General features: G+C 56.8%; 50 protein-coding genes (1 of these 50 running past the window's edge). 19 read left to right on the plus strand and 31 right to left on the minus strand.

Annotated features, from left to right (window positions below; genetic code table 11):
- Positions 1 to 101: 101 nt before the first annotated feature.
- The 6 genes from narI to A3466_RS15215 form a co-directional block, all read right to left on the minus strand.
- The gene (narI, locus tag A3466_RS15190) at positions 102 to 782 is read right to left on the minus strand and encodes a respiratory nitrate reductase subunit gamma (protein ID WP_063451247.1); all 681 of its coding nucleotides are present in this window, start codon (positions 780 to 782) and stop codon (positions 102 to 104) included.
- The gene (gene narW, locus A3466_RS15195) at positions 779 to 1,474 is read right to left on the minus strand and encodes a nitrate reductase molybdenum cofactor assembly chaperone (protein WP_063451248.1); all 696 of its coding nucleotides are present in this window, start codon (positions 1,472 to 1,474) and stop codon (positions 779 to 781) included. The genes narI and narW overlap by 4 nt, the downstream gene beginning before the upstream one ends.
- Positions 1,474 to 3,018: a nitrate reductase subunit beta gene (gene narH, locus A3466_RS15200; RefSeq protein WP_063451249.1), complete on the minus strand. Its 1,545-nt coding sequence runs from the start codon at positions 3,016 to 3,018 to the stop codon at positions 1,474 to 1,476. Before narH ends, narW begins: the two co-directional genes overlap by 1 nt.
- Positions 3,015 to 6,755 carry a nitrate reductase subunit alpha gene (locus A3466_RS15205; RefSeq protein WP_063451250.1) on the minus strand — a complete coding sequence of 1,247 codons (3,741 nt, stop codon included), beginning with the start codon at positions 6,753 to 6,755 and terminating at the stop codon, positions 3,015 to 3,017. Before A3466_RS15205 ends, narH begins: the two co-directional genes overlap by 4 nt.
- 67 nt (positions 6,756 to 6,822) lie before the next feature.
- Positions 6,823 to 8,208, minus strand: coding sequence for a NarK family nitrate/nitrite MFS transporter (locus tag A3466_RS15210; RefSeq protein WP_063451251.1), 1,386 nt, complete (start codon positions 8,206 to 8,208; stop codon positions 6,823 to 6,825).
- Positions 8,209 to 8,418: 210 nt separating this feature from the next.
- Positions 8,419 to 8,994, minus strand: a complete 576-nt coding sequence (locus A3466_RS15215) for a TetR family transcriptional regulator (protein ID WP_063451252.1) — start codon at positions 8,992 to 8,994, stop codon at positions 8,419 to 8,421.
- A gap of 116 nt (positions 8,995 to 9,110) precedes the next feature.
- Between A3466_RS15215 and A3466_RS15220 the strand changes: the two genes are divergently transcribed.
- On the plus strand, positions 9,111 to 10,601 hold the full coding sequence (locus tag A3466_RS15220) for an MFS transporter (RefSeq protein ID WP_063451253.1): 1,491 nt from the start codon (positions 9,111 to 9,113) through the stop codon (positions 10,599 to 10,601).
- Between the two features lie 43 nt (positions 10,602 to 10,644).
- Here the strand turns inward: A3466_RS15220 and ompC are convergent, their stop codons facing one another.
- Together ompC and yddG are read right to left on the minus strand one after the other, a co-directional pair.
- A complete protein-coding gene (gene ompC / locus A3466_RS15225; protein ID WP_063451254.1) occupies positions 10,645 to 11,718 on the minus strand; it encodes a porin OmpC in 1,074 nt (357 codons plus the stop codon).
- A gap of 624 nt (positions 11,719 to 12,342) precedes the next feature.
- Positions 12,343 to 13,221 (minus strand): aromatic amino acid DMT transporter YddG, encoded by an 879-nt coding sequence (yddG, locus tag A3466_RS15230; protein ID WP_063451255.1) that lies wholly within the window; start codon positions 13,219 to 13,221, stop codon positions 12,343 to 12,345.
- A 220-nt stretch (positions 13,222 to 13,441) separates the two neighbouring features.
- On the opposite strand from yddG, the gene fdnG reads away from it, so the two are divergent.
- From fdnG to fdnI, 3 genes are read left to right on the plus strand one after another with little or no spacing between them, the layout of a single operon-like run.
- A complete protein-coding gene (fdnG, locus tag A3466_RS15240) occupies positions 13,442 to 16,489 on the plus strand; it encodes a formate dehydrogenase-N subunit alpha (protein ID WP_165602758.1) in 3,048 nt (1,015 codons plus the stop codon).
- A gap of 11 nt (positions 16,490 to 16,500) precedes the next feature.
- A complete protein-coding gene (gene fdxH / locus A3466_RS15245; RefSeq protein WP_063451258.1) occupies positions 16,501 to 17,385 on the plus strand; it encodes a formate dehydrogenase subunit beta in 885 nt (294 codons plus the stop codon).
- Positions 17,378 to 18,034 carry a formate dehydrogenase-N subunit gamma gene (gene fdnI, locus A3466_RS15250; protein ID WP_063451259.1) on the plus strand — a complete coding sequence of 219 codons (657 nt, stop codon included), beginning with the start codon at positions 17,378 to 17,380 and terminating at the stop codon, positions 18,032 to 18,034. Before fdxH ends, fdnI begins: the two co-directional genes overlap by 8 nt.
- 61 nt (positions 18,035 to 18,095) lie before the next feature.
- Here the strand turns inward: fdnI and ppk2 are convergent, their stop codons facing one another.
- Entirely contained in the window at positions 18,096 to 18,914 is an 819-nt protein-coding gene (gene ppk2 / locus A3466_RS15255) for a polyphosphate kinase 2 (protein ID WP_063451260.1), read from the minus strand.
- A 161-nt stretch (positions 18,915 to 19,075) separates the two neighbouring features.
- On the opposite strand from ppk2, the gene araJ reads away from it, so the two are divergent.
- Entirely contained in the window at positions 19,076 to 20,251 is a 1,176-nt protein-coding gene (gene araJ / locus A3466_RS15260; RefSeq protein ID WP_063451261.1) for an MFS transporter AraJ, read from the plus strand.
- A gap of 40 nt (positions 20,252 to 20,291) precedes the next feature.
- On the opposite strand, the gene A3466_RS15265 is transcribed toward araJ, so the two are convergent.
- Positions 20,292 to 21,494, minus strand: coding sequence for an NAD(P)/FAD-dependent oxidoreductase (locus A3466_RS15265; RefSeq protein ID WP_063451262.1), 1,203 nt, complete (start codon positions 21,492 to 21,494; stop codon positions 20,292 to 20,294).
- Between the two features lie 130 nt (positions 21,495 to 21,624).
- Between A3466_RS15265 and A3466_RS15270 the strand changes: the two genes are divergently transcribed.
- Positions 21,625 to 22,134 (plus strand): RrF2 family transcriptional regulator, encoded by a 510-nt coding sequence (locus tag A3466_RS15270; protein WP_063451263.1) that lies wholly within the window; start codon positions 21,625 to 21,627, stop codon positions 22,132 to 22,134.
- Between the two features lie 40 nt (positions 22,135 to 22,174).
- Here A3466_RS15270 and adhP read toward each other — a convergent pair whose 3' ends face one another.
- From adhP to A3466_RS15305, 7 genes are all read right to left on the minus strand, one after another.
- The gene (adhP, locus tag A3466_RS15275; protein WP_063451264.1) at positions 22,175 to 23,185 is read right to left on the minus strand and encodes an alcohol dehydrogenase AdhP; all 1,011 of its coding nucleotides are present in this window, start codon (positions 23,183 to 23,185) and stop codon (positions 22,175 to 22,177) included.
- 209 nt (positions 23,186 to 23,394) lie between these two features.
- A complete protein-coding gene (locus A3466_RS15280) occupies positions 23,395 to 25,104 on the minus strand; it encodes an ABC-F family ATP-binding cassette domain-containing protein (protein ID WP_063451265.1) in 1,710 nt (569 codons plus the stop codon).
- A 344-nt stretch (positions 25,105 to 25,448) separates the two neighbouring features.
- On the minus strand, positions 25,449 to 27,146 hold the full coding sequence (locus tag A3466_RS15285) for an NAD-dependent malic enzyme (RefSeq protein ID WP_003857058.1): 1,698 nt from the start codon (positions 27,144 to 27,146) through the stop codon (positions 25,449 to 25,451).
- 176 nt (positions 27,147 to 27,322) lie between these two features.
- Entirely contained in the window at positions 27,323 to 27,460 is a 138-nt protein-coding gene (gene sra, locus A3466_RS15290; protein WP_003857059.1) for a stationary-phase-induced ribosome-associated protein, read from the minus strand.
- 95 nt (positions 27,461 to 27,555) lie between these two features.
- The gene (bdm, locus tag A3466_RS15295) at positions 27,556 to 27,771 is read right to left on the minus strand and encodes a biofilm-dependent modulation protein (protein WP_022648192.1); all 216 of its coding nucleotides are present in this window, start codon (positions 27,769 to 27,771) and stop codon (positions 27,556 to 27,558) included.
- Positions 27,772 to 27,912: 141 nt separating this feature from the next.
- Positions 27,913 to 28,434 (minus strand): VOC family protein, encoded by a 522-nt coding sequence (locus A3466_RS15300; protein ID WP_063451266.1) that lies wholly within the window; start codon positions 28,432 to 28,434, stop codon positions 27,913 to 27,915.
- Between the two features lie 51 nt (positions 28,435 to 28,485).
- Positions 28,486 to 29,337, minus strand: a complete 852-nt coding sequence (locus A3466_RS15305) for a Vmh family MBL fold metallo-hydrolase (RefSeq protein ID WP_063451267.1) — start codon at positions 29,335 to 29,337, stop codon at positions 28,486 to 28,488.
- A gap of 111 nt (positions 29,338 to 29,448) precedes the next feature.
- Between A3466_RS15305 and A3466_RS15310 the strand changes: the two genes are divergently transcribed.
- A complete protein-coding gene (locus tag A3466_RS15310) occupies positions 29,449 to 30,336 on the plus strand; it encodes a LysR family transcriptional regulator (RefSeq protein ID WP_074161046.1) in 888 nt (295 codons plus the stop codon).
- Between the two features lie 69 nt (positions 30,337 to 30,405).
- Positions 30,406 to 30,834 carry an OsmC family protein gene (locus tag A3466_RS15315; RefSeq protein WP_063451269.1) on the plus strand — a complete coding sequence of 143 codons (429 nt, stop codon included), beginning with the start codon at positions 30,406 to 30,408 and terminating at the stop codon, positions 30,832 to 30,834.
- Between the two features lie 31 nt (positions 30,835 to 30,865).
- On the opposite strand, the gene A3466_RS15320 is transcribed toward A3466_RS15315, so the two are convergent.
- The 7 genes from A3466_RS15320 to A3466_RS15350 are packed head-to-tail and all read right to left on the minus strand — an operon-like array spanning position 30,866 to position 37,622.
- Entirely contained in the window at positions 30,866 to 31,792 is a 927-nt protein-coding gene (locus A3466_RS15320) for an oligopeptide/dipeptide ABC transporter ATP-binding protein (protein WP_063451270.1), read from the minus strand.
- Complete coding sequence (locus A3466_RS15325) at positions 31,785 to 32,771, minus strand: ABC transporter ATP-binding protein (protein WP_063451271.1); 987 nt, start codon at positions 32,769 to 32,771, stop codon at positions 31,785 to 31,787. The genes A3466_RS15320 and A3466_RS15325 overlap by 8 nt, the downstream gene beginning before the upstream one ends.
- Positions 32,768 to 33,664, minus strand: coding sequence for a D,D-dipeptide ABC transporter permease (ddpC, locus tag A3466_RS15330; RefSeq protein WP_063451272.1), 897 nt, complete (start codon positions 33,662 to 33,664; stop codon positions 32,768 to 32,770). The genes A3466_RS15325 and ddpC overlap by 4 nt, the downstream gene beginning before the upstream one ends.
- The gene (locus tag A3466_RS15335) at positions 33,661 to 34,683 is read right to left on the minus strand and encodes an ABC transporter permease (protein WP_006810693.1); all 1,023 of its coding nucleotides are present in this window, start codon (positions 34,681 to 34,683) and stop codon (positions 33,661 to 33,663) included. The genes ddpC and A3466_RS15335 overlap by 4 nt, the downstream gene beginning before the upstream one ends.
- Positions 34,684 to 34,706: 23 nt before the next feature.
- Positions 34,707 to 36,239, minus strand: coding sequence for an ABC transporter substrate-binding protein (locus A3466_RS15340; protein WP_063451273.1), 1,533 nt, complete (start codon positions 36,237 to 36,239; stop codon positions 34,707 to 34,709).
- A gap of 15 nt (positions 36,240 to 36,254) precedes the next feature.
- Positions 36,255 to 36,827: a D-alanyl-D-alanine dipeptidase gene (ddpX, locus tag A3466_RS15345; RefSeq protein ID WP_063451274.1), complete on the minus strand. Its 573-nt coding sequence runs from the start codon at positions 36,825 to 36,827 to the stop codon at positions 36,255 to 36,257.
- 12 nt (positions 36,828 to 36,839) lie between these two features.
- Positions 36,840 to 37,622, minus strand: a complete 783-nt coding sequence (locus A3466_RS15350) for a MurR/RpiR family transcriptional regulator (RefSeq protein ID WP_245167757.1) — start codon at positions 37,620 to 37,622, stop codon at positions 36,840 to 36,842.
- Between the two features lie 339 nt (positions 37,623 to 37,961).
- On the opposite strand from A3466_RS15350, the gene A3466_RS15355 reads away from it, so the two are divergent.
- The 9 genes from A3466_RS15355 to dsbG all read left to right on the plus strand — a co-directional run bounded on the left by A3466_RS15355 (position 37,962) and on the right by dsbG (position 49,785).
- Entirely contained in the window at positions 37,962 to 39,458 is a 1,497-nt protein-coding gene (locus A3466_RS15355; protein ID WP_063451275.1) for an alpha/beta hydrolase, read from the plus strand.
- Between the two features lie 64 nt (positions 39,459 to 39,522).
- Positions 39,523 to 40,734: a diguanylate phosphodiesterase gene (locus A3466_RS15360; RefSeq protein ID WP_063451535.1), complete on the plus strand. Its 1,212-nt coding sequence runs from the start codon at positions 39,523 to 39,525 to the stop codon at positions 40,732 to 40,734.
- An 88-nt stretch (positions 40,735 to 40,822) separates the two neighbouring features.
- Positions 40,823 to 41,719, plus strand: a complete 897-nt coding sequence (locus A3466_RS15365) for an aminoimidazole riboside kinase (protein WP_063451276.1) — start codon at positions 40,823 to 40,825, stop codon at positions 41,717 to 41,719.
- A gap of 170 nt (positions 41,720 to 41,889) precedes the next feature.
- The gene (locus A3466_RS15370; protein ID WP_063451277.1) at positions 41,890 to 43,407 is read left to right on the plus strand and encodes a carbohydrate porin; all 1,518 of its coding nucleotides are present in this window, start codon (positions 41,890 to 41,892) and stop codon (positions 43,405 to 43,407) included.
- A gap of 66 nt (positions 43,408 to 43,473) precedes the next feature.
- On the plus strand, positions 43,474 to 44,844 hold the full coding sequence (locus A3466_RS15375; protein WP_003857085.1) for a sucrose-specific PTS transporter subunit IIBC: 1,371 nt from the start codon (positions 43,474 to 43,476) through the stop codon (positions 44,842 to 44,844).
- Positions 44,844 to 46,250, plus strand: coding sequence for a sucrose-6-phosphate hydrolase (locus tag A3466_RS15380; RefSeq protein ID WP_063451278.1), 1,407 nt, complete (start codon positions 44,844 to 44,846; stop codon positions 46,248 to 46,250). Before A3466_RS15375 ends, A3466_RS15380 begins: the two co-directional genes overlap by 1 nt.
- A gap of 28 nt (positions 46,251 to 46,278) precedes the next feature.
- Complete coding sequence (locus A3466_RS15385; RefSeq protein ID WP_063451279.1) at positions 46,279 to 47,295, plus strand: LacI family DNA-binding transcriptional regulator; 1,017 nt, start codon at positions 46,279 to 46,281, stop codon at positions 47,293 to 47,295.
- A 98-nt stretch (positions 47,296 to 47,393) separates the two neighbouring features.
- Positions 47,394 to 48,944: a methyl-accepting chemotaxis protein gene (locus A3466_RS15390; RefSeq protein ID WP_063451280.1), complete on the plus strand. Its 1,551-nt coding sequence runs from the start codon at positions 47,394 to 47,396 to the stop codon at positions 48,942 to 48,944.
- Positions 48,945 to 49,008: 64 nt separating this feature from the next.
- Positions 49,009 to 49,785, plus strand: coding sequence for a thiol:disulfide interchange protein DsbG (gene dsbG, locus A3466_RS15395; protein ID WP_063451281.1), 777 nt, complete (start codon positions 49,009 to 49,011; stop codon positions 49,783 to 49,785).
- 38 nt (positions 49,786 to 49,823) lie between these two features.
- Here the strand turns inward: dsbG and A3466_RS15400 are convergent, their stop codons facing one another.
- The 3 genes from A3466_RS15400 to A3466_RS15410 all read right to left on the minus strand — a co-directional run bounded on the left by A3466_RS15400 (position 49,824) and on the right by A3466_RS15410 (position 53,015).
- Positions 49,824 to 51,113 carry a glycoside hydrolase family 10 protein gene (locus A3466_RS15400; RefSeq protein ID WP_063451282.1) on the minus strand — a complete coding sequence of 430 codons (1,290 nt, stop codon included), beginning with the start codon at positions 51,111 to 51,113 and terminating at the stop codon, positions 49,824 to 49,826.
- A gap of 7 nt (positions 51,114 to 51,120) precedes the next feature.
- Positions 51,121 to 51,408, minus strand: a complete 288-nt coding sequence (locus A3466_RS15405) for a VF530 family DNA-binding protein (RefSeq protein WP_063451283.1) — start codon at positions 51,406 to 51,408, stop codon at positions 51,121 to 51,123.
- Positions 51,409 to 51,533: 125 nt separating this feature from the next.
- Positions 51,534 to 53,015, minus strand: a complete 1,482-nt coding sequence (locus tag A3466_RS15410; RefSeq protein WP_063451284.1) for a UbiD family decarboxylase — start codon at positions 53,013 to 53,015, stop codon at positions 51,534 to 51,536.
- A 111-nt stretch (positions 53,016 to 53,126) separates the two neighbouring features.
- Between A3466_RS15410 and A3466_RS15415 the strand changes: the two genes are divergently transcribed.
- Entirely contained in the window at positions 53,127 to 54,011 is an 885-nt protein-coding gene (locus tag A3466_RS15415; RefSeq protein WP_063451285.1) for a LysR substrate-binding domain-containing protein, read from the plus strand.
- Here the strand turns inward: A3466_RS15415 and A3466_RS15420 are convergent.
- From A3466_RS15420 to A3466_RS15435, 4 genes are all read right to left on the minus strand, one after another.
- Positions 54,002 to 54,910, minus strand: coding sequence for a LysR family transcriptional regulator (locus tag A3466_RS15420; protein WP_063451286.1), 909 nt, complete (start codon positions 54,908 to 54,910; stop codon positions 54,002 to 54,004). The genes A3466_RS15415 and A3466_RS15420 overlap by 10 nt on opposite strands.
- A 1-nt stretch (position 54,911) precedes the next feature.
- Positions 54,912 to 55,889 (minus strand): MBL fold metallo-hydrolase, encoded by a 978-nt coding sequence (locus A3466_RS15425; RefSeq protein ID WP_063451287.1) that lies wholly within the window; start codon positions 55,887 to 55,889, stop codon positions 54,912 to 54,914.
- Positions 55,890 to 55,996: 107 nt separating this feature from the next.
- The gene (locus A3466_RS15430) at positions 55,997 to 56,881 is read right to left on the minus strand and encodes an SDR family oxidoreductase (RefSeq protein ID WP_063451288.1); all 885 of its coding nucleotides are present in this window, start codon (positions 56,879 to 56,881) and stop codon (positions 55,997 to 55,999) included.
- A gap of 112 nt (positions 56,882 to 56,993) precedes the next feature.
- Entirely contained in the window at positions 56,994 to 57,521 is a 528-nt protein-coding gene (locus A3466_RS15435; protein ID WP_063451289.1) for a GNAT family N-acetyltransferase, read from the minus strand.
- Between the two features lie 131 nt (positions 57,522 to 57,652).
- Between A3466_RS15435 and treZ the strand changes: the two genes are divergently transcribed.
- On the plus strand, positions 57,653 to 57,671 hold the beginning of the coding sequence (gene treZ / locus A3466_RS15440; RefSeq protein ID WP_063451290.1) for a malto-oligosyltrehalose trehalohydrolase. 1,769 nt of this gene lie beyond the right edge of the window; the window shows 19 of its 1,788 coding nt (coding positions 1-19); the start codon lies at positions 57,653 to 57,655; its stop codon lies beyond the right edge, outside the window.

Here is a 57,671-nt window from a genome sequence, read left to right on the forward strand (position 1 = left end):
GCTGTTTTTTAACCCCTCCGGCTGGTGGCAAAATCCCCGGGGGGGGGCTGCCCTTTCGGGGCCCTTTTGGTGGGTAACGCCTACCCCGCCACCCGACAAAATCAACGACGCGATCTCACCACCTGATACCGACGGGTGAAATATTCAAACGGCGCGCTCCACACGTGCACCAGGCGGGTGAACGGGAAGATGAGGAAAATCGTCATCCCCAGTACCAGATGCACCCGGAAGATCGGCGCGACGCCGCTCAGCATTTCCGATGAGCCGCCCCTGAACGTCACGATCCCCTGCGCCCAGCCGACCAGCTTCATCATCTCGCTTCCGTCAGGATACTGCGCGGAGAAAGGAATGGTCGACAGCCCCAGGATACACTGAAGCAGCAGGATACTCATGATGATAATATCCGGCGTGGTCGAGGTCGCGCGCACCCGCTGGTTGAAGAGGCGGCGAATAAGCAGCATCGACCCGCCGATCAGCGTCAGCACGCCGCAAATGCCTCCCGCAATCATGGCTAACTGCTGTTTAACCGCGACGGGTAAAAACCACGCATACATCCAGTGCGGGGTTAACATCCCGAACAGATGGCCGAAGAAGATCCCCAGAATCCCGATATGAAACAGGTTAGAGCCCCAGTTCATACCGCGCTTGCTGAGCATCTGGCTCGACGAGGCGCGCCAGGTGTATTGCCCGTAGTCGTAGCGCAGCCAGCTGCCTAGGAAAAAGACGGTGGCGCAGATATACGGGTAAATATCATAGAAAAATACGTTCAGGTAATGCGTCATTTTGGGCCTCCGGCGCTGACGTCCACGTACTGCGGCGCGACGTCCTGGCTAAAGCGTCGTTGATATTGCTGCATCGGCGAACTGTCGCACGACGTCGCGTTGTCTTCGATAAACTTCACCTGTTCCTCTTCCCACACGGCATCCAGCGCCTGACGGGTATCGTCCCGTTTTTCACCGGACACCTGCTTCGCCACGCTGTCGCTGGAAAGCCGCGTACCGGCCATCGTCAGCAGGGCGTCAAACAGCTGGTAATGCGCCACGCCGCGCTGCTTGAGGCGACCACCAATCAGCGCCAGGATCGGCGCGACGTTTCGCAGACCTTCACGCGCCTCGTCGTCGGTGACGAGGCTGAGATATTCCAGATAGAGCGGCAGGTAGTCGGGCAGCTCGCGGCAGTCCAGCTCCAGCCCTGCTTTCTCATACTGGCTCATCAGATCGACCATCGCCTGACCGCGATCGCGCGACTCGGCGTGAACGTGCTCGAACAGCAGCAACGACGTCGCGCGGCCCCGTTCGAACACCTCGCACCATTCTGCCTGCTTGTCCAGCAGTGGGGCGCTCAGGTGCTGCTGCGCGAAGGGCAGCAGCATGGGCGCGTCCTGTTCTACCAGGGTAAGCGCTTCTTCGCGGTTTTCCCACAGCAACTCATCGGGATACTCAATGAGCAGCGCGATGATTTTAAGGATCTGCATTATTCTCCCTCCCCGTGATCGCGCACTTCGGTGATGTTAATCGCGTCGATGCGGCTGCTGTTAAAGAGGTTGAACTTGGTATCGGAGCCGTGGCAGCCGTCGCCAAAGGTGAAGCCGCAGCCATTTTTTTCCGGGAAGGCGTCGCGCGCCATTTCGCGGTGGCTGGTCGGGATCACGAAGCGGTCTTCGTAGTTAGCGATAGCCAGGTAGCGATACATCTCCTCAACCTGCGCTTCGGTCAGGCCCACTTCCTCAATGGCGCGGGTATCGGTCACGCCTTCCACGGTCTGGGAGCGTTTGTAGTGACGCATCGCCATCATGCGCTTCAGGGCGCGCAGCACCGGGCCGGTATCGCCCGCGCTAAGCATGTTTGCCAGGTACTGCACCGGGATGCGCAGGCTCTCGACGGCGGGCAGAACGCCGTCGCTTTGCGGCAGGCCGCCGGCATCCGCGTAGGACTGAATTGGCGACAGCGGCGGCACGTACCAGACCATCGGCAGGGTGCGGTATTCCGGGTGCAGCGGCAGGGCGAGCTTCCAGTCCATCGCCATTTTATAGACCGGTGAACGCTGCGCCGCGTCGATGACGTTCTGCGGGATGCCCTGCTTCAGGGCTTCTTCAATCACCGCCGGGTCGTTCGGATCCAGGAACACGTCGCACTGGCGCTCGTACAGGTCGGTCTCATGCTCGGTGCTGGCGGCCTCTTCAATACGGTCCGCGTCATACAGCAGCACGCCGAGATAGCGGATGCGACCGACGCAGGTCTCCGAACAAACGGTCGGCTGGCCGGACTCGATGCGCGGATAGCAGAAGATGCATTTCTCGGACTTGCCGCTCTTCCAGTTGAAGTAAATTTTCTTGTACGGACAGCCGCTGATGCACAGGCGCCAGCCGCGGCATTTGTCCTGGTCAATCAGCACAATACCGTCCTCTTCGCGCTTGTATATTGCGCCGCTCGGGCAGGTGGCCACGCAGCTCGGGTTCAGGCAGTGCTCGCACAGGCGCGGCAGATACATCATGAAGGTGTTTTCAAACTGGCCGTACATCTCTTTCTGGATCTTCTGGAAGTTGCGGTCGCGGGCGCGCTTTTCGAACTCGCCGCCCAGCAGCTCCTCCCAGTTTGGCCCCCAGACGATTTTGTCCATCCGCTTGCCGTCAATCAGCGAGCGCGGGCGGGCGGTAGGGAGGTGATCGCCTTCCGGTGCGCGGTGCAGATCCTGATAGTCAAAGGTGAACGGTTCGTAGTAATCGTCAATCTGCGGCAGAACGGGGTTGGCAAAAATCTTCGACAGCACGCCCATTTTGCCGCCGAGGCGCGGGGTCAGCTTGCCGTGGATCCCGCGTATCCAGCCGCCTTGCCACTCGTCCTGATCTTCCCAGTTTTTCGGATAGCCGATGCCCGGCTTGGTCTCCACGTTGTTAAACCACGCATACTCCATCCCTTCGCGCCCGGTCCAGACGTTCTTGCAGGTGACCGAGCAGGTGTGGCAGCCAATGCATTTGTCGAGATTCAGTACCATGCCAACCTGTGAGCGTATTTTCATTTTTTCGCCTCCTGAACCTGATCCCGACCTTCGCCGTCCAGCCAGTTAATGTTTTTCATTTTGCGGATCATGATGAACTCGTCGCGGTTCGAGCCGACGGTACCGTAATAGTTGAAGCTATAGGCCAGCTGCGCATAGCCGCCGATCATATGGGTCGGTTTTGGGCAGACGCGGGTGACCGAGTTGTGGATCCCGCCGCGCCGTCCGGTCACTTCCGAGCCCGGGATGTTCAGAATGCGCTCCTGGGCGTGGTACATCATGGTCATGCCCGGCGGCACGCGCTGGCTGACCACCGCGCGGGCGGTGAGGGCGCCGTTGGCGTTAAAGGCTTCAATCCAGTCGTTGTCCTCAATGCCCAGCTCGCGCGCGTCGGTTTCGCTGATCCAGACGATGGGCCCCCCGCGCGACAGGGTCTGCATCAGCAGGTTTTCGCTGTAGGTGGAGTGGATGCCCCATTTCTGGTGCGGCGTCAGGAAGTTCAGCGCTTTTTCCGGGAAGCCGTTTGGCGGGATCTCGCGCATGTGGGTCACGCTGCGGGTATCAATCGGTGGGCGATAGGCCACCAGACTCTCTCCGAAGGCGCGCATCCAGGCATGATCCTGATACAGCTGCTGGCGACCAGACAGCGTGCGCCACGGGATCAGCTCATGCACGTTGGTATAGCCCGCGTTATACGACACGTGTTCGCTCTCAAGGCCAGACCACGTCGGGCTGGAGATGATTTTGCGCGGCTGCGCCTGAATATCGCGGAAGCGAATTTTCTCGTCTTCCTTGTTTAGCGCCAGATGGGTGTGGTCGCGCCCGGTCAGTTCGCCGAGCGCTTCCCAGGCTTTTACCGCCACCTGACCGTTGGTTTCCGGCGCAAGGGCGAGGATCACCTCTGAAGCGTCAATGGCCGTTTCAATGCGCGGACGGCCTTTCGCCGGGCCGTCGAGCTTGACGTAGTTGAGCTTGCCGAGGAAATCGACCTCGTTCTGCGTGTTCCACGAAATGCCTTTCCCGCCATTGCCGAGCTTGTCCAGCAACGGCCCAAGAGCCGTAAAGCGCTCATAGGTTTCCGGATAGTTGCGCTCGACGACCGCAATATTCGGTGCGGTTTTGCCAGGGATCAGGTCGCATTCCCCTTTCCGCCAGTCCAGGATATCAAACGGCTGCGACAGCTCCCCCGGAGAGTCATGCTGTAGCGGCTGAAGCACCACGTCGGTTTCGGTCCCAAGGTGGCCGACGCACACCTCCGAGAAGACTTTGGCGATGCCCTTGTAGATCTCCCAGTCGCTGCGTGATTCCCACGCCGGGTCAACGGCGGCGGAAAGCGGATGAATAAACGGATGCATGTCCGAGGTATTCATGTCGTCTTTTTCGTACCAGGTGGCGGTAGGCAGAACGATATCGGAGAACAGGCAGGTGCTGGACATGCGGAAATCGAGCGTCACCAGCAGGTCGAGCTTGCCCTCAATGGCGGCGGTCTGCCACTCGACCTCTTCAGGCTTCACGTCGTCCGTTGAGCCTAAATCTTCACCCTGAATCCCGTTCTCGGTGCCGAGCAGGTATTTCAGCATGTACTCGTGGCCTTTACCGGACGAGCCGAGCAGGTTTGAACGCCAGACGAAAAGGTTACGTGGATGGTTCTTGCCGTTGTCGGGCTGTTCGCAGGCGAAGCGGATATCGCCCGATTTCAACGCCTGCACGGTGTAATCCTGCGGCGACATCCCGGCGGCGTCGGCGCGGGCCTTCACGTGCAGCGGGTTGAGGTTGAGCTGCGGTGCGGACGGCAGCCAGCCCATGCGCTCGGCGCGAACGTTGAAGTCAATCAGGTGACCGGTAAACTTCGACGCGTCCGCGAGCGGGGAGAGCAGCTCCTGCGCGGTGAGCTTCTCATAGCGCCACTGGCTGGCATGGTTGTAGAAGTACGACGTGCTGTTCATCTGGCGCGGCGGGCGGTTCCAGTCCAGCGCGAAGGCCAGCGGCAGCCAGCCGGTTTGCGGGCGCAGCTTCTCCTGGCCGACGTAGTGGGACCAGCCGCCGCCGCTCTGCCCGACGCAGCCGCAGAAGACCAGCATGTTGATCATTCCGCGGTAGTTCATGTCCATGTGATACCAGTGGTTCACACCGGCACCGAGGATGATCATCGAGCGGCCGTGGGTTTTGTGCGCCGTGTCGGCAAACTCGCGGGCAATCTTTTCAATCAGGTAGGCGGGTACGCCGGTAATTTGCTCGCCCCAGGCCGGGGTATAGGCCTTAATCTCGGCGTAATTTAACGCGGCGTTGCTGTCGTCCAGGCCGCGATCGAGGCCGTAGTTTGCGAGCACCAGATCGTACACGCTGACCACGCGTCTCTGGCTGCCGTCGGCCAGCGTCAGGGTTTTACTCGGCACGCGGCGCGTCAGCACCGGCTCCTGCTTCACGCTGCGGAAATGCGGGTTCTCGTTGCCGCCAAAGTACGGGAAGGCGACGTCCGCCACGCTGTCGTGGGTCATGAGCAGGGAAAGCGTCAGCTCGGTTTCCTGGCCTGCGGCGAGCGACTCCAGGTTCCATTTGCCTTTTTCACCCCAGCGGAAGCCGATCGAGCCGTTTGGCACCACCAGATCCCCGGCTACGTTAAAGGCGATAGTTTTCCACTCCGGATTGTTGGCTTCGCCCAGCCCGTCGGCCATATCAGACGCGCGCAGCATCCGGCCCGGCACCAGACGGCCGTCCACCTGCTCGTCGAGCAGCACCAGCATCGGCATGTCGGTGTAGCGTCGGCAGTAGTTGAGGAAGTAGTCGCTCGGGTTATCGAGGTGGAACTCTTTGAGGATCACGTGGCCCATCGCCATGGCGAGGGCGCTGTCGGTGCCTTGTTTGGGCGCCAGCCACTGGTCGCTCAGCTTGGCGACCTCCGAGAAGTCCGGCGTAATCGCAACGGTTTTGGTGCCCTTGTAGCGCACCTCGGTAAAGAAGTGGGCGTCGGGAGTACGCGTCTGCGGCACGTTCGAGCCCCAGGCGATGATATAGCTGGAGTTGTACCAGTCTGCGGATTCCGGCACGTCCGTCTGTTCGCCCCACGTCATCGGCGACGCGGGCGGCAAATCGCAGTACCAGTCGTAAAAGCTGAGGCAGGTGCCGCCGAGCAGGGAGAGGTAGCGCGTACCGGCGGCGTAAGAGACCATCGACATCGCAGGAATAGGGGAGAAACCGGCCACGCGGTCCGGGCCGTAATGTTTGATGGTCCAGACGTTAGCGGCGGCAATCAGCTGGTTCAGCTCTTTCCAGTTCGAGCGGATAAATCCGCCTTTACCCCGCGCCTTCCTGTAGCTCTGCGCCTTTTGCGGATCGTTCTGGATGGCGTCCCAGGCCAGCACCGGATCGCTGTGCTGCGTCAGCGCCTCGCGCCAGAGTTCGATCAGCCTGCGGCGCACCAGCGGGTACTTAAGACGGTTGGCGCTGTAGAGATACCAGGAGTAGCTTGCGCCACGCGGGCAGCCGCGCGGCTCATGGTTAGGCAGGTCAGGGCGGGTGCGCGGGTAGTCGGTCTGCTGGGTTTCCCAGGTGACCAGGCCGTTTTTAACATAAATCTTCCAGCTACAGGAGCCGGTGCAGTTCACGCCGTGGGTGGAACGCACAATTTTGTCGAACTGCCAGCGCTGACGGTAGCTGTCCTCCCAGTCGCGGTTGGTGTGATACACCTGCCCGTGCCCCTCGGCGAAACTGTCGCCTTTTGTTTTGAAGTAACGGAAGCGGTCCAACAGTTTGCTCATGACATTTCTCCTGCTTCGATAGCATTGCCGGAGGGCGATGCATCACGCTCCGGCGAAAATGTAGTTATTATTTTTTTGAGGATTTGCGGCCGTACACCAGCCAGGTGACGAACACGCAGACGATGTAAAACACGAGGAAAACTTTCATGGCCCCAACCGGCGAACCGGTCATGGCCAGCGATGTACCGAACGCTTTAGGGATAAAGAATCCACCCACTGCGCCGATGGCGGAGATGAAGCCCAGCGCGGCGGCGGTTTCCGTCACCGCTTCGTGCTGCGCCTGTTCGTCGGTGCCGCCTTGCTTTTTGACGCGGTCGAGGGTGATTTGGCGGAAGATGATCGCAATCATCTGGAAGGTCGATCCGCTGCCGAGACCCGCTGTGAGGAACAGCCCCATAAACACCAGATAGAACGCCATAAAGCTGCCGGAGCCGGAGCCGGGAAGCGTCAGGAAAATCAGGGCGCTGAAGACGGCCATAAAGACGAAGTTGATCAGCGTGACCCGCACGCCGCCGAGCCGGTCGGAGATCATTCCGCCCGCCGAACGCGCCAGGGCGCCAATCAGCGGGCCGAAGAAGGCGAGATGCAGGATGTTAACGTCCGGGAACTGGGTTTTCGACAGCATGGCAAAGCCCGCCGAGAAGCCGATAAACGAGCCGAAGGTGGCGAGATACAGCAGGCTCAGCAGCCAGAGGTGAAAGCGTTTCAGTACCGGCAACTGGCTGGCAATGGACGCTTTCGAGCTGGCGATATCGTTCATGCCAAAGAAGGCGGCAATCGTGGCCAGAATGAGCAGCGGCACCCAGATCCAGGCGGCATTCGCCAGCCACATCGTTGAGCCGTCTTCCTGCGGCACGCCGTGCACGCCGAGGAAGGTGAACATTGGCAGGAAAATCACCAGCGGTGCGACCAGCTGCATGACGCTGACGCCCAGGTTACCCAGCCCGCCATTAATGCCCAGCGCGCTGCCCTGTTTGGCTTTCGGGAAGAAGAAGCTGATATTGCCCATGCTGGAGGCAAAGTTAGCCCCGGCAAAGCCGCACAGCAGCGCGATGATGATAAACACCCAGTACGGCGTGGCGGTATTCTGAATGGCGAAACCAAGCCAGACGCAGGGAACCACCAGAATAACGGTGCTTAGCACGGTCCAGTAACGCCCGCCAAATATGGGGACCATAAAAGAGTAGGGGACACGCAATATCGCGCCGGACAGGGAAGGTAATGCAGTTAGCATAAAAAGCTGGTCGGTGCTGAAATTAAATCCGACTTTATTAAGGTTAACCGCAACGGCGCTAAATAACATCCATACGCAAAACGCCAGCAGTAAACAAGCAACGGAAATCCATAGGTTTCTTCGTGCGATATGTTTCCCTTTATTTTCCCAAAATTGCGCGTTTTCCGGTTTCCAGTTACTCAATAGATGCTGATTACTTTTCTCACTTTGTTGTGACATATCGCCCTCTTGCTCAACCAGATTAAGAGAAAAAACAATTAAAAACAGTTAGATACTTGTTGGTAGTATGTAGATGTTATTGGATGTTTTGGGATACATCTGAAAGGATAGATAAAAAAAGCGAATCCCTGAGTTTAGAAAGGGAATCAGGGTTCGCTTTATGTGTTACGAAATGTAACATTTACGGAAATTAATACTCCGATGGGAGTATTAAAACAATTCGAGGGAGATAAGTTTGTCCAGATGCTTATTAAATGCCGCATCGTCCATTTCCGGCATATTTAAAACGTAAATACCGTCGAGACCGCAGACCAGCCCGATTAAGCGCCAGGCAATATTTTCTGGCCGGTCGGTGAGGGTAAAGGCGTTGGCCTCCGCCCCGGCACGAATTATCGCCACCGTCTCCTGGTGCCACATTTCCATGGTCAGAACGTACGCACCTTTTATGTCGCTATCCCGACTTGCCAGGATCTGGGCTTCGCGCCACAGGCGAATGTAGGGTTCAAACCCACCGTCATCGCTGCCGAGCATGGCATGCAGGCGTTCGCGCCAGCCGGCATTTTCACCCACTATCTCCGCATCCAGCAGATCGCGGATCAGCCGTACGAACGCCAGCGCTTTGAGTTCCCCCGCCGAAGCAAAATGATGATGAACCTGTCCGGTCGCGATGCCCGCTTCGGTAGCGATGCGGCGAACGGTCATCGCCGATAGCCCTTCAGAAAGGGCCACGCGCATCGCAGCGTGTAGTATTTCTTCCCGACGCTCGTCCTTGCTCAGATAACGCATATTTCCTCACTCTCAATGACAACGCAACGAGTGTAACAAAGAGCTGGACAAGTGTTCAACTTTACGTAGGATCGCATTCTGGACATGTGTCCAGTTTTTAACTGAAAAGGAAATTTATGTTTCGTCAGTGGTTAGCGTTAGTGATTATCGTGCTGGTGTATATCCCGGTGGCGATTGACGCGACGGTGCTGCACGTGGCCGCACCGACATTGAGCATGACGCTGGGTGCCAGCGGCAACGAATTGCTGTGGATTATTGACATCTACTCGCTGGTGATGGCGGGAATGGTGCTGCCCATGGGCGCGCTGGGGGATCGCATTGGCTTCAAGCGCCTGCTGATGATTGGCAGTACGCTGTTTGGCCTGTCGTCGCTGGCGGCGGCCTTCGCACCTACGGCGGGCTGGCTGATTGCCGCCCGCGCATCGCTGGCGATTGGCGCGGCGATGATCATCCCGGCCACGCTTGCGGGCATCCGCACGCTGTTTGTCGACGCGCGGCATCGTAATATCGCGCTTGGCGTCTGGGCGGCGGTGGGTTCGGGCGGGGCGGCGTTTGGCCCGCTGATTGGCGGCATGCTGCTGGAACACTTTTACTGGGGATCGGTGTTCCTGATTAACGTGCCCATTGTCCTGATTGTGGTGTCGCTCGCAGCGCGCTTTGTGCCTGCTCAGCAGGGACGGCCAGAGCAGCCGCTGAATATCAGCCATGCAATCATGCTGATTGTGGCGATCCTGCTGCTGGTTTACAGCGCCAAAACGGCCCTGAAAGGGGTACTGTCGCCGTGGATCGTGGCCAGCACCTTACTGACCGGGGCGGCGATGCTGTTTGTCTTCGTCCGTATCCAGCTGCGCGCGAGCGTGCCGATGATCGACATGCGCCTGTTTTGCCACCGCATCATTCTAAGCGGCGTGGTGATGGCGATGACCGCCATGATTGCGCTGGTGGGCTTTGAGCTGCTGATGGCGCAGGAGTTGCAGTTCGTGCATGGTTTTACGCCGTTTGAAGCAGGGATGTTTATGCTGCCGGTGATGGTGGCGAGCGGCTTCAGCGGGCCGATTGCCGGCGTGCTGGTGGGACGTCTGGGGCTGCGCATTGTCGCGGCCGGGGGCATGGGGCTAAGCGCTGTCAGTTTTATCGGCCTGTCGACGCTCGATTTCAGTACGCAACAGTGGCAGGCGTGGAGCCTGATGGTGCTGCTGGGCTTTAGCGCCGCCAGCGCGCTGCTCGCCTCCACGTCGGCGATCATGGCCGCCGCGCCGAAAGAGAAAGCCGCCGCCGCAGGTGCGATCGAAACCATGTCCTATGAGCTGGGGGCAGGTCTGGGGATCGCCATTTTCGGTCTGCTGTTAACCCGCAGCTTCTCGGCATCTATTGAGCTGCCGCAGGCGCTGGACGCGTCGCTTGTAGATAAGGCCTCGTCATCCATCGGCGAAGCGGTCAAGGTGGCGCAGGACTTGACGCCAGCCCTTGCGGACTCGGTGATTGACGCAGCGAAAACGGCCTTTATCACGTCACACAGCGTAGCGTTAGGCAGTGCGGGAGGCATGCTGCTGATCCTGGCGGTCGGGATCTGGTTTAGTCTGGCGAAGGCAGGAGAGCAGGCATAAAAAAAGCCAGCCGCAGAGGCTGGCTTTTCATAACGAACCTGTCTTAGAACTGGTAGGTCAGACCAACAGCAACGATGTTGTCGGTCGCCACTTTGGCATCTTTGGTGAACTGGCTGTCATCAACCAGGTTGATTTTGTAATCAACGTAGGTGGACATGTTTTTGTTGAAGTAGTAGCTCGCACCAACATCAATGTATTCCACCAGGTCCTGGTCGCCGTAAGAGCCGATGTCTTTACCTTTGGATTTCAGGTAAGCGATGGACGGACGCAGGCCGAAGTCGAACTGGTACTGTGCAACAACTTCAAAGTTCTGCGCTTTGTTTGCAACGTGGCCGTCACCGAACGCGGTCATGTTGCGGGTTTCAGAGTAGGTGGTTGCCAGGTAGATGTTGTTCGCATCGTACTTCAGGCCCGCTGCCCATACTTCTGCGTTATCGCCGCCTGCGTTCAGGTTGCTTGCTGCACGAACCTGACGGTCAGTACGGTCAGATTTCGCGTAGGTTGCGCCCACGCCGAAGCCGTCGAATTCATAGGTAGAAGACAGGCCCCAGCCGTCACCGTTTGATTTGGTGATATTAGTACGGTCGTTTTTACCCTGGTACTGAGCGGCAACGTTCAGGCCGTCAACCAGACCGAAGAAGTCGGTGTTACGATAGGTTGCAACGCCGGTGGTACGGCCGGTCATGAAGCCGTCCGTTTGCGTCCAGGTATCGCCACCGAATTCTGGCAGAACGTCAGTCCACGCGCCAACGTCGTAAGCAACACCGTAGTTACGGCCGTAGTCGAAAGAACCGAATTCATCGAACTTCAGACCCGCGTAGGCCAGACGGGTTTTGTTGCCGTCGGAACCCTGAGCTTCAGAGCGGTTGCCCTTGAACTCATATTCCCACTGGCCGTAACCGGTCAGACGATCGTTAATCTGCGTTTCACCTTTGAAACCCAGACGAACATACGTTTTGTCGCCGTCGCTACCTGCATCATCAGAGAAATAGTGCAGACCTGTTACTTTTCCGTACAGATCCAGCTTGTTACCGTCTTTGTTAAAAACTTCAGCCGCGTTAACAACGCCTGCTGCCAACATGGAAGTGACTGCCACTGCAACTAATTTAAGTTTCATCTTAATTGACCTTTATAATTTTAATTAGGTATTTCCTAAACCATATGAGCGATTTTTAAACGAGGTTTATCGTCAATGGCAGACTATTTTTAAAATTCTGTAGACTGCTTTCAATAATAAGTTTCAAAATATTAAAGAAAATTTCAATTAGTGTGATCGCGATCTGAAAAATTGCCCTAAATGTGGGTAATTAGAATAATATTTATACATTAAACGTTTATTAACTCGCCATGATAATTTAGCGGCTTATAATTTATTCGCGGGCGCTTTATTTTCTAATTCAAAGCGATGGAATGACGTTACTTAAGTGGAATTATTTTTAAATGCTTTTAAAACAGCATGTTGTGAGTATTGTTGTAAAAAGGGAAGTTGGCTTTAATAGACACATCCAGAAATAAACTATTGCAGTTTGTGCTATATAGGGCGGGAATATTTCGCTGCAATTAATTACGTGCGTTGTCAGTTTCTGTCAATTTAACGCCGCAGGCAAAGTTGCATAAGGGCAATATAAGCGGATTGTGTCATTCTCTCTAATGTTATAAATAATATTCTCAAGTGTGATCACATTTTAAATTTATGTTAATTAATGGCCGGGCATGGCAAACCCGGCCAAAAATAAAATGTCTACTTACGGGTGGCATACCAGCACAGTAATGACCCGGCGCAAACCATTAATGCGCCTTGCCAGAATGAGAATGAAAGCGGCGAGCTCAGCACAATAGCCGCCAGCGCGGCGGAAAGTACCGGGGTGAAGTAGGAGACGGCTGCAAGCACCGTCACGTTACCGTGGAGGATCCCAATATTCCAGGCAGCATAGCCGAAGCCAAGAGCAACGCCGCACATCAGCAGCTTCACCACTACCGGCACGCTGAACACCATATCGGGCTGGTCGCTTAGGGCATATTTCACCCACAGGCTTAAGGCGGTCAGCAGGACGAATAGGGTAATGCCGTTTTGCCCTCTGGCATACCTGCTGGTGACGGTGCAGTAGGCGGCCCAGATAAAGGCGCCGGCAAATGCCAGCCCGTAGCTCAGCGGGCTGGAAACGATGTTTTGCATGATGTCGTGAACGTGCAGCCCGTTTTCGCCGCCTAAGACCCAGCCCACGCCCAGCAGGGAGATCGCTAAGCCGGGGATCACCCACAGGGTGGATTTTTGCCCGTTGAACAAAATGGCGAACACAATCGTCAGGCTTGGCCAGAGATAGTTGACCATGCCCACCTCAATTGCCTGCGAGCGTGTCGCGGCAAAGCCAAGCGACAGGGCAAGGCACATTTCATAGCTAACAAACAGGACGCTGCCCGCAATGAGATAGCCTTTCGAAAACCGTTTTATATCCGGGAAACCCACCGTCGCCAGACACAATAACCCGCTTACGGTGTAGATCATCGCTGCGCCCCCCACCGGGCCCAGTCCCTCACTGACGCTGCGGATGAGACCCACCATGGTGCTCCACAGCAGTATGGCCGCCAGACCAATCAGCGTTGCTTTTTTTCTGTCCATTACCCTGCCAGTCTTATAAAAATCAAAGGGTAAACTTATAGCATCTAACCCATTCACCAGGCGAATTTTCTGTTTCGCGGTTAACCCGAAAGGAGTAATAAATCATACCGGTGGTGACTATTAAGGGGGCGAAGTTCGACGACCTTGATTTGACGCAAAAAAAACAGGGGCTTTGCTGTTAGTTTGCGGCGCGAAGTCTTTTCAGATAACGAGGACAGCAATGGACGTCAGCCGCAGACAATTTTTTAAAATCTGCGCGGGCGGTATGGCCGGAACAACAGCCGCAATGCTGGGATTCGCTCCCAAAATGGCGCTGGCTCAGGCACGCAACTATAAACTGCTGCGTGCGAAAGAGATCCGTAACACCTGCACATACTGCTCCGTGGGTTGTGGGCTATTAATGTATAGCCTGGGTGATGGCGCGAAGAACGCCAAAGAAGCGATTTATCATATTGAAGGGGACCCGGATCATCCGGTAAGCCGCGGGGCACTTTGCCCGAAAGGGGCAGGACTGCTGGACTACGTTCACAGTAAAAATCGCCTGCGCTATCCGGAATACCGTGCACCGGGTTCCGATAAATGGCAGCGCATCTCCTGGGACGAGGCCTTCTCCCGTATTGCAAAACTGATGAAAGCGGACCGCGACGCCAACTTTATTGAAAAGAACGAGCAGGGCGTTACGGTTAACCGCTGGACCTCCACCGGGATGCTGTGCGCGTCTGCGGCAAGTAATGAAACCGGCATGCTGACGCAGAAGTTTGTGCGCTCCCTCGGCATGCTGGCGGTAGATAACCAGGCGCGCGTCTGACACGGACCAACGGTAGCAAGTCTTGCTCCAACATTTGGTCGCGGTGCGATGACCAACCACTGGGTTGATATCAAAAACGCTAACGTCGTGGTGGTGATGGGCGGTAACGCCGCTGAAGCCCATCCGGTGGGTTTCCGCTGGGCGATGGAAGCGAAAAATAACAACGATGCGACGCTCATCGTCGTCGATCCGCGCTTTACGCGTACGGCATCGGTGGCGGATATTTATGCGCCGATCCGCTCCGGTACGGACATTACGTTCCTTTCCGGCGTGCTGCTGTACCTGATTGAAAACAATAAAATCAACGCGGAATACGTTAAGCACTACACCAACGCCAGCCTGCTGGTGCGGGAAGATTTCGCCTTTGAAGATGGCCTGTTCAGCGGCTATGACGCGGAAAAGCGTCAGTACGATAAATCGTCCTGGAACTATCAGTTTGACGAAAACGGCTACGCTAAACGCGACGACACCCTGACCGATCCGCGCTGCGTGTGGAATTTGCTGAAGCAGCACGTTTCCCGCTACACGCCGGACGTTGTTGAGAACATCTGCGGAACGCCAAAAGCCGATTTCCTGAAGGTGTGTGAAGTGCTGGCTTCCACCAGCGCCGCTGACAGAACCACCACGTTCCTGTATGCGCTGGGCTGGACACAGCACACCGTTGGGGCGCAGAACATCCGCACCATGGCGATGATTCAGCTGCTGCTCGGCAACATGGGCATGGCCGGCGGCGGCGTGAACGCGCTGCGCGGACACTCTAACATTCAGGGCTTAACCGACCTCGGCCTGCTGTCGACCAGCCTTCCGGGCTACCTGACGCTGCCGTCCGAGAAGCAGAGCGACTGGCAAAGCTGGCTTGACGCCAACACGCCGAAAGCGACGCGTCCGGATCAGGTGAACTACTGGAGTAACTATCCGAAATTTGCCGTTAGCCTGATGAAATCGTTCTACGGCGACGCGGCGCAGAAGGAAAACGACTGGGGCTTTGAGTGGTTGCCGAAATGGGACCAGGCGTATGACGTCATCAAGTATTTCAACATGATGGATAAGGGCGACGTCACTGGTTATATCTGCCAGGGCTTTAACCCGGTTGCGTCATTCCCGGATAAAAACAAAGTCGTTCGCAGCCTGAGCAAGCTGAAGTACATGGTGGTTATCGATCCGCTGGTCACCGAAACGTCTACCTTCTGGCAGAACCACGGTGAATCGAACGATGTCGATCCGGCAGCGATCCAGACCGAGGTCTTCCGCCTGCCATCTACCTGCTTTGCGGAAGAAGATGGTTCTATTGCCAACTCTGGCCGCTGGCTTCAGTGGCACTGGAAAGGTCAGGATGCGCCGGGCGAAGCGCGTAATGACGGCGAAATTCTGGCCGGCATTTACCATCGTCTGCGCGAAATGTACCGCACCGAAGGTGGCAAAGGCGCCGAACCACTGCTGAAGATGAGCTGGAACTACAAGCAGCCGGATCGTCCCGAGTCCGAAGAGGTGGCTAAAGAGAACAACGGCGTGGCGCTGGCGGATCTCTACGATGCCAACGGCAACCTGGTGGCGAAGAAAGGCCAGCTGCTGAACAGCTTCGCGCTGCTGCGTGACGACGGTACTACCGCCTCTTCCTGCTGGATCTACACCGGCAGCTGGACGGAGCAGGGTAACCAGATGGCTAACCGCGATAACGCTGACCCGTCAGGCCTGGGCAATACCCTGGGCTGGGCCTGGGCGTGGCCGCTAAACCGTCGCGTATTGTACAACCGTGCATCCGCCGATGTGAACGGTAAGCCGTGGGATCCGAAACGCATGCTGATCGAGTGGAACGGCACGAAGTGGACGGGGAATGATATCCCGGACTTCAATACCGCCGCGCCGGGAAGCAACACCGGGCCGTTTATCATGCAGCCGGAAGGGCTGGGACGTCTGTTTGCTATCGACAAGCTGGCGGAAGGGCCGTTCCCGGAACACTACGAGCCAATGGAAACGCCGCTCGGCACTAACCCGCTGCACCCGAACGTTGTGTCCAGCCCGGTGGTGCGCATCTATGAAGACGACGTTCTGCGTTTAGGCAAAAAGGACAAGTTCCCGTATGTCGGAACGACCTACCGCCTGACCGAGCATTTCCACACCTGGACCAAGCACGCGCGGCTTAACGCTATCGCGCAGCCGGAGCAGTTTGTGGAGATCAGCGAAACGCTGGCGAAAGCGAAGGGCATTGCAAACGGCGATCGCGTGAAGGTGAGCAGCAAGCGCGGCTTTATTCGTGCGGTGGCGGTGGTGACCCGTCGTTTGCAGTCGCTGAACGTGCACGGCCAGCAGGTCGAGACGGTGGGTATTCCGCTGCACTGGGGCTTTGAAGGGGTGGCGCAGAAAGGCTATATCGCCAACACCCTGACGCCAAACGTCGGCGATTCCAACTCGCAAACGCCGGAGTACAAAGCGTTTCTGGTCAATATCGAGAAAGCGTAAGGAGCGATTAAATGGCGATGGAAACACAAGACATTATTAAACGCTCCGCGACCAACCCGATAACCCCCGCGCCGCGTGCGCGGGACTACAAGGCAGAAGTCGCCAAGCTGATTGATGTCTCCTCCTGCGTGGGCTGTAAAGCCTGCCAGGTGGCCTGTTCGGAGTGGAACGATATCCGCGACGAGGTAGGGCACTGCGTCGGGGTTTACGATAACCCGGCTGACCTGAGCGCCAAGTCCTGGACCGTGATGCGCTTTAGCGAAACTGACCAGAACGGCAAGCTGGAGTGGCTGATCCGCAAAGACGGCTGTATGCACTGTGAAGATCCCGGCTGCCTGAAGGCGTGCCCGTCTGCTGGCGCCATTATTCAGTACGCCAACGGCATCGTCGACTTCCAGCAGGATAACTGCATTGGCTGCGGCTACTGCATCGCGGGCTGTCCGTTTAATATCCCGCGCCTCAATAAAGAGGATAACCGGGTATACAAATGCACGCTGTGCGTCGATCGCGTCAGCGTTGGCCAGGAGCCTGCGTGCGTGAAGACCTGTCCGACAGGGGCGATCCACTTCGGCACCAAAAAAGAGATGCTGGAAGTGGCGCAGGAGCGGGTGGATAAGCTCAAAGCGCGGGGCTATGACAAGGCAGGCATTTATAACCCGCAGGGCGTGGGCGGAACGCACGTCATGTATGTTCTGCACCACAATGACCAGCCGGAGCTGTATCACAATCTGCCGAAAGATCCGGCAATCGATACCTCAATCAACCTCTGGAAAGGGGCGCTTAAACCGCTCTCTGCGGCGGGCTTTATCGCCACCTTTGCCGGGCTGATTTATCACTACATCGGTATCGGGCCGAATAAAGAGGTGGATGACGACGAGGAGGAGCATCATGAGTAAGTCTAAAATGATAGTGCGCACAAAGTTTGTCGATCGCGCCTGTCACTGGACGGTGGTGATCTGCTTCTTCCTGGTAGCGGTATCCGGCATTTCGTTCTTTTTCCCGACGTTACAGTGGCTTACGGAAACCTTCGGGACGCCGCAGATGGGGCGCATTCTGCATCCGTTCTTCGGCGTGCTGATTTTCGTGGTGCTGATGTTTATGTTCGTGCGTTTCGTTCATCACAACATCCCTGACAAGCAGGATATTCCCTGGATTAAAGGGATTGTAGAGGTGCTGAAAGGCAACGAGCATAAGGTCGCGAAGGTAGGCAAATACAACGCCGGGCAGAAGATGATGTTCTGGACCATCATGAGCATGATTTTTGTGCTGCTGGTGACCGGGGTGATTATCTGGCGACCGTATTTTGCGCACTATTTCCCGATTCAGGTGGTGCGCTACGCACTGCTGATCCACGCGACGTCAGCCATTATTTTGATCCATGCCATCCTGATCCATATGTATATGGCATTCTGGGTGAAAGGTTCAATTAAAGGCATGATTGAAGGGAAGGTGAGCCGCCGCTGGGCGCAGAAGCACCACCCGCGCTGGTACCGGGACGTTGAGCGTCTTGAAGCGCAAAAAGAGAGTTCAGAAGGGATGAAGTAAATGCCCTGCGCCGTCGGCTTTACCCGGCGGCGCTGCGCTTGCGCGGGCCTACTTCTCAATATCAAAACCGCTCTGCAATATACCGGAAGGGATATTTTGTTGGCTTCACTTTGCCGATTTTTCGTTTCGGTAAATCCACCTTGTCGACGTGAACGTCTTTATAAGGGATCTGCGAAAGCAGATGCGAAATAATATTCAGCCGCACCCTTTTTTTATCTTCTGAACGCGCCACGAACCACGGTGCCCAGGCGGTGTCGGTCGCTTTAAACATGGCGTCACGGGCGAGGGTATATTCATCCCACAGATTGAAAGATTTAATGTCCATTGGAGACAGCTTCCAGATCTTGCGACCGTCGTTAATGCGGTCGCGCAGGCGGCGCTCCTGCTCTTTTGGCGTGACCTCAAGCCAGTATTTCAGCAAAATGATCCCGGCATCGACCATCGCTTTTTCCATCACCGGCGTTCCATCAAGAAATTTTTCGGCCTGCTCTTCGGTACAGAAACCCATTACCTTTTCCACGCCTGCGCGGTTGTACCAGCTGCGGTCGAAAATCACGATTTCACCGGCAGAGGGCAGATGGGATACGTAACGCTGAAAATAGAGCTGACTTTTCTCTTTATCGGTAGGGGCCGGTAGCGCAACGACGCGGAAAACCCGAGGGCTGACGCGCTCGGTGATGGCTTTGATGGTGCCGCCTTTACCGGCGCCGTCCCGTCCTTCAAAAACAATACAGACCTTTAACCCTTTGGCGACCACCCATAGCTGGAGCTTAACCAGTTCAACATGGAGGCGGCGAAGTTCTTGCTCATACGCTTTGGTTTTGAGTGGCGCATTTTTAGCGACATCATCAACAATACGGGTTTTCTTCTTACTGACCATGGTGGGTCTCCCTTTGTGTGCGGTCGCGGAATCGAGGCCGTACTAAGAGTGTAATCGACCTGAATGAATGGATTAATGTGTCAGAAAGCTGATTTGAACTGGTTCACCATACAAGTTTATTCAATAATGCTCGCTGCATATTTTTCAACAGTGGTCGCGGTATGAAAAAAACAATTTTTTCGTTAGCCCTGGCAACCTTTGGCCTGGGGATGGCTGAATTTGGCATCATGGGCGTGCTGACAGAGCTGGCTCATGACACGGGCATTTCCATTCCCTCCGCCGGGAATATGATTTCGTTTTACGCGTTTGGCGTGGTGATCGGTGCGCCGATTGTGGCGCTGTTCTCCAGCAAAGTCTCGCTGAAAACCACGCTGCTGTTTCTGGTGGCGATGTGCGTCGTCGGTAATGCGCTCTTTACTTTCTCTGACTCGTACGTAGGGCTGGCAGCGGGGCGGTTGATCTCTGGTTTCCCGCATGGCGCGATTTTCGGTGTGGGGGCGATAATCCTGTCAAAAATTGCGCCGCCGGGAAAAGTAACGGTCGCTGTGGCCGGGATGATAGCCGGGATGACCGTTGCCAATTTGCTTGGCGTCCCGCTCGGGACGTGGCTGGGACATGAATTTAACTGGCGTTACACTTTCTTTTTAATTGCGGTGTTTGACGCCCTGGTGATCCTGTCTGTCCTGCTCTGGGTTCCCTCTGTCTATGACAAATCCACCACCCGCCTGGCAGAGCAATTCCACTTTCTGAAGAAGCCTGAACCGTGGCTGATATTTGCCGCAACGATGTTTGGTAACGCCGGGGTGTTTGCCTGGTTTAGCTTTGTGAAGCCATTTATGGTCAACGTGTCAGGCTTCTCCGAGGGCGTCATGACCGCGATCATGATGCTGATGGGGCTGGGCATGGTGCTGGGCAATCTGCTCAGCGGTAAGCTATCGGCGCGCTTTAGTCCATTACGTATTGCCGCCACCACCGACCTGGTGATTGTGGCTTCGCTGCTGTTACTGTTTGCGTTTGGCGAACTGAAAACGGCCTCGCTGGTGATGGGATTTGTCTGCTGCGCCGGGCTGTTTGCGCTCTCAGCGCCGCTGCAAATTCTGCTGCTACAAAATGCGAAGGGAGGCGAGATGTTGGGAGCCGCAGGCGGGCAAATGGCGTTCAATCTCGGCAGCGCGATTGGCGCCTGTTTTGGTGGAATGATGATTACCCTCGGCTTTAGCTGGAGTTATGTCACGCTGCCGGCAGCGATCTTATCCTTCTCCGCAATGACCTCACTGCTGCTGTATGGCCATCGGTGCGCTAAAAAGCGCCAGGCCAACGCGGGGGCATTGGCCTGATTTCACACGTTGCCCGCAGGTCGCGGCACGTAAGCGTGAACTACACAAATTTCGCCAGCGGGTCAGCGGCGGCAAATGCGACCGCTCTGTCTGCTGCTGGCGGGTAAATCAGTTCGTTGGTGATGGCCACTTTGATTTTCTTGGCCTCATCGCGCACGGATTTGACACGCTGTTCCCATCCCTCGGTATACACCGCGCCCCAGCCCCCCAGATCCAGACAGGTAACGTAATTCACCTGACGGTAAGGGTACGGCGCCAGATTTAGCAGGCTGGCGGCGGCGTTATGTCCGGCGAATTTTCCCAGCTGGATCGCGTGCTGGCAGGTCATGAGCGCCGTGTTGCCCACGTCGTCCGTTTTTGCGTGCGCCATATCACCCGTCGCGTAAACTTCCGGATGCGCAGGCACCTGCAACGTGTCGGTGACTTTCAGACGTCCCTGCGAGTCGCGTTCCCCGGTAACGTGCTGGCTGAGGGGGTTCGCTTCGACACCTGCCGTCCACACCACGGTAGCGCTGGCAATGCGCTCTCCGTTTTTGAGCGTCACGCCGCAGGCATCAATGGCTTCAATTTCACTGTTTAAACGCCATTCAACCCCCAGCGCGTTGCTGGCTTCTTCAATTGTGTTACGCAGCGCCTCGCTGTAACGTCCTCCAAGGGTTGCGCCTCGCTCAACTACGATTAAATTAGTCTTCGTATCGGCGCCGAAACGAGTGCGGAGTCGGGCTGGGAGTTCCGTTGCCAGCTCAATCCCGGTAAAACCGCCGCCGCACACTACCACGGTATTACGCTCAGGGGAGGAAGGGCGTGTAGCCAGGGCGTCCAGGTGTTGCTCGAGCAGCCTGGCGGATTCAAGCTGGTCGATATCAAAGGCGTATTCCGCCAGACCGGCAATCGGGGGACGCTTAGTCTGGCTACCGGTTGCGAGGATCAGGCGTTCGTAGGTGATTTCAGCTGTGGCGCCGTTTGAATCGCGATAAAAAACGGTTTTTGACGTTGTATCAATGCGTTGTGCTTCACCCGAAATAAACGCAATATCCAGCTCAGCAAACAGATCGGTCAGCGGCGCGACCATCGTTGACACATTTTCCTCATAAAAGCGGGGGCGAACGCGCAGTTCCGGGACGGGGGCCAGCACGGCAATGTTAAGGCTGTTGTTACCCTCCAGAGCAGAAAGACGCGCGGCGCTGACCGCAGCCCACATGCCGGAAAACCCACTACCTACAATTAAAATCTGCTTTTTCATACTCGATCCTTTTGATCGTCAGGCCGTATGTCTGACATAACTGCCACTATACTTGTCGGAGTTAACTGCGACAACTTTTTTCTGAGTTAAAAATCGTTATAATGCAGCGAACAATAACCCGGAGTAAGCCATGGCGTTTTACAGTTCTGGTGTGGAATACGGCATTCACAGCCTGATGTGTATGGTGGATGCTAAAGGTAATGAGCGTGAGATGAGCGTCCGGGAGATGGCGGCCTTGCAGGGCGTGCCGTACGACTATCTTGGAAAGATCTTCACCCGATTGTCTCGTGCGGGGCTGGTTATCAGCACCGAAGGCAAAGGGGGCGGGTTCCGGCTGGCGCGTCCGGCAGAGTTGATTACCGTGCTGGACGTGGCGCATGCCATCGACGGCGAGAAAAATATGTTTGAGTGTCGGGAAGTGCGACAACGCCTGGCGGTGTTTGATGAAACGCCACCTGCCTGGGTGTGCGACGGCCCGTGCGGGGTGCGGTCAGTTATGGACAGCGCGCAGCAGCGGATGGAAGAGGAGTTAGGGCGCCATACTATCCTCGACCTGGCGCGTAAAATGTACCGAAAAGCGCCGGACACGTTCCAGATTGAAGTTCAGGAATGGATTTCCGATCGGCGTTCGTCCACGTGAAAGGCCGGGCAGGGCAAAGCCGCCACCCGGCAACTGCCGTTTAAGAACGTAAATCAATCACCATACGGCCACGGATCTGGCCCTGTTCCATCTCTTTGAAGATGGCGTTGATATCTTCCAGCGGGCGCATCGTGACTTTCGGAACCACCTTACCTTCCGCGGCAAACTGGAAGGCTTCGAGCAGATCCTGACGGGTACCCACCAGGGAGCCCACCACCTGAATACCATCCAGCACCAGACGAGGAATATCCAGGCTCATCGCTTCCGGCGGCAGGCCAACGGCCACCACGCGCCCACCGGCGCGAACCGCGTCAACGGCAGAGTTGAAGGCCGCTTTCGCTACCGCCGTCACCACCGCCGCATGGGCGCCGCCGGTTTTCTCCTGAATGACTTTTGCCGCATCTTCATTGCGGGAGTTCACGGTTAAGTCTGCGCCCATGCTGGCAGCCAGTTTAAGCTGCTCATCGTTCACATCAATGGCGATGACTTTTGCATTAAAGACGTTTTTCGCGTATTGCAGGGCGAGGTTACCCAATCCGCCCAGACCGTAGATCGCAATCCACTGACCCGGTTTGATCTCGGACACTTTCACCGCTTTGTAGGTGGTGACCCCGGCGCAGGTGATGCTGCTGGCCGCAGCTGAGTCCAGCCCCTCCGGGACCTTAACCGCGTAATCCGCGGTTACGATGCACTCTTCCGCCATGCCGCCGTCAACAGAGTAACCCGCGTTTTTCACGTCGCGACACAGGGTTTCGTTGCCGGTATTACAATATTCACAGTGGCCACAGCCTTCGAAGAACCACGCCACGCTCGCACGATCGCCTACTTTTAGCGAGGTGACGCCCGGCCCAATTTCTTTGACGATACCAATCCCTTCGTGGCCGAGGATCACCCCGGTCTTGTCGCCAAAATCGCCATTTTTAACGTGGAGATCGGTATGGCAAACGCCACAGCACTCCATCTTCAGCAGCGCTTCACCATGCTTGAGCGCGCGTAAGGTTTTTTCTGTAACGTTAACCTGATGATCCTGAGTGACAACAGCAGCCTTCATGTGTTTCTCCTTTTCATGATGAGTCTCTGCATTGCAGGTGTAATACCCATTAAGGATTAATACTTTGGCGCAGTAATGCAAGGTAGCCGCAACATAATGTCATCATTTAGTGCAGTTTCGGATTAAGAATACGGCGATCCTCTAATAATCAGTAGGGGAAAACACTGACATCAAAAAAAGACCCGGCGTAGCGATCGCCGGGTACAGACTTACAGTTGGGCTTCTATCACCTCAATCTCTTTTCGCCATTGCGCCTGCAACTGCGGTTTTTGATGTTTGGGCTTGCGCGCCAAATCCTCTTCCAGCAGCGTTTCCAGCGCGACCAGGCGTTCGAGTAAATCATCAGACGCAGCAGGTGGCGCGTTTAGCGCTGATATCGACGGCTCGGGGACAACCGGACCGGTCCCCTCGCGCAGACGATCGAACACCGCCTCCGCATCATGCCATTCGCTCAGCCTGCCGTCCTCAATAAGCCAGAAACGGTTACAGCTCTTGCCGATCAGTTGACGGTCATGGCTTACCAGCAGCACGCAGCCTTCAAACTGTTGCAGGGTAACAGCCAGCGCGTCTTTGCCTTCCATGTCCAGATGATTTGTCGGTTCATCCAGCATCAGCAGGCTATAGCGGGCAAGCGTCAGGCCGACGAACAGCAGGCGCGAACGTTCCCCACCGCTCAGCGTACTGACTTTTTGCCCGTGCCGCGCCCACGGGAAGCCGGCACTGATGAGCGCCATTTTACGGGTCTGCGGATCTGGCGCGAAACGTTCCAGCGCATCCAGCAACGCCGCATCGTCCGGCAGCTGGTGCAGCGTCTGGTCGTAGTAGCCGACCGAGACGCGCGGATGACGCTTAAGCCTGTCGTCTAAAATCTCGTCGCGAAAATGACGCCAGATAAGCTTCATCAGCGATGATTTACCGCAGCCGTTACGCCCCACAATCGCCACGCGATCCCCACTTTTCAGCCGCGCGCTGTCGAGGGTAAACAGCGCTGGCAGACCCGGCTCCGGAGGCACGCCGAGGTCGGTTATTTCCAGCAGGCGATCGGCCCGCAGCGCGTCCCCGCGCAGGGTTAAGGTCCACGGACTTCCCGCCGTCAGTTCCGTCTGGTTTTCTTTCAGCCGTTCGACCTGTTTTTCCATCTGCTTAGCCTTACGGGAGAGATCTTCGTTGTCGTAGACCTTGCCCCAGGTGGCGAGGCGTCTGGCGCTGGCCGTAACGCGGTCGATCTCTTTTTGCTCTGCCTTATGGCGCTGCGCATCGCTTTCGTCTTTCGCCTCCAGTGCCTGACGGGCGGCAGTGCAGGGAAGGGCGAAGTAGTGCAGTGTTTTATCGCGCAGGATCCAGCTGCCGTTGGTTACCGCGTCCAGCAGCTGCCTGTCGTGAGAGACCAGCACAAAGCTGCCGGACCAGCGCTGTAAAAACTGCTCCAGCCACAGCAGGGTCGGCAGGTCGAGGTGGTTGCTCGGTTCGTCCAGTAACAGCAGATCCGGATCGTTTATCAGCGCTCTCGCCAGCAATAAACGCGTATGCTGACCGCCGCTCAGCGTGGCGGATTGCAGCGCCGTTTCCTGCGCCGTAAAGCCCATTCCGGCCAGCAGCGTCTCGGCCTTCCAGCGCAGACTGTCGCGTTCACCGCTCGGCAGATGCGCCAGCACTGCATCCAGCATGGTCAGGGGATAAAGGGTTTCCGGCAGATGTTGTTCCACGCGCGCCAGCAGGCAATGTCCCGCCAGTGAAACGGTTCCGGCAGCAGGGGACTGCGTCCCGTCGAGGATTTTCAGCAGCGTACTTTTTCCGCAGCCATTATCACCCAGCAGGCCAATGCGGTCGCCTTTTTTCAACGTAAAGGAGAGAGAGTCGAAGAGCGTGCCAAACGCGGTATCAACACGTAATGAATGTGCAGTGAGTAGAGTGCTCATTGTTGCTTACCCAGGAGTTACAGGCATGTTTATGCCTCGTCAAACATCGCTGACGATAACTCAGTAAGCCCGAGAGAAGGGATTTCAGGGGTTGGTGTCTTCGCTCAAGCGGAAGTTATCGCAGCACGATACCGATAACGCTTGAGCTGGTGCGATCACCAAATGTATGTGAAACATTGAAAATTTCACAGTACAGCATAATTGGCCTCCTTATATATTCAGTGGGTTGATGGATGAAGGGAGTGTAGCGGGGGAATGTGGGTTTGGCTAGCGGGAAGTGCCGTATATTCCCTTCACCCTGACCCTCCCCCCTTAAGGGAGAGAGCTGGGGTAAGGGGCAATGTTTAAATCGAAGTACGACGATAGCTACGGTATTCCGGCATCCAGAAATTATCGTCAATTGCCTGCTGCAACGCATCGGCAGAGGTTTTCACCGCTACGCCTTGCTGCTGCGCCATTTTGCCCACCGCGAAGGCAATGGCACGGGAAACCTTATGAATGTCCTTCAGTTCCGGCAGTACCAGTCCTTCACCATTGTTCACCAGCGGAGAGTGACCCGCCAGCGTTTCGCTCGCGGACATCAGCATTTCGTCGGTGATGCGTGATGCGCCGGAGGCGATGACACCCAGGCCAATACCCGGGAAGATGTAGGAGTTGTTGCACTGCGCGATGGGGTAAAGTTTGTCCTTCCACACCACCGGATCGAACGGGCTACCGGTCGCGACCAGGGCATTGCCTTCGGTCCAGGCGATGATGTCCTGCGGCGTCGCTTCCACGCGTGAGGTCGGGTTTGACAGCGGCATCACGATAGGACGTTCGCAGTGCTTGTGCATTTCGCGAATGATCTCTTCCGTAAAGAGGCCAGTCTGCCCGGACACGCCAATCAAAATGTCCGGCTTGACGTTGCGCACCACGTCCAGAAGCGAGAGCACTTCGTTGTCGGTATCCCAGTTTTTCAGATTCTCGCGCTTCTGCACCAGTTTGGTCTGGAACGGAAGCAGGTTTGGCATGCCGTCGGTCAGCAGGCCAAAGCGGTCCACCATAAAGACGCGGGAGCGGGCCAGCTCTTCGCTCAGGCCTTCACGCTGGGTCTGGGCGATAATTTGCTCGGCGATGCCGCAGCCCGCAGAGCCCGCGCCCAGGAAGACAATTTTCTGATAGCTGAGCTGGCTTCCCGCCGCACGGCTCGCGGCAATCAGCGTACCGACGGTCACGGCCGCGGTGCCTTGAATGTCGTCGTTGAACGAGCAGATCTCATCGCGATAACGGTTAAGCAGCGGCATGGCGTTTTTCTGCGCGAAGTCTTCGAACTGCAACAGAACGTCCGGCCAGCGGTGCTTCACGGCCTGAATGAAATCATCAACAAACTGATAGTACTCGTCGTCGGTAATGCGCGGGTGACGCCAGCCCATGTACAGCGGATCGTTCAGCAGCTGCTGGTTGTTGGTCCCCACGTCCAGCACCACCGGCAGGGTATAGGCCGGGCTGATCCCGCCGCAGGCGGTATAGAGAGAAAGCTTACCGATGGGAATACCCATCCCGCCAATGCCCTGGTCGCCAAGGCCAAGAATACGTTCGCCATCGGTTACCACGATCACTTTGATGTTGTGGTTCGGCACGTTTTGCAGAATGTCGTCCATGTTGTGACGGTTCTGATAGGAGATGAACACGCCGCGGGAACGGCGATAGATCTCGGAGAAGCGTTCGCACGCCGCGCCGACCGTTGGGGTGTAAATCACCGGCATCATCTCTTCGAGATGGTTCTGCACGAGGCGGTAGAAAAGGGTTTCGTTGGTATCCTGGATATTACGCAGGTAGATATGTTTGTCGATTTCGGTTTTAAAGCCCTGATACTGGATCCAGGCACGTTCTGCCTGTTCTTCAATGGTTTCAACCACTTCAGGCAGCAGGCCCAATAGGTTAAAGCTGCTGCGCTCTTCCATGCTAAAGGCGCTGCCTTTGTTCAGAAGAGGGAACTCCAGTAAAACCGGACCGGCGTAAGGGATATAAAGGGAACGATGTTTTTTCAGTTTGTTGTCCATGTCACTCACTCTTTTTAAGAAGATCCGTCCCTGACACTGCTGTTTGTCATCTTTCTGGCCTGTGCTACGGGGTGCGGTCGGTAGGTATTATAAAGGAGCTGAATATTAATTACCGCAACACATAAACAAAAACACCATCGGGATTACCGATGGTGTTGTGAATATCGTGCCGGAACTTACTTGCCGGAAGGGCGTTTTCTGCCGGTAGCGTGGGTAACCTGCGTTTCGCTACCCTCCTCAATAACCACTTTACGCTTGTTAGAGAGCTTGTAGTTCAGTCCCAGAATGTGGCGTGCCTGACGGTTCGATTTCATATTAACTCCTCAATCCTGTTGATAGTTTTAAGGACAAGCTTGCTTACGCAAACGAAATGTAACCCCTTAGGTTGCAGATCCAGCTTAGCAGGTTTTTATAAAGGTGCGTTGCGCCCGCTAACCACATAGTTGATGGTTTGCTGGTAGATGTCACTGAGGATGTCATTGTCCGTGGCTTCCACCCACTTGGTCAGTTCCATCAAAATGTCATCTTCAGTAACAACACCGTGCTCGGCGTGGAGACCTTGTGCGATCGCGTTAACAAGTTCCGGTTGTGCTGCTGTGGTATGTGCCGGGTAATAAGTAAACATGCTGCCTCCGTGTCGTTGTCTGTTTAATGTTACGGCGTGCAAAATCGTAATTCACATTCAGAGTGACAAATATTTTCGTCGTTGTGGCTCAGATTCGTCCTGGAAATAAAAATATCACATGCCGTAGCACAGAAATAAATTTTAGGGCTTCCAGCGGCGTAAATTCGTCGTTTTTTCATAAGGCATGGGGGACGGCCAGGTGATCAATTCTACAACGCTGCCCCAGGGGGTTTGACCATAGCAGAAAGCATTGCCTTCACCTTGCTCATCCGGAAAGCTAAGCGGCTTCGGCGCGGTAAACATATCGCCGCCTGCGGCGGTGAAAGCCGCGATAGCACTTTCAAAATCATCAACATAAACAGCAAAATGCTGAAGGCCAAAATCGCTGGGGCGGGCGGGCATACCCTGCTCAGGTCCGTGCATTTCGAAGAGTTCAATGCCGGGGCCGTGAGGCATGGCGAGCATGCGGATGGCGTGAATTTTAGTGCCGGGAAATAATTTTAAGGTGTGTTGCTGAGCGGACTGGTCAATATTATCGGTTTCAGCATCTACTGAATGATATAAAACCTTCGCGCCGAAAGCGCGTTCAAAAAATAGGGTGGCTTTTTCAATGTCGGGCACCGTAATACCGATATGGTCGATGCCCCTTACTGGCGATTGCATATAAAACTCCTGCTATAAAAAATTTAAATATAGCAGGAGATAATCAGGTTATTACCACTTCATTTCGCCGGTATTCACCTTGGCGCTCAGTTCCAGAGAGCTTTCTTCCGCAAGGTTCGGCCACTGTTTTTTCATCGCGTTGATGACGCCGGTTGATTCTTTATGCGTTGTGAGGGCCAGTTCAAAACGCTGTAGATAGTCGCGGGTAAAGTCAATCGCGCCGGTTCCTGCGGGCGGTGTCCCCAGGTAGTGGCCCGGAATCACGCGATCGGGCTTACGGGCGGCCATATTATCCAGGGTCTGCTGCCACTGTTTGCGGCTTTCTGGCGTCTGAGTATCCGCCGTCCAGACGTGAATGCCCCACGAGACGCCCGTGCCGCCGAGGATGGTTTTCGCGGAAGGGATCCAGACGTACGCCGCATAACTTTCAGGCTCTTCAATGCTCACTCTCTCACCGTCAATCATAAAGGTGGTTGAGGCAAGCACCTGCGGTACGTAAAGCTTCGTGGGCGCGCCGTCTTTCATCTGCGGCCCCCAGAAGGCGAGCTTAGCATCTTTAGTGGCGTTGATATGGTCCACCACCTGCTGCGTAGCGACAACCTTGGCGTTCGGGAAGGCTTTCACCAGCGGTTGCAGACCGAAATAGAAATCCGGATCGCCGGAGGTGATCACAATTTTGTTCAGCGTTTTACCGCTGTGGCGAATTTTTTCCACCAGCGCTTCGCCATCCTTCACGCTGAACTGCGCGTCAAACAGCACTGCCTCTTTCGGCCCAGAAACCAGGGTGGATGAGACGGCAAAAATCCCTTTTTCTTGCGGGTTGTACGTATCAATGGTTAACGGCGCGGCAAACGCGGCCGGAGTAACAAGGGTGGTCAGCAAAGCAAGGCGGGCGATGGTCATGGTCAACTCTCTGTTCATCAGGAAAGTCTCTATTGTACGGATCTCTGCATTTGCCAGAATTCCTGAAACAGGAGATGCTTAGTTTCATAAACCGAGCAAATGGAGGTCAGAATGGATCGCGTAATTGCCGCTCAGGTGTACAACCGCATCTGTGAGTTGGGGAGTTTAAGCGCGGCGGCGCGGGCGCTGGGGATCTCTCGCCCTATGGTGAGCCGTTATCTGGAGCAGATGGAGAAGTGGGCCGGTGCGCGGCTGGTGAACCGTTCCACCCGCAAGCTGACGCTGACGGCGGCGGGAGAGAAAGTGCTGCAAAAGACCCGTACGCTGTCGCAAATTTCTCAGGAAATCGAAGATCAGTCCGTGAAGGATTTGCCCTCAGGCACCCTGCGCGTCGCCTGCGCGCATTTTACCGCGACCCAGCTGATTGCTCCGGTGCTACCGGATCTGTTGCAGCGTTACCCTCAGCTGCGCATCGAACTGGATGTCAATAACCATCCCGTGAGCCTGGTGGGAGAGCGAATTGACGTGGCGATCCGCATCACCGATAGCCCAGAGCCCGGCATGATCGCCCGCAGGCTGGGAGAGTGCAGGTCCGTGCTTTGCGCCTCGCCGCAGTATCTTACCAGCCGGGGCGTTCCTGAACAGCTTGAAGATTTAGCCCAGCACAACTGCCTGCATTACAGCTTCTTCGCGGGGCAATCGTGGCGTTTTTTGACGCCCGAAGGCGAAGCGATCGCAACGGCGGTGAGCGGCAATCTGAGCGCCAGTATCTCGTCTCTGCTGATGGAGGCAGCGATAAACCACTGCGGCATTGCCATGCTGCCCGAACGCGAGGCCAGCACGGCGCTCAAAGAGGGCAGCCTGGTGCCGGTGCTTAACGCCTTTACGCCAAAACCGATCGGCATTTTTGGCATTTATCAGTCGCGTGACTATCAGCCTGCGGCGCAGCGCGTGTTTCTCGACGCGCTGGCAAACCACCTGGCTGCGCCTTCGGACTAGTCTGTGTTCTCTGCAAAATGGGGGAGGCGTCCTATACTTAACCCTTTGTAAGCCAAAAGGAGAGCAACAATGACGATTCATAAGCACGGTTCAGCACACTGGTCAGGCGACATTAAGCGCGGCAAAGGGACAGTATCAACCGAAAGCGGCGTCCTTAACCAGCAACCTTACGGCTTTAACACCCGCTTTGAGGGCGAGAAGGGAACCAACCCGGAAGAGCTGATTGGCGCAGCGCACGCAGCCTGTTTCTCCATGGCCCTGTCGCTGATGCTGGGTGAAGCGGGCTACACCGCTGACTCCATCGATACTACGGCGGATGTCTCGCTGGATAAAACCGACGGAGGTTTTGCTATCAGCAAGGTCACTCTGCAAAGCAAGGTGACGGTACCGGGTATCGATCCGCAGCAGTTCGACGGCATTATTCAGAAAGCGAAGGCGGGCTGCCCGGTCTCGCAGCTGCTGAAAGCGGAAATTACGCTGGACTATAAGCTGAACTGATTTCAGGCCGGGCAGATGCCCGGCTTATTTTTTAAAGGTTACGCCAGCAGCGCACGCTTCGGCTCCCGGAAGAGGATTGAAGTTGTTGCGGCTGTTCGCATCCCTGCGTCGCCAGCGGGCATCGGTCTCGGAAATAACATCCCACCGGCAGGTGCCGGTTGCCGGGCAGGTCGGTTTTTCGCAGCGCCAGCGCGTCATCCAGCGGCTCGCCGGTGCGGGGAACGGAGTCAAGCAGCAGCTGCGTATACGGATGGCGCGGCTGGCCCAGCACCTGTTCCGCCTTGCCCAGCTCTACAATCTGCCCCAGATACATCACCGCCACGCGATCGCTCATATGCCGGACCACCGAGACATTGTGCGAGATCAGCACGTAGGTGAGATTTCGCTGCTGTTGCAGGGCAACCAGCAAATTGAGGATCTGCGCCTGGACGGAAATATCCAGCGCGCTGGTAGGTTCATCCAGCACGATGATGTCCGGATCGGAGGAGAGCGCCCGGGCAATAGCGATTCGCTGACGCTGTCCGCCCGAAAACGCATGCGGCAGACGGTCAAGGTATTCAGCACGAATGCCCACCTGCTGGGCCAGGGCTTCGGCCAGCTCACGACGCTCCCGCTCGCTGCGGCGTTGCTGTATCCACACCGGCTCAGTGATGATGCGCCAGACGGGTAAACGCGGATCGAGGGATGAGAGCGGATCCTGAAATACCATCTGCATACCGCCCGCCGCGTTCGCGCGCTGACAGGCGCCGGTGCTCGGTTTAAGCATGCCCATCAGCAGCTGCGCCAGCGTACTCTTTCCACAGCCGGATTCCCCCACAATGCCCAGCGTTTCGCCGCGACAGATCTGGAGATCCATGCCGTTCAGAGCGTGCACCTGTTCCGTCACGCGCCCCAGCCAGTTTTTGCGCGCGGGAAAATTCACGTGCACGTCGTCCAGTTCCAGTAATACCTCAGACATGGCGTGTCTCCTGTTGTGGATACCAGCAGGCTGCCTGCTGGCCTTCTGCGCCCGTGGAGTGTAAGCGCGGCGTTTCACCGCATTTCGCACCGGCCGCAAAACAGCGCTCGCGAAAGGCACATCCGCGCGGCAGGTGGCTGAGATTAGGCACCGTGCCGGGAATGGCCGGGAGGATCTCACGCGGTTCGCCATTTTCCGGCGCGCACCGCAGCAGGCCAATCGAATAGGGGTGCACAGGATGGTGAATCAAGGCCTGCGTGCTGCCGCTTTCGATCACGCTGCCCGCGTACATGACGTACATCCGGTCACAAAGCTGCGACACTACCGCCATATCGTGACTGATAAACAGCACCGACGTTCCGCTGGCGCGCGCTTTATGTTTTAACAGCCGCAGCACCTGGAGCTGGACGGTCACATCCAGCGCGGTGGTGGGTTCATCGGCAATGATCAGCTCCGGCTCGCAGGAGAAGGCAAGGGCGATCATCACTCGCTGGCGCATGCCGCCGGAAAGCTCAAACGGATAGCGATCCATCACCTGCGCCGCGTCCGGAATTTGCATCTCGCCCAGCAGGGAGATCGCCTTCTGCTGCGCATCGCGCCGTGAAAGCGGCTGATGCTGGCGGATCACCTCCACCATCTGCCTGCCGATCCGCCGCGTGGGGTTGAGCGCCGTCATCGGCTCCTGAAAAATCATCGCCACCTTTGCGCCGCGCCACTGGCGAAGCTGTTTTTCTGACGCGTTCAGCACATCTTCCCCGAGCAGCGTGACCCGCCCGTGGTGAACATGGTAACTGCCTTCCGGCAGCAGGCGCATCGCCAGCATCGCGGTGACCGATTTTCCCGAGCCGGATTCGCCCACGACGCCAACAATTTCACCCCGGCCAATCTCCAGCGAGACGTGGTTGAGCGCATGTACATCGCCGCGAAAAATGGGGAAGCTCAGGTGTAAATCTTCAATCGATAATACGGAATCACTCATGACTGCTTCCCTCCTGATTTGGGATCCAGCAGGTCGCGAAGACCATCGCCAAACAGATTAAACCCGACTGCCGTAATCAAAATGGCCGCCCCGGGAAACGCGCAGTACCACCACTGGTCAAGCACGTAGTTACGTCCCACGGCCACCATCGCGCCCCATTCGGCGGTGGGCTGCTGCGCGCCTAACCCAATAAAGCCCAGCGTGGCAGCCATCAGAATAGCGCTGCCGATATCCAGCGACGCCTGAACGATCAGCGGCGGCAGGGCGTTACGCAGGATATGCCAGCGAATCAGGTGCCAGCGCGATGCGCCAAAGGTGCGGGCGGCCTGCACGTAGGTAAACTGGCGCACGACCAGCGTCTGACCACGGGCCAGCCGTACGTAAAACGGAATACGGACAATCGCAATCGCCAGCATCGCGTTAAACAGGCTTGGGCCGAGCGCGGCGGCCAGCGCCATGGTTAGCACCAGCGAGGGGATAGAAAGCATAATGTCCATGATGCGCATGATGATGGCGTCGCCGCGCCCACCGAGTACGCCGGACAAGCAGCCGAGCAGCGAGCCGATGCCGCCCGCAATCACCACCACCGCCAGCCCCGCCGTGATGGACTGCTGGCTGCCCACCAGCACCCGGCTGAACAGATCCCGGCCCACCTCATCGGTGCCAAACCAGTGCTGGAGTGACGGTGCCTGCAAACGTGCGGTGAGATCCAGCGCGTTCGGATCGTGCGGCACTATCCACGGCGAAACCACCATCATCAGCAGCATCAGGATCATAATGACTCCGCCGATCAGCGTGAGCGGGCTTTTGCGTAGCATCCATAACAGCTTCGCCCAGTGGATGCGCTGTTTAGCGGTGCTAACGGGGACAGGCGTTTCCTGAGTTAACATCATTCGGCACCTCCGCGCCCGATTCGCGGGTCGATCCACAGATACAGCAGATCTACCACCAGATTGACGAAGACGTAGGCCAGCGACACCACGACCGCAAAGCCCATGACGGCAGGGAAGTCCAGCGCCTGAATGGAGGTCACGACCCAGGCGCCCATTCCCGGCCAGGCAAACACGGTTTCGGTGAGGACGGCCCCGTACAGCAGATCGCCCAGCGCCAGCCCGAGCACGGTAATGGAGGGGATCATGGCGTTGGGTAAGGCATAGCGCAGCACGATGTACCAGCCCGGCAAACCGCTCGCGCGGGCGGTACGAATATAATCCTCGCTCAGCTGCTCCAGCATGGCGGAGCGCACCTGACGCGCCACAATCCCCAGATGCACAAAGGCCAGGGTCAGGGACGGCAAAATCAGGTGCTGAAGCGCGTTGAAAAATACTTCACCGTTGCCTTCCAGCAGGGCGTCCAGCAGATAAAAGCCAGTCACGTGGGCAGGGGGATCGAGCCAGTCGTCCAGCCTGCCGCCTCCGGGCAGAATTTGCAGCTGCCCGTAGAACAGCACAATAACCCCCAGGCCCAGCCAGAAGGCAGGGGTCGAAATGCCCGTCATCGCCATCAGCCGCACCAGGTGATCCAGCCAGCGGTTACGGTACACCGCCGATAAAATTCCCAGCGGTACGCCAATTACCAGCGCCAGCAGCAAGGAGCAGAAGGCCAGCTCCAGCGTGGCGGGGAAAAAGGCTTTCAAATCTTCCGCAACGGGACGACCGGTGCGAATGGAGGTGCCCAAATCACCGTGCGCCAGCGCCTCAACATAGCGACCAAACTGAATATAAAGCGGCTGGTCCAGACCCAGCTGCTGGCGGATGCCCTGCACAATGTCATCGCTCGCGCGGTCACCGGCCAGCAGGCGGGCCGGATCGCCGGGGATCAGGTGTGAAATAATAAAGGTAATAATACAGACACCGGCCACGACCAGGATTAACCCCCAGCAGCGCTGGCGCACGATGCTCCAGAACGTCATACACTTTCCCCCGGCATGGACCGTTACTTACTCATGGTGGCGATGTTAAAGACCTGCTCCAGCATCGGATTAAAGGTGAAGCCTTTGACCTCTTTGTTCATCGCCAGCTGGTAGTTCTTCTGGAACAGATAAACGTAAGCCGCCTCGTCAATCACCACTTTCTGCGCCTGCTGATAGTCTTTGGTGCGTTCCGCCTGATCGGTTGTTTTCAGTGCCGCCTGCAACAGCGCATCGACCTCTTTGTTCTCATAGAATGAGCGGTTGCCCGGCAGCCCTTTTTTGTCCGATTCGAACCAGTAGTTCATGAACATGTACGGATCGGCGAAGTCCGGGCTCCAGTTACCTATCGCGATGTCATAATCACCTTTGCCGACGCGGTCACGCATGGTGGCGTTTGCCAGTTTCTCCAGCTTAACGTTAATCCCGAGCTTGCTCAGGCTCGCCTGAGTGGAGAGGGCGATAGGCTCCCAGTTCGGGTCGTTATCGGAGTAGAGGAACGTCAGGCTGGCGGGTTTATCGTTGACTTTTTCCAGCGCCGCTTTGGCTTTGGCCTCGTCAAAGCTGTACTGCATGGCGTTCGCATCGAAGCCCCACATGCCCTCCGGGATCGGGCCGCGCATCTGCTTGCCGTTCCCGCTGAGAATGCCTTTCACCATCCCCTGATAATCGGTCGCCCAGGAGACCGCGCGGCGCAAATCCACCTGATTCATCGGGGCTTTACTGTTGTTCAGATAGAGATAGGTCACCCGCAGGGAGGGGTATTCCGCCACGGCCACTTTGCCTTCCTGCTTCAGGGCGGCAAGCTGATCCACCGGCAGGGCGTCGGCGATATCCAGATCGCCACGGGAAAGTTGCAAGCGACGCGAGGCGCTTTCACCGATAATCTTCACCGAGACGCGCTTAAAGTGCGGCTTTTCGCCCGGCCAGTGCGGGTTGGGCACCATTATCAGCTGCTGACCTTTGCGCCAGCTTTTCAGCATAAATGGCCCGGAACCCGCGGTGTTTTGCGCCAGGAAACCCCGCGCATCGTCGGCGGCATTGGCCTTCAGCACCGCCGGGTTGACGATCGACGCGCCGTCATTCGCCAGCGTGTAAAGGAATGGGGCAAACGGCTGGCTAAGGGTGAATTTCACCGTATGTTCATCCACCGCGTCCACCTTCAAATCTTTCGGGAACGCTTCGGATGGCCCCTGGTTAATTTTCAGCAGGCGTTCAAACGACAGCTTGACCGCTTCGGCGGTCACCGGCGTGCCGTCGGAGAATTTTGCATTGTCCGCCAGGGTAAACGTCCATTCTTTCTGATCGTCTGACGCCTTCCAGCCCGTCGACAGATCGCCTTCCACCTCCGTGGTGCCAGGCTTGTATTTCACCAGACGCTGGTACGAGGGGTAGGTCACCGTCCAGTCGTTATTATCGATAGTCACCGCCGGATCCAGCGTTTGCGGATCGGCAGCTTTACCAATTACCAGCATATCTTTTGGCACTGCCGCCAGCGCGAGCGGAGCGCTGAGGGCGAGCGTAGCGGCAATCAGGGTAGTAAGCAGCGTTGTTTTCATGGCCGGGCTCCAGAATTACAGTGAGGGTGTAGTCGAATAACAGGCGAACTGGTCGTCCAGCAGCGGGTAGCTTGCGGCGTTCGGCAGCTCGAAATGCCACCATTCGCTGCTGATGCCGACAAAACCGCCGCCGAACATCACGGCGTTCAACAGCAGACGATTACGCTGTGCCGCGGGCGGAACGGAAGGGTGCCAGGCATGAGAGCGGTCGTGCATTTCGTCAAACGCAGCGCCCATATCCAGCACGTTGTCGTGTTCATCCATCAGCGTGACGTCAATGGCGGTGCCCCGGCTGTGGTTGGAGCCAATCGCGACGTCCACCACGTATTGCGGATTGGGGCAGGCGTCCCAGAGTTGCGCCTGCGCCTGCTGTGGACGATAGGCGTCGTAGACCACCAGTTTCAGACCGGCCAGCGCGGCGATGCCGATCGCTTTTGCCAGTGCGGTGGCGGCGTCCGTATGCAGCAGACACGCGGCGTGCTGGTAGATTGGGCGGCCTGTAATGTTATCGGCAGTGGCGTATTTAAGATCGATATGCAGCGTGGGAAAGGTTTTCGCCACATCAATCAGTTGACTCTCTTCAGGCATAGCTCCGCTCCTTTAGCGTTCAAATTGACCAAACTCTTGTTGTAATTGTCGGTTGACGGCCAGACGCTCCGGCAGCGCATCTCCCAGCGCCTCCACGACGCCCGACAGCAGCAGGTTGAACAGGCAGCTCACCGGCGCCAGCGAATCCCAGAACTGGCCGGTGTCGGTCTTCACCTGAAGTAAATCAATTGGGTAATCCCGCGCCCACGGGCACCAGATATCGGTGATCAGCGCCATCGACAGCCCTTTTTCGCTCGCCACGCGGCAGTACTGGCGGGCAATGGCGGAGTAGGCGCGGGTATCGGTCAGCACGATATACGGGTGCGCAAAGCCGGAGTTAAGCGACTCCACCCAGCTGCCGGAGAGCCCTTCGGAATAGCTCACGCGCGGGCGCAGGTACTCCAGATGGCTGAAGAAGGCATTGGCGATCCCGCGCGTGGACTGGATCCCCAGCACGAAGACGGCATCGGCATGAGCAAGTTGATGGACCACCTGCCTGAACGTTTCGCTTTGCGCCAGCTGGTAGACATGGGCAATGGCCTCCACCTCTAGCGACAGGGAGTGCTGAACGCGATCCGACAGCGGCTGCTGCTGCTTCCAGGAGTCGAGGCGCTCGTTAATGCCCCAGGGCTGATGGGGATCGCGCAGGCTTTTTTTGGCATCGTCCAGGTTGCGATAGCCCAGCTTGCGCAGAAAACGCCCGACAGTGATCCCGCTGGTGGCCGTGGCCAGCGCCACGCTTTCTGCCGTTTCGAACGGGATCTGCCCGACGTGCGCCAGCATCCAGCTTGCCACCCGCTTTTCGCTCGGGGTGAGCTAGCTGAAGGTCGCTTCGATACGGCTCAGCACCTCAGGTTTGGTCGTCATACCGCCTCGCTGTTAACTGGCTGTCATTGGCCGGATTTCTGTTACCTTATTAACAATGCAGGACGCGTGCCATGTTCACATTGCGGCCAAAACGCGCTGTGCAGGTAAGTTAATGCAATATTTGTTTAACAGGTGATCAACATTTGTGCAGCGTAGTTCACTTTTGGTGCAGTGTCCGACCCGAAAGATATCTATTTGGTGAATACGTCAGTCTCTTCACATTTTTTGGTAAGATGAAGGATCTGTGGACAAGAGAGGGAGCCTCACATGGCGAATTTGCCCTGGCGGGTCAGCGTGCGCCTGATGGCTCTCGCAAAAAAACTGGCGATGGTTATCGGGATCATTGTGCTCGTCCTGCTTGCGGTGCGGGCTTATCTGTCCCAGCAGGGACCGGCCCTGCATCACTGGCACACCTGGCGCGCTGACGAGATGTCCGTGCAGGAGATGGATAACGCGAGCTTCGCGGCCTATGTCACCCGTGAAAACGCCATCTTCACCGATCTCGACGCTGAGGTGACGGCGAAAGCCACCCCAGCAGAGCGCACGCCGTTAAACCGCTATTATCGCCAGAGCCTGGTGTGGCCAGGACAGTTTTCTCCGGATGCGAACCGGTCGTTTGTACTGATGCCAGCCGGAAAGCCGCGCGGGGCGGTGGTGCTGCTTCACGGTCTGACGGATTCGCCCTACAGCGTCAGGCATTTGGCTCTCAATTATCAAAAGCACGGCTTTGTGGCCGTTGTTCCTCGTTTGCCCGGACACGGCACGGCGCCGGGCGCGCTGACAAACGTCGAGTGGGAAGCGTGGCTCGCGGCGACGCGCCTTGCGGTTCGTGAAGCGACGCGTCTGACGGGTAGCGATCTTCCCCTGCATCTGGTGGGCTACTCCAACGGCGGGGCGCTGGCGATGAAATACGCCCTCGACGCCCTTGATGCGCCGGCACTGCGTAAACCCCAGCAGATTGTTTTGCTGTCACCGATGATTGGCGTCACGGCGTTTGCTCGCTTTGCCGGTTTCGCCGGGTTACCGGCCATGTTACCGGCGTTTGCCAAAGCCGCCTGGCTCAACATTGCGCCGGAATACAACCCTTACAAATACAACTCGTTTCCGGTGAATGCGGCACGTCAGTCCTGGCTGCTTACCCAGGCGCTGCATGAGCAGTTAAATCGCGATGTTCAGGCCCACAAACTGGCGCAGCTCCCGCCGGTTCTGGCGTTTCAGTCGGTTATGGATTCAACGGTCAGTACCCGCGCCGTGGTTACCGGGCTGTTTGATCGGCTTCCGGCTAACGGCAGCGAACTGGTGGTATTTGATATCAACCAGGCCGGGAGCTTCCGTCCGCTGTTCAGGCCGTCATCCTGGACGGCGGTGGCCGATCTGCTGCCCGTGGCAAAAAGACGTTACAGTGTCACGATTGTAACCAATGCCAGCCCCGACAGCTTCGATATGGTGGCAAAGGCAACGCCAGCGGGTAGCACCCAAGAAACGGTGGTGCCGCTGACGGTCTCTTATCCGCAAGAGGTGTATTCCCTGTCGCACGTTGCCATTCCGTTCCCGCCCAATGACGATCTGTATGGCCAACATCCTGAGGTAAAAAATCACTATGGCATTAGCCTCGGGACGATTGCTCTGTGGGGAGAAACATCGGTGCTGAGCGTCGGCAAAGATGCGCTAATGCGCGTGACGTCGAATCCGTTCTACGATTACATGCAGGCGCGGATTGACAGCCGTATCGGGGAAAATTATTTCCGCTGCGGAATAGATTAGGTCCCGCCGGGGAACTGTGTTAAACAGTACCGCTCTGGCCTATATCCCTATCGGACCTCTTTCTGTGCTGACAACTCTCATTTATCGAAGCCAGTTGAGCTTAACCTGCACCTCCGCAGCGTTAAGCGAGCTGGTTGAACAGGCCAGGATCCGCAATACGGAGCAAGGCATATCCGGCATTCTTCTCTCCAGTGGCCGTGACGTCCTGCAAATTCTTGAGGGAACGGAACAGAGCGTAGTCGCGCTGTTTAATACCATCCGCGAAGATAACCGGCATACCGGCGTAGTGGAACTGATGCGCGACTATGGTCCGCGCAGACGGTTCGATAACGTGGGGATGCTGCGATTCGACCTGGAAGTTCAGACCCCGAAGGCGATTCTGGCGTCGGTACTACACTACAGCAAGCTGGAAAGCTACCTCACTTCTGAGGATCGGGTCTTCAAATTTATCCAGACCTTTATCACCGGCAAAATCTCTGCGCCACCGGCTTCGAACTATGAGCCTGATAAATGGACGCTGTCGCGGGAAAGCACGCCGTTTGGTGAAGGGTTAGGACTGCTTGCGGGGCAGCCCTGCCAGTTTGCGCTGCAACCGATTGTCGAGCCGTCCGAAGGTAAAATCAGCTCTCTTGAGGCGCTCATACGCGGAAACGACGGCGGTAGCCCGGAGCATTTCTTCAGAAGCCTCGATCACCAACGAATTTACGAAGTCGACCTGCAAACCAAAGCCTGGACCTTTGCGCTGGCGAAAAAGCTGGGCATTGGAAGCCACAAGCTGGCGGTGAATCTCCTGCCGATGTCGCTGGTTAACGTGCCCGGTGCGGTTGAGTTTCTGGTGACGCAGATCAAACAGCACGGTCTCCAGCCAGAGCAGGTGGTCATTGAAGTCACTGAGAACGAGATGATTTCCGGCTTCAACCAGTTCAACAGCGCCATCAAACAGCTGCGCGCGGAGGGGGTTGGGCTGGCGATAGATGATTTTGGTTCCGGCTATGCCGGCCTGTCGCTGCTCACGAGATTCCAGCCGGACAAGCTTAAAATCGACAGGGAGATCGTCAGCGATATCCACCTGAGCGGCCCCAAGCAGGCGATTGTGAAGTCGATAATCAGCTGCTGCACCGATCTGGAGATTACCCTGGTCGCGGAAGGTATCGAGAAGATAGAGGAGTGGTGCTGGCTTGAGTCTGCCGGTATTCGCCGCTTTCAGGGCTTTTTGTTCGCCCGTCCACAGCTCAACGGCGTGGGGGATATCCACTGGCCCCATCGGGTGCGTTAAGCAAATTTTACCTCGTCTTATTTCCCCAATACAACGCCTGTGTTTAAATAGCTAAACCGGTTTAACATTATTTAGCTAAGAGAGTGATATGGAGACGATCTGGGTACTTGGCGATGCGGTGGTGGATCTTTTGCCCGATGGCGAAGGCAAACTGTTGCAATGTCCGGGCGGCGCGCCGGCCAACGTTGCGGTGGGGATTGCGCGTCTGGGCGGCAGGAGCGCGTTTATCGGCCGGGTGGGCGACGATCCGTTTGGGCGTTTTATGCAAAAAACGCTTGCGGATGAGCAGGTTAATACAGAATGGCTGCGTCTGGACCCGCAGCAGCGGACCTCCACGGTGGTAGTGGATCTCGATAACGACGGTGAACGTTCCTTTACCTTTATGGTTCGCCCGAGCGCGGATTTATTCCTCGATGCTGGCGACCTCCCGCCATTTCGTGCCGGGGAGTGGCTGCACGTCTGTTCCATCGCGCTCAGCGCCGAACCCAGCCGTTCCGCGACGTTTCAGGCGATGGCCGCTGTCAGACAGGCGGGCGGTTTCGTCAGCTTTGACCCCAATATTCGCGCCGATCTCTGGCACGATGAAGCCGAGCTGCGCCACTGTCTTGAGCGGGCATTGGCCTGTGCAGATGTGGTGAAACTCTCGGTAGAAGAACTGGCGTTCTTAACCGGAAATGCGCAGGTGCATGAGGGGCTGGCGGCACTGACGCGTACCTGTCCGGCCAGACGGGTGCTGGTGACGCAGGGAAAAGCGGGGGTGACCGCCTGGCAGGAAGGCACATTGACGCACTATCCTGCATCACCCGTGGAATGCATTGATACCACCGGGGCGGGAGATGCTTTCGTCGCCGGGCTGCTGTTCGGCCTGGCACGTGATGGCGAAGCCAGCCTCTCAGACGTTATCACGCTAGCCCAGCGCTGCGGGGCGCTGGCGACAACCGCAAAAGGGGCAATGACCGCGCTGCCTTACCATCACGAACTGTAATTCTCCACTCATGGGCCGCCGGTCGGCGGCCTGAATTGTCGCCTCGATCACACTTACTAAAACGGTTTAGCAAAAACAGTTGCCGATCCAAAATTTGGCGGTTTAGTATCATGAACCTAAACCGGTTTAGCAATTTAGCACTTTCACCAATATTTTCGGGATGCGACAAAATGTATAAAAAACACAGACTTGCCGTGATGATAGGCATGCTGGCCGGCAGTACCTCTGTTTTTGCCCAGACGGATATGACGCGTATCGAAGCGCGCCTGGCGGCGCTGGAGCAGCGCTTGCAGGAGGCAGAAACCCGCGCGCAGGCCGCTGAAAAGCGCGCCACGATCGCGGAAGAGAAAACGCAGCAGCTGGTCACCGCGCAGCAAAAAGCGCAAACCACCACCCAGGCGGTGGCGCAGCGTACCACGGCTCTGGAGGAGAAAGCCGATCGGTCCGGCGGCTTTGAGTTTCACGGTTATGCCCGTTCCGGCCTGCTGATGAACGACGCGGCCTCCAGCAGCAAAAGCGGTCCCTATCTGACTCCCGCAGGGGAAACGGGCGGGGCCATCGGGCGTCTGGGGAACGAAGCGGATACCTACGTGGAGCTGAACGTTGAGCATAAGCAGACGCTGGATAACGGCGCGACGACGCGCTTCAAAGCAATGCTGGCCGACGGACAGAAAACCTATAACGACTGGTCAGCAGATAGCAGCGACCTGAACGTCCGTCAGGCCTTTGCCGAACTGGGCAATCTGCCGGACTTCACCGGCGCGCTGAAAGGCAGCACCTTCTGGGCGGGCAAGCGTTTTGATCGCGACAATTTCGACATTCACTGGCTGGATTCCGACGTGGTATTCCTCGCCGGGACCGGCGGCGGCGTCTATGACGTGAAATGGAACGATACGCTGCGCAGTAACTTCTCTCTTTATGGCCGTAACTTCGGCAGCGAAGAGGAGATCGACAATAACGTTCAGAACTATATCCTCAGCATGAATCACTTCGCCGGGCCGGTGCAGCTGATGGTCAGCGGCCTGCGGGCAAAAGATAATGACGACCGTAAGGACAGCAACGGCGATCCGATTAAAACCGACGCGGCGAACAACGGGGTGCATGCGCTGGTTGGTTTGCATAACGAGAGCTTCTACGGCCTGCGGGAAGGTTCCGCCAAAACGGCGCTGCTTTACGGCCACGGTCTGGGTGCCGAGGTGAAAAGTATCGGTTCTGACGGCGCGCTGCTGTCTGAGGCCGATACCTGGCGCTTCGCAAGTTACGGTGTCACGCCGCTGGGCGGTGGCTGGCATATCGCGCCCGCCGTGCTGGCGCAAAGCAGTAAGGACCGCTACGTGAAGGGCGACAGCTATAAGTGGGTCACGCTTAACACGCGTCTGATCAAAGAGCTCACCCAGAATTTCGCCCTCGCGTTCGAGGGCAGCTATCAGTACATGGATTTACACCCGGAAGGCTACAAGGATCGCAATGCGGTTAACGGTAGCTTCTACAAGCTGACCTTCGCCCCGACGCTAAAGGCGGGCAACATTGGCGATTTCTTCAGCCGTCCGGAGCTGCGCCTGTTCGCCACCTGGATGGACTGGAGCAGCAGGCTGGATAACTACGCCAGCGATGACGCCTTTGGCAGCAGCGGGTTCAACGCGGGCGGGGAATGGAACTTTGGGGTGCAGATGGAAACCTGGTTTTAACCCTTCACGCTCCCGCATCGCGGGGGCGTTTAGAACATCACAAAAAGAGGTCAGGAAGAGGTATCTATGGATTTTAATCATATTGCTCGCGAGCTTATTCCGCTGCTCGGTGGCAAAGAGAACATTGCCAGCGCGGCGCACTGCGCCACGCGTCTTCGTCTGGTACTGGTCGACGATGCGCTTGCCGACCAGCAGGCTATCGGCAAGGTTGAAGGCGTAAAAGGCTGCTTTCGCAATGCCGGGCAGATGCAGGTGATCTTCGGCACGGGCGTGGTGAATAAGGTTTACGCGGCATTTATTCAGGCGGCAGGAATTAGCGAGTCCAGTAAATCAGAAGCGGCGGATATTGCGGCCCGCAAGCTGAACCCGTTCCAGCGTATCGCGCGCTTGCTCTCCAATATTTTCGTGCCGATTATCCCGGCGATCGTGGCCTCGGGTCTGCTGATGGGCCTGCTCGGGATGGTTAAAACCTACGGCTGGGTCAACCCGGATAACGCGCTCTATATCATGCTGGATATGTGCAGCTCGGCGGCGTTTATTATTCTGCCGATCCTGATTGGCTTCACTGCCGCGCGTGAGTTTGGCGGCAACCCGTATCTGGGCGCGACGCTGGGCGGCATTCTGACGCACCCGGCGCTGACCAACGCCTGGGGCGTGGCGTCCGGCTTCCACACCATGAACTTTTTCGGCCTCGAAATTGCCATGATTGGCTATCAGGGAACCGTCTTCCCGGTGCTGTTAGCGGTATGGTTTATGAGCATTGTGGAAAAACAGCTGCGCCGGGCGATTCCGGATGCGTTAGATCTGATCCTGACGCCGTTCCTGACCGTCATTATCTCCGGCTTTATTGCGCTGTTGATTATTGGCCCGGCGGGGCGCGCGCTGGGCGACGGGATCTCCTTCATTCTCAGCACCCTCATTGCCCACGCAGGCTGGCTGGCCGGGCTGCTGTTCGGTGGGCTTTATTCGGTGATTGTCATTACCGGTATCCACCATAGCTTCCACGCCATTGAGGCCGGGCTGCTGGGTAATCCGTCAATCGGCGTTAACTTCCTGCTGCCGATCTGGGCGATGGCGAACGTGGCACAGGGCGGGGCGTGTCTTGCGGTATGGTTCAAAACCCGCGATGCCAAAATCAAGGCCATTACCTTACCGTCGGCGTTTTCTGCGATGCTGGGCATCACCGAAGCGGCGATTTTTGGTATTAACCTGCGCTTCGTGAAGCCGTTTATCGCGGCGCTGATCGGTGGCGCGGCGGGCGGTGCCTGGGTGGTATCGGTGCATGTCTACATGACCGCCGTTGGGCTGACGGCGCTTCCCGGGATGGCGATCGTCCAGGCCAGTTCGCTGCTCAACTATATCATCGGTATGGTGATTGCTTTTGGCGTGGCGTTCACCGTCTCTCTGCTGCTGAAATATAAAACGGACTCTGAATAATGACGTTACCTTCCCGCTGGCCTGCCGTGTTGCAGGCCGTGATGCAAGGCCAGCCGCGCGCGCTGGCAGACAGCCATTATCCGCAGTGGCATCCCGCGCCCGTGACGGGGCTGATGAACGATCCGAACGGCTTTATCTGGTTTGCCGGACGTTACCACCTGTTCTATCAGTGGAACCCGCTGGACAGCGATCATCGCTATAAGTGCTGGGGACACTGGAGTTCAGCGGATCTGGTGCACTGGCGGCACGAGCCCATGGCGCTGATGCCCGACGAAGAGTACGACCGCAACGGCTGTTACTCCGGCAGCGCCGTGGATAACAACGGCGTGCTGACCCTGTGCTATACCGGCAACGTAAAGTTTGACGATGGGGGCCGCACCGCCTGGCAGTGTCTGGCGGTGCAAAACGACGATGGCACTTTTGCCAAGCTGGGGCCGGTGTTGCCCCTGCCGGAAGGGTATACCGGGCACGTTCGGGATCCGAAAGTGTGGCGCCATGACGGGCAGTGGTACATGGTGCTCGGGGCGCAGGATCGGCATAAGCGCGGCAAAGTGCTGCTGTTTACGTCAGCCGATTTGCACGCCTGGGTATCCTGCGGCGAAATCGCCGGTCATGGCGTCAACGGGCTGACGGACGCAGGCTATATGTGGGAGTGCCCGGATCTCTTTGCGCTCGACGGCACGTACGTGCTGATCTCCTGCCCACAGGGGCTGGCGCGCGAGCCGCATCGCTATCTCAATACCTATCCGGCCGTCTGGATGAGCGGGGCGTTCGATTATCAAACGTCTGCCTTTGCGCATGGCGAACTGCACGAGCTTGACGCTGGCTTCGAGTTTTATGCGCCACAAACCGCAGTAGCAGAGGATGGCCGCCGCATCCTCATCGGCTGGATGGGCGTGCCGGACGGCGAGGAGATGCTCCAGCCCACTCGCGCGCACGGCTGGATACACCAGATGACCTGTCCACGAGAGCTGCGCTACCGCGACGGTAAGCTCTGGCAAACGCCGGTGCGCGAGCTGGAAGCGCTGCGTGAGGATGAACATCACTGGCAGGGGCGCGCCGACGATGCGCCGGACCTGGACGGGACGCGCCTTGAGTTCGAACTAAGCGCTTCGCACGTGAAGGTGAATTTTGCCGGTGCGTTGCGGCTGGTTATGGATGATGAGGGTTTACGTCTGGCGCGCGCCAGTCTGGAAACCGGAGAAACGATGACCCGCTACTGGAGGGGTGACGTTAATCATTTGCGCGTGCTATGTGACCGTTCCAGCGTCGAAATTTTCATCAATCACGGTGAAGGCGTCATGAGCAGCCGCTATTTTCCTGACCATCCGGCACGGGTGCGCGTCGAAGGTGCGTCCGACATCACATTACGCTACTGGTCGCTGCGCACCTGCATGATAGAATAGGCGTTTTGGCAGCCGGATCTAAGTCGTTGTGAGAAAAACAAAACGCGTCACCATCAAAGATATCGCGGAGCTGGCGGGGGTATCAAAAGCCACCGCCAGCCTGGTTCTGAACGGCCGCAGCAAAGAGCTTCGCGTGGCAGAAGAGACGCGGGAGCGCGTGCTGGCGATTGCCAAAGAACAGCATTATCAGCCCAGTATTCACGCCCGTTCGCTGCGGGATAACCGCAGCCACACTATTGGACTGGTGGTGCCGGAAATCACCAACTACGGTTTTGCCGTTTTTTCGCACGAGCTTGAGACCCTATGCCGCGAGGCGGGCGTTCAACTGCTGATCTCCTGTAGCGATGAAAATCCGGGCCAGGAGACGGTGGTGGTCAACAACATGGTGGCCCGCCAGGTGGACGGGCTGATCGTCGCCTCCAGCATGCTCAACGACGCGGACTACCAAAAGCTGAGCGAACAGCTGCCCGTTGTGCTTTTTGACCGTCATATGAACGACAGCTCTCTGCCGCTGGTCATCACCGATTCGATTACCCCAACCGCCAGACTGGTGGCCGACATTGCGCGCCAGCATCCGGACGAGTTCTACTTCCTCGGCGGGCAGCCGCGGCTTTCTCCAACCCGTGACCGTCTTGAAGGTTTTAAGCAGGGGCTGCGCGACGCCAGCGTCGAGTTACGTCCGGAGTGGATCATTCATGGTAATTACCACCCGAGTTCCGGCTACGAAATGTTTGCCGAGCTTTGCGCGCGCCTGGGCCGCCCGCCAAAAGCCCTTTTTACCGCCGCCTGTGGCCTGCTGGAAGGGGTGTTGCGCTACATGGGGCAACATAACCTGCTGCAAAGTGATATCCGTCTCGCCAGCTTCGACGATCACTATCTCTATGACTCTCTGTCTATTCCTGTCGATACCGTTCGTCAGGATAACCGACAGCTCGCCTGGCACTGCTTTGATCTGATTGGCAAACTGATTGAAGGGGAGACGCCGGAGCCGATTCAGCGCAAGCTGGATGCAACCCTGCAACGTCGTTACCGGTCAGCCGAATAAAAGATGAGCAACTCGCGAATACGCCCATAACTTTAATTAATTAAAGATCTGTTTTCGCCGATAACCAAAGGGAAACTATATTCCTGAGGTTTATTGTTATGTCGTTGAAAAAATCATCACTGATTATCCTGTTTTCCCTGCTTTTCTTCTTTGTGGCCAGCACCATCACCAGCGTTGGGCTCATCATCAAAAGTAATAATTCGCTGGATAACGTGAACAAAGAAATTCAGGTGGTTCTGTCGATTATTGACCCCATTAACCACAGCCGAACCCTGCGCGTCAGGGTCATGGAGTATGTGAAAATGGTGGAAGCTGGGGACGCAGCCGTTTCGTCCGCAAAACTGGCCTCGGTGAAAGAGGCCCTGACCAAAGCCGACCGTGCCTTTTCGGCGTTTATGGCCTCGCCGCGTTTGCAGGATGAAGCCCCACTGGTCAACGACTACCAGGTGGCGTGGCAAAACTACCGTAACCAGGGGCTGGCGCCGCTGATCGCTGCGGCTGCCGCGCACGATGTGCCACGATTCAATACTCTCATCCCCGTGGTGTCCCAGCTCGATCGCCAATATGAAATTGTGCTCGATCAGGTGCTTTCCGTTCACCAAAAGTACGCGAAAACGCTGAATGAGGATGCGAGCCGTAATTTCGTGTCAGGACTGGTCATTATCGCCTGTATTGCCGCGCTGTTCGTGGTGGTGATCCTCGCCGTCAGCCTGCTGATGAAACGACTTGTCTTTGCGCCGGTTGACCTGGCGCGTGAGCACTGTAGCCAGATTGCGGCAGGGAAGCTGGACGTACCGGTACCCGTCAAGGGTGATTCCGGGAATGAAATCGATCGCCTGATGGCCTCAATGGAGCAGATGCGTCAGGCGCTACTCTCCACGCTTTCTCAGGTGCGCGATGCCAGCCATACCGTGACCCACGCGGCGCAGGAAATTGCCTCCGGCAATATCGACCTGGCCTCGCGTACAGAGCAGCAGGCCTCCGCGCTGACCCAGACGGCGACCAGCATGGAAGAGCTGAGCGCGACGGTGGCGAACAACACCGATAACGTTTTCCAGGCCGGTAAGCTGGTACAGGATGCCGTGAAAAATGCCCATACCGGCGAAGCGGTAACCCGTGAAGTCATCGAGACGATGAATACTATCGCGTCCAATTCGAAGCGTATTGAGGACATCACCAGCGTCATCAACAGTATTGCTTTCCAGACCAACATTCTGGCGCTGAACGCGGCCGTTGAAGCGGCGCGTGCCGGTACGCAGGGGCGAGGATTTGCCGTCGTGGCGAGTGAAGTCCGCACGCTGGCGCAGAAAAGCGCGGTGGCGGCGAAGGATATCGAAAGCCTTATCGCCCAGTCTGTCTCCAGCGTGAAAAACGGGGCGGAGCTGGTGAACCGCTCGGGAGAGGTGATTCATTCTATTATCAGCTCTGTGAATAAAGTGAATGCGCTGATGGAGCAGATTTCGGTTGCCTCTGAAGAGCAGAGCCGCGGAATTGGTCAGGTTGGGCAGGCCGTAACCGAGATGGACGGCGTAACACAGCAGAACGCGGCGCTGGTGCAGCAGTCCGCCGCTGCGGCAGCCTCGCTGGAGGAGCAGGCGCAGCAGCTGTCGCAGAGTATTTCAAGTTTCAGTCTGCCCAGGACGGCGTAACGGGCAAGCGTTGACAGGGCACGCATCTTCGATCACTCTAAAACTCTATCTTAGAGAGGTCGTTATGCTTCAACGGTTTGCAAAGAAAAAAGTGCTGTTACTTTCTGCTCTGCTGGCTTCAGGGCTGGTCAGGGCAGAGGAGACGCTTCCGGATGTGGTGAAGCACTTCAGCGAACAGCAGGACATCAAAATCATAAAGAAAATTGATGCTCCCGGCGGCGCGCCTGCGTGGCTGGGGCAGTATCAGGACATGGGCGTGACGCTCTTTCTGACCCCTGACGGAAAGCACGTGGTGTCTGGCTATCTGTATGATGATAAGGGAACAAACCTCAGCGAGGCCTATTTCCAGAAGGAAATATACGCCCCGATGGGCCGCGAGATGTGGAAGAAGCTCAATGCGGCGCATCCACTGAAGGAGGGCGCGGAGACTGCGCCGAAGAAAGTTTTTGTCTTTGCCGACCCGTTCTGCCCGTACTGCAAACAGTTCTGGGAAGAAGCGCAGCCGTGGGTGAAGGCCGGGAAGGTCCAGCTTAACACGCTGCTGGTCGCGTTCCTCAACCCGAACAGCGGGCGTAATGCCTCGGCGATCCTGAATGCGAAAGATCCGGTATCGGCCTGGAAAGAGTACGAGCTCTCCGGCGGCAAAAAGCTGCCGAAACCGGAAGGCGCGGCCTCCCGGGAAACCGTTGAGATCCTGCAAAATCATCAGACGTTAATGGACAGCCTCGGCGCGAATGCCACGCCGGCAATTTATTACCTGAATGAACAAAACGAACTGCAACAGGTCGTGGGCATGCCGGACGCGAAACAACTTGAGGCGATGTTCGGGCCGAAGCCGTAAAAGAAAGGCAGAAACAGGGCGTTTCTGCCTTTTCTGGATCAGCTTCCCCAGCGTCCCCGCAGGTAATTCACCGCATCCTGCGTCTGCGGCTGGTTAAGGTAATCTTCGCGGAACAGGATAGTGCCTTTTACGTCAGGCAGGGAGTCGTTAAGATCGAGCTGTTTTTTCAACTCCGGCACGCCGCCGTTCACCGTCCAGTCAGGTTCATTTCTGGAAGGCGCGCCCACCTTGTAGAACGCGATCCCGATATACAGGCGGGTATGGGTCGGTTTCACCACGTCAGCCCACCATTTTGTCAGCACATCGTAACGTGCCGCGTCGCGGGCGAAGGGCCAGTAAATCTGCGGCGCAATGTAATCGAGTAACCCCTGCTGTACCCACTTGCGCGTGTCAGCGTAGGATTCATCGTAGGCTGCGGCACCGCGCGTGTCCGAACCTGCCGGGTCGAAGGAGCGGTTGCGCCAGACGCCCGCCGGGCTTACGCCAAATTCAACCTCAGGCTTGGCCTGCTTAATCGCCCGGGAGACCTGCACAATCAGCTCCTGGGTATTATGTCGCCGCCAGTCGGCTTTTGAGGCAAATCCCTCGCCGTAGTGCCTGAAGGTCCAGGCATCATTCAGGGCAGAACCCGGCGTTTCGGTATAAAAATAGTCATCGAACTGAACGCCGTCGACAGGGTAGCGATTCACCACGTCCATCACCACCTGGGTTATCCAGTCACGCACCTCGGGAATGCCCGGGTCGAGGACAAAACGCTCCCCCGAGGTACGGATCCACTCCGGATGCTGGACGTACACGCTGGAGGGATGAAGCGACGAGGTCCGGTTAAGCGCGGCAATGGTCGACGGCTTCGTATTGGTGGAAACGCGGTACGGGTTAAACCAGGCGTGAACCTTCATGCCGCGCCTGTGCGCCTCATCCAGCATAAACTGGAGCGGATCGTAACCGGGATCTTCCCCGATAGTCCCCGTGAGGGTATCCGACCACGGCAGGATTTTAGAGGACCACAGCGCCGTGCTGTCCGGTTTTACCTGAAAGAAAACGGTATTGATCCCCAAAGTTTTCAGCTTATCGAGCTTGTCCGTCAGCGCCCGCTGCTGCTGGGCGATACGCTGGTCCGCGCTGCGGCCATTCACCGAGGAAACGGGTGGCCAGTCGAGACGGGAGACGGTCGCCAGCCAGATCCCGCGCATGGGTTCGTTGGTCTGCTGTACTGGTTTCGCCTGCGGCAGCGGGGTAACGAGTGATTTGGGTGGTTTGGAGGTGCAACTTGCCAGTAAAAGCGCGCAGCCAAGCAGCGCGCCGGTCCGTTTTACGTGTCGCATCATTTGCGTTTTAGCTCCTGGGTGTCCGGCTTTCCGTCCAGGGATTAAAGGCCGGTTCGTCCTGTTCCCCGGGACCGTCATCGTGAAGGGATTCGAGGTAAAGGGCTTCGACTTCCGCCCGCGCCCATGGGGTACGGCGCAGAAATTTCAGACTCGATTTAACGCTCGGGTCCTTGCGAAAACAGTTGATTTTGATTCGGTTGCCCAGTTCATTCCAGCCATATCGCGCAACCAGCGCGTTAACTTGCATTTCGAGCGTTACGCCATGCAAAGGATCGTTGGAAGTATGTGCAGTCATAGGCGTCCGGGAGTCTCAATTTATATGGGGATGTGATAAACGCTCAAAGGTTACAAGAAAGCAGGGGACGCGGCAATTTCAGCGTGAGGTTCTTCACCCTTGAGAGGGTGAAGAAGAGGAGATTACTATTTTTTAAACAGTTCTGGCGCCCACGGCGTTGGGTCTACCTCCATAAACGGCGCGCGCTCAAAGCGAGACTTCAGCGCCCAGGGTACTGTACAGTCAAAAATCGTTTTACAGGTTATCCCGTTTCCTCGAATTGAGGGACTGTAGTCCGGCGACTGGGAAGGATCGAGCTGGTGACCGCGGAGCCCCGGCAGATGGGTGATGCTGACGTCGCCCTGCATGCGGGTGGTCATCGCCCACAAAATGTCGTCGCTGTCGAAAATATCCACGTCTTCATCGACGAGAATAATGTTTTTCAGCTCGGAATAGGTGGCTAACGCGATAAGAGCCGCCTGACCCTGACGCCCTTCGTCTGAGGGCTGGCGTTTTTTCACCTGCAAGATGCCGAGGAATTTGCCGCCGCCAGCGGTATGCGCATAGACGTTTTGCAGGAAACCGGGGATGGCTTCTTCCACCGCATTGCGGATGCTGGCCTCAGTGGGTAAACCGGCAAGCGTGGTGTGCTCTTCGCCTGGACCGACCAGCGTTTGCAGGATCGCCTGATGGCGCATCGTGACGGCCTTCACCTTGATCACCGGCAGCGAAGGGTTTGCCTCCCCACAGTAGCCGGGGAATTCCGGCATCGCATGCCCGGTATGGGTATGCTGATCTTCTTCTACGCGCACGCCCGGCAGCAGTTCGCCTTCAATGATTATTTCCGCACGCGCAATCGCTTTTTCATTCACGGCCACGCCCTGCACCAGTTCAACCGGGCGTTGACGCAGGGCGCCGGCGACGCCCAGCTCGTTATAGCCGAAGGGCGTGGTCGGCGCTTCGAAGCAAGCGCCAATGTAGATAGCCGGATCAAGACCCATGTTGATGGTGACCGGCAGCGGTTTTCCCGCCTCTTCGGCTTTCTTACGGAACACTTCAATGTGACGGCCTGCGGCAAGGAACATGGAGAGTTCGTCGCGCTCCTGAACGCAGAGACGGTGAATGGTGACGTCGGTCAGCGACGCGTCTTCCGGATCGCTCGCCAGCACCAGCCCCAGGCAGAAGAACGGGCCGGCATCTATCGGCGTATTGGTCGGGGCCGGAAGCAGCTTACGCAGATCGAAGTCCGGATCGTCGGCGTAAAACACCTGCTCCTGGCACGGCGCCTGCGCCGCCGGAACGACAACGGGCGCAACCGGGTTTTTCACCGCCTGGCCGACGTGTTTTGCCAGTTCAGAGGGCTCGCACCCCAACAGCAGCGCCGCCCGTTCGCGGCTGGCGTGCATGCCCACCAGGATGCGGGAATCCGGGTAACCCTTCACGTTATTGAACATCATAGCCGGGCCGATGCGCGTCGGACGTTTGACCGTACCGCCAGCGCCGATGTGCCGGTAAACGCCCGCCAGCTCAGCATTCGGATCGACAGGATGGTCAGTTTCAATGTACTGGCCTTCGTGGCGCTGGAGCAGTTCGATGGCACTTCTGAGATCGTTAATGTGGTTTTCCATATTTACCTCCTTGATTGAATGCTTCCATTTTTAACCGGACGAACACTGCTATCAATTGCATCATTTATGCTATTTTGATAACAAAATTAATATCAATGACGGAGGCACGATTTGCAGTTTCGACTGATGCGCAATTTTATCGTGGTGGCCGAAGAGCTCCACATGCACCGGGCAGCAGAGCGCCTGAACATGGCGCAGCCCGCGCTGAGCCAGCAGATCAAAACCCTCGAAGATCGCCTGGGGGTCACGCTGTTCAGCCGGGCGAATCGTCGCTTAACGCTGACGCCAGCCGGAGAGGCGTTTCTCCATAAAGCCAGAATCGCGATTTTTATGACCGATCAGGCGATTCTGGACGCCAGGCAAACGGCCAGGGGTGAGCAGGGCGTGCTGAATCTCGGATGTGTTTCAAGCGCGATATTCGACAGCAAACTGCCCGCCGCGCTGCGGCTTCTTCATGAGAAATGGCCGGCCATCACCCTTTCTATGATGACGGGGAACGTGCAAACCCTTTACACCGGCGTGCAAAGCAACCAGCTGGATGTGGCCATCATCCGTGCGCCGCTACCGCTGCTGCCTGACGATCTGCAAAGCCGTCCTTTCACCACGGAAAAAGTCGTGCTGGCGTTACCGCATCACCATAGCCTGGCGGGATCTTCCGCGCTGACGCTTTCGTCTGTGAAGGAGGAAAAGTGGATTACCCTGCGCGATCCGCAGGGTATGGGTCTGGAGCAATACTTCTATGACGCCTGCCACAGCGCGGGTATACAGCCTAACGTCGTGCAAAATGCCACCGATGTCCCCACGGTGATAAGCCTTGTCGCCGCGGGGTTTGGCATCGCCATGCTGCCGGCCTCAGCGAAAGCGATACGCGTACAAAACGTGGTCTTTGTGGATATTCTTGACCGACTCCGGGAGAGTGAGCTGACGCTGGTTTGCCATCGGGTGATTCGCTCTGAGGTTCTAAAAAAATTGATGAACATTCTCGATCATACCTGACGCCCGGCGGCCTGTAGAAGCTGGTCCCGCAGCCAGCGGTTAGCTGGATCCTGACCGTTTTTAGGGTGCCAGTACATACCAATAACGATCGGCGGCAGATCGAGCGGTGGCTGAAAAATATCTAGCGTTTGCGAGAAGCGTTGCAGCATGCGTCTGGGTAGGGTGCAGAGCAAATCGGTACCGCCAACAATCGCAGGCGCCATCGCGTAGCTTTGCGTCGACATCACCACGTTACGCTGGTGGCCAAGCCCTGCCAGATGCCGATCGACAAAGCCTGAGAAAGGGTCCCCCTCGGACGAAACCACCAGGTGGGAAAGGTCGCAATAGCTTTTCAGATCCATCGGCCCCGTACCGCGCGGATGGCCTTTACGCTGGGCGGTGGCATATTCATCGTCAAACAGTTTTCGTCTGACCCATGCATCGTGCGCGCCCGCGTTAATGCCGACATAAATATCCACCTCGCCATTTTCCATCTGCGCCGCCAGCAGCTGGGTTTCGGGGAGGGCAAAACGCAGCCGGATGCCTGGTGCCGCAACGCTAATCTGATTCTGCAACTCCGCCCCGAGCATCAGCGCCGGGTTCTCATGCAGGGCAATCACAAAGGTGCGGTTGCTGTTTTGCGCGTTAAACGTGGTGGGTTCGAGCATTGACGAAATGCCCTGCAAAATAGTCGTGACCTGCGGCCTTAACGCCTCGGCGCGCGGCGTAGGTAACACCCCACGTCCGTGTGGGGAAGGGACAAACAGCGGCTCACCGAACAGGAGACGCAGGCGCGCAAGGCGGGCAGACATTGCCGGCTGGCTGATGCCCAGCCGCGCGGCCGCATGGGTGATATTCTGCTCCCTGAGAAGGGCATCCAGCGTCAGAAGCAGATCTATATTTATATCGGAAGGTGGCATCTTATTTTGCGTCACGGTTGGTATAGGTCACCGGGACCCACGCGTAGCCTTGCCGCTCGCCCTGCGTGACATAACCGATACCGGGGAAAGGCAGGTGCGGAGCCGCAATGAGTTCTTTGTTTTTCACAAACGCCGCGAACGCCGCGTTACGCACCCTGGCGGCGCCGTCCTGATCCTCATCGTAAGCAATCGTCACATTCGGCTGGGGGAACTGAACCGCAGCGACGTGAATAATGTCGCCGACAAAGGTGATTTTTTCACCTTTGCTCTCCAGCGTATAGAACGCCGAGCCTGGGGTATGGCCCGGATGTACCGTTCCGCGGATGCCCGGCAGAAGCTGTTCCGTCCCGGAGAAGGTCTTCACTTTTCCGGCGTCCAGATAAGGCTTTAAGGTTTTGCGCGCAACGTCAAAGTAGTTCTGGTCATAGCCAGATTTTTTCTGGTTATCGTCGTTAAAGAAAAATTCGATATCCGGTTTGCCGACATAGACCTGCGCATGAGTAAACACGCGCTGGCCGTCTTTCACCAGGCCACCGGCGTGATCGGAGTGAGCATGGGTGATGAGAATATCGGTAATATCTTCGGGTTTGATGCCCTGCGTCGCCAGGCTTTCAATCAGTCGGCCGCCTTTGCCGGGCCCAAAGAGTTGGCCTGATCCGGTGTCCACCAGGATTTTGTGGCCGGGCAGCGCGATATAGAACGCATTAATCGATGCTTCAACCGGGTTGGCCTGGAAATTTTTTGCCAGTAACGCATCGGTATTTTCCGCCGTTGTCCGGCGCAACAGGGCGTGCAGATCCTGCGGCACGCTGCCGTCCGTAAAGGCGGTGACAATCGTATCGCCAACCTGAACGCTATAGCCGCCAGCCTGCTGTTTCACCACTTGCTGGGGAACGCTGGCCACCGCATGGATCGCGGGAAAGAAAAGAACAGAACCGGTAAACAGGGTTGATAAAGCAAGTTTTTTCACAGTAAACATGATGGGCTCCTCAATAGTAAGTTCATCATAGTTCAACTGAGATTTTTGAGAACGGCAGGGGGGTGAATGTGACCTATCCATGAAATGGATAGGTCTGAGAGAAGTTTTTACAGAACGCCGGTACCGCCGTCAGAACACCAGACCTGTCCGGAGGCGTATGAGCAGGTATCGGAGGCAAACAGCACGTACAGCGGTGCGATTTCAACAGGCTGGCCCGGTCTGCCCAGCGGAGTATCTTCCCCGAACTTCTGGACCTTGGATTGAGGCTGGCCGCCGCTGGACTGAAGAGGCGTCCAGTACGGACCCGGCGCGACAGCGTTCACACGAATGCCGCGCGGCCCCAGCTGCTGCGCCAGAGACTTGGTAAAGGCCACGTTACAGGCTTTGGTCTGCGCATAGTCCACCAGGATCGCGCTCGGCTTAAATGCCTGAACGGAAGTGGTGTTGATGATCACGGCGCCTTCCTGCAAATGGCGCAGCGCGGCTTTCGTGATCCAGAAGGGCGCATAGACGTTGGTTTTGAACGTCGCGTCAAAATCAGCGGTAGTGAGATCGACGATCGATTCGCAGAACTGCTGGCGCCCGGCGTTATTCACCAGAATATCCAGGCCGCCCAGTTCGGCGACGGCTTTTTCCACCAGCGTATCGCAGAACGACTCTACGCGAATGTCGCCGGGGATAGCGACCGCTTTACGGCCTTCAGCCTTGATCAGCGCAATAACCGATGCGGCATCGGATTCCTCTTCAGGCAGATAGCCGATAGCGACATCTGCCCCTTCGCGAGCGTAGGCGATGGCGACCGCGCGACCAATGCCGGAATCACCACCGGTGATCAGCGCTTTTTTTCCTGCCAGTTTTCCCGACCCGATATAACTTGTTTCACCATGATCCGGTATTGGCTTCATTTCCGATGCCAGTCCGGGGGCCATTTGCGGTTGTTCAGCAAACGGTGGACGAGGGTAATGCAGCGTGTGATTATTTCCTGTAGACATACCGGCCTCCTTAAATAGTGAATTCCAAGATTAGTCGTTAATTAGACGCAAGCGGGCAAAATTGACAAATTCAGACAAATCTATATTCCATTGCCGGATGTAAAATATTTTCTTAAGCCAGCATGTAATACCAGAAAAGAGCGACCTCATCTTTTTCCGGTAGGGCGTTGTAAAGATAGCGGTCGTAACCGCCCAGAATAAATCCATAGTGACGATAGAACAGACAGGCCGAAACGTTGACGTTTTGCGTCTCCAGCCGCAAGCCGGGCGCATTGAGGCTTCGCGCCCAGACGTGGGTGGCAGACATCAGCTTATGCGCGGCGCCCGTCCGGCGTTTTGAACGCTCCACGGCAATGTAATCCACCGAGATAAATTTATTCCAGTTACAGGATGCGGTAATGAAACCGGCGATTTCTCCGTCATCCGTTTCGGCGATCAGAAATATTGAATCCGGATTAACGCAATGGTTTTCCAGCGTCTGGAGATCCAGTTCATACGTTTTAAGATAAGGCTCTGTTAACGCTTCAATATGCAAATCGCCATTGAGAAAGGGCTCTCTGGCAACCTCATCAACCGTGAAAGAAAAATCACAGCATTCAAGACGGGCGAGATCGGTACTTAATCCTTTTCGAATATGCATGGTATTCCTTAAGTGGGAGTTATAAATAGATAATAGACGAAGCGGCACACCCTGCTGGCATAACACTCTGTTGATCCTGGTCTAAGCTTGTATTTCGTTCCGCGTAAAATGTGGTCATTCGAGGACAGTGAATGGAATTCAGAACATGTC

It is taken from the genome of Enterobacter genomosp. S, from assembly GCF_001631805.1.
In the GTDB taxonomy this organism is placed as follows: Bacteria; Pseudomonadota; Gammaproteobacteria; order Enterobacterales; family Enterobacteriaceae; genus Enterobacter; species Enterobacter quasihormaechei.

Excerpts from the sequence above, each read along its gene's own strand:
- narI (WP_063451247.1), bottom strand. The coding sequence starts at position 782 with ATGACGCATTACCTGAACGTATTTTTCTATGATATTTACCCGTATATC.
- narW (WP_063451248.1), bottom strand. The coding sequence starts at position 1,474 with ATGCAGATCCTTAAAATCATCGCGCTGCTCATTGAGTATCCCGATGAG.
- narH (WP_063451249.1), bottom strand. The coding sequence starts at position 3,018 with ATGAAAATACGCTCACAGGTTGGCATGGTACTGAATCTCGACAAATGC.
- A3466_RS15205 (WP_063451250.1), bottom strand. The coding sequence starts at position 6,755 with ATGAGCAAACTGTTGGACCGCTTCCGTTACTTCAAAACAAAAGGCGAC.
- A3466_RS15210 (WP_063451251.1), bottom strand. The coding sequence starts at position 8,208 with ATGTCACAACAAAGTGAGAAAAGTAATCAGCATCTATTGAGTAACTGG.
- A3466_RS15215 (WP_063451252.1), bottom strand. The coding sequence starts at position 8,994 with ATGCGTTATCTGAGCAAGGACGAGCGTCGGGAAGAAATACTACACGCT.
- A3466_RS15220 (WP_063451253.1), top strand. The coding sequence starts at position 9,111 with ATGTTTCGTCAGTGGTTAGCGTTAGTGATTATCGTGCTGGTGTATATC.
- ompC (WP_063451254.1), bottom strand. The coding sequence starts at position 11,718 with ATGAAACTTAAATTAGTTGCAGTGGCAGTCACTTCCATGTTGGCAGCA.
- yddG (WP_063451255.1), bottom strand. The coding sequence starts at position 13,221 with ATGGACAGAAAAAAAGCAACGCTGATTGGTCTGGCGGCCATACTGCTG.
- fdxH (WP_063451258.1), top strand. The coding sequence starts at position 16,501 with ATGGCGATGGAAACACAAGACATTATTAAACGCTCCGCGACCAACCCG.
- fdnI (WP_063451259.1), top strand. The coding sequence starts at position 17,378 with ATGAGTAAGTCTAAAATGATAGTGCGCACAAAGTTTGTCGATCGCGCC.
- ppk2 (WP_063451260.1), bottom strand. The coding sequence starts at position 18,914 with ATGGTCAGTAAGAAGAAAACCCGTATTGTTGATGATGTCGCTAAAAAT.
- araJ (WP_063451261.1), top strand. The coding sequence starts at position 19,076 with ATGAAAAAAACAATTTTTTCGTTAGCCCTGGCAACCTTTGGCCTGGGG.
- A3466_RS15265 (WP_063451262.1), bottom strand. The coding sequence starts at position 21,494 with ATGAAAAAGCAGATTTTAATTGTAGGTAGTGGGTTTTCCGGCATGTGG.
- A3466_RS15270 (WP_063451263.1), top strand. The coding sequence starts at position 21,625 with ATGGCGTTTTACAGTTCTGGTGTGGAATACGGCATTCACAGCCTGATG.
- adhP (WP_063451264.1), bottom strand. The coding sequence starts at position 23,185 with ATGAAGGCTGCTGTTGTCACTCAGGATCATCAGGTTAACGTTACAGAA.
- A3466_RS15280 (WP_063451265.1), bottom strand. The coding sequence starts at position 25,104 with ATGAGCACTCTACTCACTGCACATTCATTACGTGTTGATACCGCGTTT.
- A3466_RS15285 (WP_003857058.1), bottom strand. The coding sequence starts at position 27,146 with ATGGACAACAAACTGAAAAAACATCGTTCCCTTTATATCCCTTACGCC.
- sra (WP_003857059.1), bottom strand. The coding sequence starts at position 27,460 with ATGAAATCGAACCGTCAGGCACGCCACATTCTGGGACTGAACTACAAG.
- bdm (WP_022648192.1), bottom strand. The coding sequence starts at position 27,771 with ATGTTTACTTATTACCCGGCACATACCACAGCAGCACAACCGGAACTT.
- A3466_RS15300 (WP_063451266.1), bottom strand. The coding sequence starts at position 28,434 with ATGCAATCGCCAGTAAGGGGCATCGACCATATCGGTATTACGGTGCCC.
- A3466_RS15305 (WP_063451267.1), bottom strand. The coding sequence starts at position 29,337 with ATGACCATCGCCCGCCTTGCTTTGCTGACCACCCTTGTTACTCCGGCC.
- A3466_RS15310 (WP_074161046.1), top strand. The coding sequence starts at position 29,449 with ATGGATCGCGTAATTGCCGCTCAGGTGTACAACCGCATCTGTGAGTTG.
- A3466_RS15315 (WP_063451269.1), top strand. The coding sequence starts at position 30,406 with ATGACGATTCATAAGCACGGTTCAGCACACTGGTCAGGCGACATTAAG.
- A3466_RS15320 (WP_063451270.1), bottom strand. The coding sequence starts at position 31,792 with ATGTCTGAGGTATTACTGGAACTGGACGACGTGCACGTGAATTTTCCC.
- A3466_RS15325 (WP_063451271.1), bottom strand. The coding sequence starts at position 32,771 with ATGAGTGATTCCGTATTATCGATTGAAGATTTACACCTGAGCTTCCCC.
- ddpC (WP_063451272.1), bottom strand. The coding sequence starts at position 33,664 with ATGATGTTAACTCAGGAAACGCCTGTCCCCGTTAGCACCGCTAAACAG.
- A3466_RS15335 (WP_006810693.1), bottom strand. The coding sequence starts at position 34,683 with ATGACGTTCTGGAGCATCGTGCGCCAGCGCTGCTGGGGGTTAATCCTG.
- A3466_RS15340 (WP_063451273.1), bottom strand. The coding sequence starts at position 36,239 with ATGAAAACAACGCTGCTTACTACCCTGATTGCCGCTACGCTCGCCCTC.
- ddpX (WP_063451274.1), bottom strand. The coding sequence starts at position 36,827 with ATGCCTGAAGAGAGTCAACTGATTGATGTGGCGAAAACCTTTCCCACG.
- A3466_RS15355 (WP_063451275.1), top strand. The coding sequence starts at position 37,962 with ATGGCGAATTTGCCCTGGCGGGTCAGCGTGCGCCTGATGGCTCTCGCA.
- A3466_RS15365 (WP_063451276.1), top strand. The coding sequence starts at position 40,823 with ATGGAGACGATCTGGGTACTTGGCGATGCGGTGGTGGATCTTTTGCCC.
- A3466_RS15370 (WP_063451277.1), top strand. The coding sequence starts at position 41,890 with ATGTATAAAAAACACAGACTTGCCGTGATGATAGGCATGCTGGCCGGC.
- A3466_RS15375 (WP_003857085.1), top strand. The coding sequence starts at position 43,474 with ATGGATTTTAATCATATTGCTCGCGAGCTTATTCCGCTGCTCGGTGGC.
- A3466_RS15380 (WP_063451278.1), top strand. The coding sequence starts at position 44,844 with ATGACGTTACCTTCCCGCTGGCCTGCCGTGTTGCAGGCCGTGATGCAA.
- A3466_RS15390 (WP_063451280.1), top strand. The coding sequence starts at position 47,394 with ATGTCGTTGAAAAAATCATCACTGATTATCCTGTTTTCCCTGCTTTTC.
- dsbG (WP_063451281.1), top strand. The coding sequence starts at position 49,009 with ATGCTTCAACGGTTTGCAAAGAAAAAAGTGCTGTTACTTTCTGCTCTG.
- A3466_RS15400 (WP_063451282.1), bottom strand. The coding sequence starts at position 51,113 with ATGATGCGACACGTAAAACGGACCGGCGCGCTGCTTGGCTGCGCGCTT.
- A3466_RS15405 (WP_063451283.1), bottom strand. The coding sequence starts at position 51,408 with ATGACTGCACATACTTCCAACGATCCTTTGCATGGCGTAACGCTCGAA.
- A3466_RS15410 (WP_063451284.1), bottom strand. The coding sequence starts at position 53,015 with ATGGAAAACCACATTAACGATCTCAGAAGTGCCATCGAACTGCTCCAG.
- A3466_RS15420 (WP_063451286.1), bottom strand. The coding sequence starts at position 54,910 with ATGCCACCTTCCGATATAAATATAGATCTGCTTCTGACGCTGGATGCC.
- A3466_RS15425 (WP_063451287.1), bottom strand. The coding sequence starts at position 55,889 with ATGTTTACTGTGAAAAAACTTGCTTTATCAACCCTGTTTACCGGTTCT.
- A3466_RS15430 (WP_063451288.1), bottom strand. The coding sequence starts at position 56,881 with ATGTCTACAGGAAATAATCACACGCTGCATTACCCTCGTCCACCGTTT.
- A3466_RS15435 (WP_063451289.1), bottom strand. The coding sequence starts at position 57,521 with ATGCATATTCGAAAAGGATTAAGTACCGATCTCGCCCGTCTTGAATGC.